Origin of the sequence: Kitasatospora sp. NPDC057940, from assembly GCF_042887425.1 — a bacterium.
In the GTDB taxonomy this organism is placed as follows: Bacteria; Actinomycetota; Actinomycetes; order Streptomycetales; family Streptomycetaceae; genus Kitasatospora.
The window spans coordinates 66750-124149 of the sequence record NZ_JBHVPH010000005.1; the positions used below are offsets into that span (position 1 = coordinate 66750).

A 57400-nucleotide genomic window follows, 5' to 3' on the forward strand; every position below is an offset into this window, starting at 1 on the left:
CCGTGCGTGACTCCAAGGACCCCGACGGCCCGGTCCTCGCCTTCCCCGCCGACGCATGGCGCGCCTTCATCGCGGCCGTTCACGAGGGCGAGTTCCCCGTATGAAGCTGCTCTGGCGCAAGAGCAGCTACAGCGGTCCGGACGGCGGCGACTGCATCGAGGTAGCGTCCGGCCTGCCCACCCGCATCCCCGTGCGTGACTCCAAGGACCCCGACGGCCCGGTCCTCGCCTTCCCCGCCGACGCATGGCGCGCCTTCATCGCGGCCGTTCACGAGGGCGAGTTCCTCGTATGAAGCTGCTCTGGCGCAAGAGCAGCTACAGCGGTCCGGACGGCGGCGACTGCATCGAGGTAGCGTCCGGCCTGCCCACCCGCATCCCCGTGCGTGACTCCAAGGACCCCGACGGCCCGGTCCTCGCCTTCCCCGCCTCCTCGTGGGGCGCCTTCGTCGCGGCCGTCCAGAACGGCGAGTTCCCGGTTTAGTGCAGCCGGCCGGGCCGGTTACTCGTGGGGGCGGGCCAGTAGGGCGGCCGAGTTCGGGTCGCCGACGAAGGTCGCGGCCACTCCCTTGACCACGGCCAGCGCGGCCGGCAGTGCCGCCACGGCTGCCGCCTTGAACGCGCCGATCGACGTCAGGTCGAATCCGTCGGCCAGCAGCAGGCCGAGGAATGCCACGGCGTAGGTGGCGACGGTGCGTTCGGCCAGATCGGTGATGAACTTCCGCATGGTCGGGACTCCTTCGCGGTGAAGGTGCAGAGGTGCACGGGGGGCGCTCGGAATTGCCGTCCCTGGTGTACACGTTCACGCTGTCGAGTTCCGACGACGGGCTCGGCGTCCAGTCCGGCGCCCCGCACACAACGCGTGTGCGGGGCGCCGGCGCCGGTGGATCACCTGGCTGTCACCCTTCGTGCAGGGCCCACCTGCTGCTGTCGACCTGCACCGTGCCGGGCAGCGCGATGAGTTCGGGCTTGAACAGCGGGGGCGCGCCCATCGCGGGCTCCCAGGTGGCTAGCTTCTCGTCCTGCGGGACCTCGATCCGCCGGTCCGCGGTGAGGTCGGCGACCACCTTGAGGAGCAGTCGCACGCCGAGCGGCGCCAGGTGGTCGCGCCACAGGCTCTGCGCGGTCGAGCCCGGGGGCACGAACAGGTGCTCCTGGGCGGCGAGCGGGCCCGCGTCGGTGCGCTCGGTGAGGTGGTAGACGCTTCCGCCCGTCACCTTGTCGCCGTCGCGGATCGTCCACCGGATGGCGTCCCGGCCGCGGTGCAGCGGCAGCAGGCTGGGGTGGTAGCCGATGGTGGCGACGGCGGCCCGGGCGCGGGTCTGGCGGCCGAGGAAGGCGTGCGAGTGCGCGGCGACGATGATGTCCACCCCGTCCGGGATGTGCCGCGCGCGCAGTTCGGCGGAGTCCGTCCACGGGACGTCCTTGTGGTACGCCCAGGAGCGCAGACGGTCCCAGCACATCGCGTCGCCCTCGTCGGACTTCCCCCTGCGCAGCCGGGGGGCGGCCGCGCCGACGATCTTGTGTCCGTCGTCCAGCAGGGCCTCCGCGACCGCGACCGCGAATCCCCCTTGTCCTGACATGTAGATGTTCATCCGGGTCAGTCGACCTCTTTCAGTCCGCGGTGGTCGGGCTCGAACCGCACCGGCATCGTGGAGAACCCGGTCAGGAAGTTGGACCGGATCCGCAGCGCCTCCTCGGTCTGCTCGAATCCGGTGGTGAAGTCCCGCAGGGCCGTGAGCAGTTCGGCGATCTCCACCTTGGCCAGGTACGAGCCGACGCAGAAGTGCGGGCCGTAGCCGAAGGCCAGGTGCTTGTTGGGGGTGCGGCCGAGGTCGAACTCCCCGGGCCGCGCGAAGACCCGTTCGTCCCGATTGCCGGAGGCGTGCCAGAGCGTGACGACGTCGCCCGGGCGCAGCCGTACGCCGTGCAGTTCGGTCTCCCGTACGGTGCTGCGCCCGAAGTGCATCGTGGGCGAGGCCCAGCGCAGCACCTCGTCCACGGCGGTCTCGACCGCGACCTCGCCGTGCTTGAACCGCCGCCACTGCTCGGGCCGGGCGGCGAGCGTGTGGACGCAGTCGATCATCGTCAGCCGGCTGGTCTCGTCGCCGCCGATGATCAGGCTGTAGCAGTTGAGCACGACGTCCTCGTCGGAGAGCGGCACACCGTCGACGGAGCTGGCGATCAGCATGCTGATCACGTCGTCGCCCGGGGACTCGCGCCGTTCCTCGACGACGTCCAGGAAGTACATCAGGATCTCGTTGCGGGCCATCTCGGAGTCGACCTCGTCGACGTCCTCGTCCTCGGCCGACAGCGCGGTCTTGGTCAGGCCGAGCAGGTAGTCCCGGTCCTGTTCGGGCACGCCGAGCAGGTTCGAGATCGTGGTCATCGGGATCCGGCCGGCGATCTCCTCCGCGAACTCGCAGCCGCCGGACTCGACGGCCTCGCGGATCCACTGCCGGGTGTTGGCCCGGACGCTCCGCGCGACCTCGTCGAGCACCCTCGGCGAGAGCACCCGCTGGAGGATCTTGCGCAGTTCGTGGTGCCGGGGCCCGTCGGTGACGGCCAGCATCCGGCCGGCCCCGGCGTCGCCGCCCTCCAGGAGGGTGACGAGCACGTTGCCGCGCTCGGACGTGAAGTTCACGTCGTCCCGGTAGGTGGCCATGATGTCGTCGTGGCGGGAGAGCACCCAGAACCCGCGGCGGCCGTCGACGGGCGGGTTCCAGTGCATCGGGGCGGTGTCCCGCAGGGTGCGCCAGAACCCGTCGAGGTCGTGATCGGCGAAGGTGGCCGGGTCGCCCAGGTCCACGGTGTCCGGTGGCGGCGTGCTCATGGTCACCAGTCCGTGCGCCAGAACCGGCGCGGCTGGAAGGGGTAGGTGGGCAGCGGCACGCGGTGGCTGGCCTGCCCCCGGTGCAGGGCGTCGAAGTCCACCTGCTGGCCGGTCACCCAGGCGGCGGCCAGTTCGGCCAGCGCCCGCTCGTCCTGGCCGGAGGGCACGATGCCGTTGTCGGTGCGGGAGAAGGAGCCCGGGTCGCTCTGCGGGGCGGCGGCGGTCGTGGTGGCGGGGCTGCGGGCGGTGTCGTCGGACAGCGCCGCGATCAGCTCGGCGCGGCTGCGGACCACGGCCGCCCACCGGCGGGCCATCACCTTGCGGCCGAGGTTGAGGCTGAAGCAGACGTCGTCCAGGCGCAGGTCGGGGTCGGCCTCCAGCCGGTCCTTGAGCCGCGTGCGCTGCCGGGCGAGCGCGTCGTCGTCCAGGGCGGACAGGGTGGCCAGCCGCGGCCGGCCCTCGTCCTCGGGGGCGCGCCCGGCGGCCGTCGGGGCCTCCTCCAGCAGCAGGTGCGCGTTGTAGCCGCCGCCACCGATGGAGGTGATGCCCGCGCGGCGGATGCCGGCCTGCGGCTCCCAGGGCGCCCCTTCGACCTGTGGCACGAAGGGGGTGCTGGGGAAGTCGAGGTCCTGGTTGACCTCGGTGAGGTTGATCGTCGCCGGGAGCGTCTTGTGGTGCAGGGCCAGCGCGGCCTTGATCGCGCCGAAGCCGCCCGAGACCACGCCGCCGTGGCCGACATTGCCCTTGACCCCGCCGATCGAGGTGGTCGCGGTCTGCTTCCCGAACGCCATGGTCGCCGCGTGCACTTCGAGCTCGTCGGTCATCGGCAGGCCGAGGCCGTTGGCCTCGTACATGGACACCGTGTCCGGGGTGACGCCGCCGACCTCCATGGCGTTGGCGATGCAGGCGCTCAGCCGCTCGGGCTGGGCCAGGCCGTACGCCATCGCGCTGACGCCGTTGTTGTTGACGGCCGAGCCCTTGACGACGGCGTAGATGTGGTCGCGGTCGGCGACGGCGTGGCCGAGCGGTTTGAGCAGCACGGTGACGACGCCGCTGGACAGCGCGGTGCCGGTGCCGTTGGCGTCGAACGGGCGGCAGTGGCCGTCCTTCGACAGGATGCGGTTCTCCTCCCACAGGTGGCCGCGCGGGTGCGGCAGCCGGACCATCGCGCCGCCGGCGATCGCCAGGTCGGTCTGGCCGAGGAGCAGCGACTGACAGGCCAGGTGGACCGCGTAGTGGAAGCCGGCGCAGACGGCGGCGACGGTGACGGCCTCGCCGATGAGCCCCATGTAGTACAGCGCGTTGGAGGTCATGGTGTCCGGCGACCACGCGAGGCTGGCCTCGATCGCCTCGGGGCCGACCGACACCCGGTCCGGCGGGGAGCTGTAGAGCGCGGCGGTCTGCGGGTTGTTGGCGCCGTACATGCCGATCTCGGCCCGGAGCCGGTCGGGGTCGTAGCCGCCGTCCTCCAGCGTCTCCCAGGCGCTCTCCAGGAACAGCCGGTTCTCCGGGGTCATCGCGGCCGCCATCCGGTCGCTGATGCCGAACACCGACGGGTCGAACTTGTCGTACGTGTCGAGCACGCCGCAGGCCCGTACGTAGAACGGGCTGTGGATCAGGGTCTCGTCGACGTGGATGTCGTCCTTGGCCAGGAACGACACGGACTCCCGGCCGTGGACGAGGTTGTCCCAGAACTGCTCCTTGGTGCGGGCTCCGGGCGCCCGCAGGGACATGCCGATGACGGCCACGTCGCCCGGGTCGTAGTCCTGCTCGGGGTTGTCGGTCATGGGGAGGCTCCTGCTTCGTTTCGAGTGAGGGTGGCTCAGCAGAATCAGCGGCTCGTAGCTCAGCGGCTCGTGGCTCGTGGCTCGTGGCTCGCGGCTCGCGGTTCAGCGGCTGGTGGCTCAGCGGCCGGTGGCGCCGCCGCGGCCGCGCAGCGCGGCCCGGCGGGTGTTGGCGCGCGCACGGGCGGACTGGACCGCCTCGGGGGTGGCGCCGCTCTCGTCGTCGAGCCAGCGGGCGAGGGAGGAGATGTCGCGGAAGCTGAAGAGGTCGGGCACCCGGACGCGGCGGTCGAAGCGCCGGGTCATCAGCCGGGCGAGGCGGATGAGCAGCAGGGAGTCCCCGCCGAGGTCGTAGAAGGCGGACTGCACGTCGATGCTCGACGGTTCGAGGTCGAGCAGCTGGCCCCAGATCTCCGACAGGGCCACCTCGGTCGGCGTGCCGGCGGCCGTCAGGGGCCCGCCGGTGTCGGCGGCCGGCGGCTCGGGCAGCGCGTTGCGGTCGAGCTTCCCGCCCGGCCCCAGCGGCAGGGCGGCCAGCACCACGAGCGTCGCGGGCACCATGTAGTCGGGCAGTTCGACGGCGAGCCTGCCGGTGACGGCGCTCTGGAGCGCGGCGTCCAGCCGGGGGCCGGCCTGCGGCGCGTCGTCGCCGGCGGGCACGACGTAGCCGACGAGCCGGTTGCCCCGGACGACGGCGGCGGCCTCCCGGACTTCGGGGCAGCCGGTGAGCCGGGCCTCGACCTCCTCCAGCTCGATGCGGTAGCCGCGCAGCTTGACCTGGTGGTCGGTGCGGCCGAGGAAGCGGAGTTCGCCGTCGTCGGTGAACCTGACGACGTCCCCGGTGCGGTACATCCGCTCGCCGTTGCGGAACGGGTCCGGCACGAAGCGTTCGGCCGTGGTGCGCGGCCGGTTGACGTAGCCGTGCGCGAGGCCGGCGCCGCCGAGGTAGAGCTCGCCGGGCTCGCCGGCCGGGAGCGGCTTCAGCCGCTCGTCGAGCACGTAGACCCGGTCGCTGGTCGTCGGCGGGCCGATCGTCGGCTCGTCCGTCCCGTCCTCGGGCACCGGCCCGAACGAGCAGAAGACCGTCCCCTCGGTGGGGCCGTAGGCGTTGAACACCCGGTCGGCGCCGGTCTCCCGGTAGGTGCGGTCCACCAGCTTGCGGCGCAGGGCCTCGCCGCCGAACACGACCGTGCGCACGTTCGGCGGCAGGGCTCCGGCGTCGAGCAGGCTGTTCATGACCGAGGGGACGACGTTCAGGTGGGTGATCCGGTCGGCGTACCGGCTCTCCGGCAGGTGCACGGCGCTCTCGACGAGCACGACGGCGCCGCCGCGGCACAGCGCGTTGAAGATCTCCATCACGGACAGGTCGAAGCAGACCGAGCTCGCCGCCGAGACTCCGCTCAGGTCGCAGCCGTCGAGGACCCGGTCCATCTCGGCGAGCATCGCCACGCAGCCGCCGTGCCGGACGGCCACGCCCTTGGGCCTGCCGGTGGAGCCCGAGGTGTAGATGACGTACGCGGTGTCGCCGGGCACGACCGCCACGGGCTTCGCGCCGGGCTCGGTCGTCACGCTCTCCCCCAGCACCACCACGGTCGGTCCGGGCGGACAACTGGACCGGGACGCGGGGGTGGTGAGCAGCAGCCGGGTGCCGCTGTCCTGGACCATGAAGGTCAGCCGGTCGGCGGGGTAGTTCGGGTCCAGCGGCAGGTAGCAGGATCCGGCGCGCAGGGCCGCCAGGATGCCGACGAGCAGGTCGGGGGTGCGTTCGACGCAGATGCCGACCGGGACGCCGGGGCCCGCACCGTCGGCGACCAGCCGCTCGGCCAACGCCCTTGAGCGCTCGTCCAGTTCGCCGTAGGTCAGGACGCCGGCGTCGGAGTAGACGGCGGTCGCGTCGGGGTTCTTGAGCGCCTGCTCGACGAACGCGGAGTGCAGGGTCTCGGTCACTGGTCCGTCTCCTCGGGGAGGCCGGTCGGCGCGAAGTCGCCGATGGCCCGGTCGGGTTGGGCGATCGCGTCGAAGAGCACGGTGCGGTACAGCGCGAGCAGTGCCGTCACGGTCTGCCTTTCCAGGTAGCTCGGTTTGAACTGGACGTGGCCGGCCACCTCGCCGTCGATGTCGGCCATCGAGATCTCGAGGTCGAACTTGGCGAGGTGCCTGCGCACCTGAAGCGGTTCGAGCGGCAGCGCGCCGTCGGGCGTGATGGTGTCGCCGATGCCGTGGAAGAGCTTGACGGACCGGGGGAAGGCGTCCGAGGAGAGCCAGTTGACGACCACGTCGAACCACGGGGAGCGGCCCTCGGCCCTCGGCGGCCGCAGCTGGGAGGCCAGCAGGTCGAGGGGGTAGTTCATGTGCTCCAGGAGGCCGAGCGAGAAGGCGTGGACCTCGCGCAGCAGCTCGCGGAAGCTGCGGTCGCCGGCGGGGTTCGCCCGCACCAGCACGGTGTTGAGGTAGTAGCCGATGGCGGATTCCCAGCCGGGTTCGGCGCGTTGGGCGATGGCGGTGGCCAGTACGGCGTCCTCGGCGCCGACCGCGCGGTTGAGCGTGGCGAAGAACCCGGCCAGCACGACGGTGCTGATCGACACGCCCTCGCGCACGGCGAACTCCCGCAGCAGGCGGGTCTCTTCGGCGCTCCAGCGGAAGGCGAGGTCGCGGCCCTCGTAGGTGACGCCCGGCGGCCGCTCCTTGCTGGACAGGTCGAGGTGGGCGGGCGGGTCGGCCAGTTTCTGCGACCACCAGTCCAGGGCCGCGCCGGCCGCCGGGCCGGCCAGCCACTGCCGCTCCCGTTCGACGAACTCCGTGTAGGGGGCGACCGGCGCGCTGTCGGCGGGGTCGGCGCCCTCGTAGTACTCCTGGAGTTCGCGGATCATGACGTCGGCCGACGCCGCGTCCGACGCGATGTGGTGGACGAGCACCAGCAGGTAGTGGTCCGCCGGCCCGCGCGTCAGGAGGACGATCCGCACCAGCGGACCGTTGTCCAGGTCGAGCGGCTCGTGCCCGTAGCGGGCCAGTTCCTCGCGGGCCTGTTCGTCGTCCAGGTCGGTGCCGTCCGCCACGACGAACTCGTACACCGGTTCGTCCAGGATGACCTGGTAGGGGCGGCCGCCCGCCTCCACGAAGAGGGTGCGCAGGGCGGGGTGGCGCTCCATCACGGCCCGTACGGCGCGGTCCAGGGCCTTCTCGTCGACGGCGGTCCGGATCCGGGCGGTGACCATGAAGTTGTAGGGCACGGCGTCCGGCGCGACCATCTGCATGAACCACAGCGAGGCCTGGCCGTGCGAGGCCGGTGCCAGTGCGAGGCCGAGGCCGTCGGCGCGCAGCTGGTCCAGGGCCGGTGCGTCGGTGGCCTCCAGCAGTCCGCGCGCGTCCAGTTCGTCCACCAGCTCCTCGGCGTCCAGTTCGGACAGCTCGTCGAGGTACGTCCGGTCCGGCTCGGCCTCGGGGGCTGCGGCGGGAACCGGGGCCGGTGCCGGTACGGGCTGGGCCGTCGCGGGCGCGGCCGGTCCGGCGGCGAGCTCGACGAAGTGGCCGACGACCTCGGAGATGGGCCGGCCGTCCAGGAACACCACCGGCGACACCCGGTGCCCGAACAGCGACTGCAGCCTGTTGACCAGGCGGATCGCCAGCATCGAGTCGAGGCCGAAGTCGAGCATGCTGGCGTTCACGTCGAACCTGCTCACCGGCACGCCCAGCGCGTCGGCGAGCTCGGCGAGGACGACCTCCGCCACCGGCCGGATCTCCGTCGGCGACTCCTCCTCCACCACACGGGCCACGGCCACGGCCACGGTTTCGACCGCCGGGGCAGCCGCCGGGGCGGGGCGGGGCTCGGTGTCGATCCAGTAGCGCTCCTTCTGCCACTGGACGAGCGGCGTCTCCACGACCTCGACGTCGTCGCCGAACAGCGGGTCGAAGGTCAGCGGCAGGCCCCTGACGTACAGCGACGCGGCGGCGCCCAGCAGGCAGCGGACGTCGCTCTCGTCGCGCCGCAGGGAGTTGATCGCGTGCACCCGGGCGCCACGGGTCAGCGCGATCTCCTCGACCGCGCCGCGCAGCGTCTCGTGCGGGCCGATCTCGATGAAGGTGCCGACGCCCTGGTCGACCAGCGCGCCGATCGTCTCGGCGAACCGGACCTGGTTGCGCAGGTTGTGCACCCAGTAGTCGACATCGGCGACGGGGTTCACCGTGTCGGCCAGTGCCGTGGAGTGGAAGTCGATGCCGGGCGTCAGCGGGGTGATGCCGTCGATGCCCTCGCGCAGCGGCTGGAGCAGCGGGTCCATCCCGGGGCTGTGCACCGGCCGTTCGACCCGGATCCGCCGGGTCGAGATCCCGTCCCGCTTGAGGTCGGCCTCCAGGGCGTCGACGGCTTCGGGCGAGCCGGAGACCGCCGCGCTGGTAGGGCTGTTGACGACGGCGACGGCCGCGTGCGCGGCGTAGGGGGCGAGCCGGGGCAGCAGCTCCGCCTCCGGCAGGTCGACGGAGATCATGGCGCCCGCGGCGGCCTTGCGCTCCAGCAGGTGCGACCGGGCGACCACCACGCGGGCGGCGTCCTCCAAGGACAGCGCGCCGGCCACGCAGGCGGCCGCGACCTCGCCCAGGCTGTGCCCGACGACGGCGGTCGGCTGGATGCCGAGTCCGAGCCAGACCTTCGCCAGCGAGACCTGGAGGGCGAACAGCACCGGCTGCTGGAAGTCCATCTCCTCGTACCTGGCCTCGTCGGCCGGGGCGGCCAGCCGGTCGAGCACCGAGCAGCCGCCGGCCGCGCGCACGGCGGCGTCGCAGGCGGTCATCCAGGTGCGGAAGCCGGCGTGCGAGCGCAGGAGTTCGCGGCCCATGCCGACCCACTGGGTGCCGCCGCCGGAGAACACCAGCGCGACCCGCCGGTCGACGGTGCCGGAGACCGTGCCCGTGACGACGTCGGGGTGCGGCCGGCCGGCGGCGACCCGGGCGAGGCCGTCCAGGACGTCCTGCCGGTTGCGGGCCAACAGGGCGATCCGGTGGTTGTGGTGGGTGCGCCTGGCGGCGAGCGTGTAGGCGAGGTCGGAGACCCGCAGGCCCGCGTCGCGTTCGACGTGGTTGGACAGCTCGCGGCAGGTGTCGGCCAGCGCGCCGGCCGTCCGGGCGGTGACGGGGACGAGGTGCACCTGCCCGTCGGCGGCGGCATCGCTGCGGCCGGGCGTGACGTGCCGTCCGCGGTCGCCCGCGAGGAACGGGTGGGCCGCGACGGGGAGGCCGGCGGTGTACAGGGCGCCGAGCGAGCCGAGCAGGGTCGAGGCCTCGTCGGCGCCGCGGCGCAGCGAGGGCAGGGTGGCCGCCGGCAGGATCTCCGACACCGATTTGAGCAGGACGGGGTGCGGGCTGATCTCGATCACCGCGTCGACGTCGTGGTCGCGCAGCCTCGTCAGGGCGTCGACCACCCGGATCTCCCGGCGCAGGTTGTCCGCCCAGTAGTCCGGCCCGAGCTCGGCGCCGTCGACGCGTTCGCCGGTGACCGTCGAGATCATCGGGATGCGGGTGGTCCGGGGCCTGATGCCGTCGAGTTCGACCTTCAGCGGGGCGAGGACGTGGTCGACCAGCGGGGAGTGCGGGGCGTGGCCCATCCGGACCCGGTGGTTGGTGACGCCCGCCGCGGTCAGCCGCTGGACGAGCTCGTCGATCTCCTGCGGCGTGCCGGTGACCAGGGTGGAGTTCAGGCCGTTGTGGCCGGAGACGGTGAGCCGGCCGGTCAGGTGCGGCCTGACCTCGTCGGCGGCGGTCATCACCACGATGCCCTCGCCGCGCCCCACGGCGAGCTGCTGGAGGAGCCGGCCGTGGTGGGCGGCCAGGCGGGAGGCGTCGTCGAAGTCGAGTGCGCCGGCGATGTGGGAGGCGGCGAACTCGCCGACGCTCTGCCCCACGACGACGTCCGGCTCCACCCCGAGCGAGCGCCAGGCTTCGGCCAGCGCGACCTGGAGGGAGAACAGCAGCGGCTGGAAGACGTCCATGTCGTCGATGCGGCCGTCCGGGGACATCAGCTGCTCGACGAGCGAGAAGCCCAGCAGCTCCCGCATCCGCCGGTCGGACTTCATCATGGACCGGCGGAACACGGGCATTCCGGCGAGCAGTTGCCGGCCCATGCCCACCCACTGCGAGCCGTTGCCCGAGAACAGGAAGGCCACCCGCGGCTCGCGTCCGGTCCGCTCCCCGACGCTCAGCCCGGGGGCCGTCGCCCCGCTGCCGAAGGCGTCCAGCTGGGAGCGGAGTTCGGGCATGTCACGGGCGGTGGCCGCGAGCCGGAACGGGCCGTCGCCGGGCGTCCGGCGGCAGAGCGCGCGCAGGTCGCTCTCGTCGCGCAGCGCCCGGGCCCGCTCGGCCAGCGCCTCCCGGGAGTCCGCGGCCAGCAGGAGCAGCGAGCTCTCGGGGCGCGGCAGTTCCTCGACGGCGACGTGGCAGATCGCGCCGCCGAACCCGAACGAGCTGACGCCGCCCCGGCGGGCGTCGGAGCGTCGCGGCCACGGCGTCAGCCGGTCCTGGACGGTGAGGCCGTACTCGTCGAACATGATCTGCGGGTTCGGCGCGCTGTAGTGCAGGCTCGGCGGCAGCACGCCGTTGCGCATCGACATCGCGAGCTTGACCAGGCCGACGATGCCGGCGGCCGCCTCCAGGTGCCCGACGTTGGACTTGACGGACCCGAGCCGCAGCGGCTCCGTACGGCCGCCGCCCAGCACCGCGCCGATGGCGTTGGCCTCGATCGGGTCGCCGAGGGGCGTCGCGGAGCCGTGGCACTCGATGTAGTCCACGAGGTGCGGGGCGATGCCCGCCCGCTGGTACGCGGTGCGGAGCATCTTCTCCTGCGCCTGGGGGTTCGGCGCCGTCATGCCGTTGCTCAGACCGTCGTTGTTGGAGGAGCTGCCCTTGATCAGGCAGTACACCGGCAGGTCGCGCTCCAGCGCCACGCTCAGCGGGGCGAGCACGACGACGCCGGCGCCCTCGCCGCGGACGTAGCCGTCGGCGCGGGCGTCGAAGGACTTGCAGCGGCCGTCCGGGGCGAGCGCGCCCATCGCGTCCATGGCGGTGTAGTAGTCGGAGACGAAGCTCAGGTTCACGCCGCCGGCCAGCACCAGGTCGCTCTCGCCCAGCCAGATCGACTGGCACCCCACGTGCACCGAGACCAGCGATCCGGCGCAGGCGGCGTCGATGGCCATGCTCGGGCCCTGGAGGCCGAGGACGTAGGAGACCCGGTTGGCGATGATGCCGTCGTGCATGCCGGTCGCGGTGTGCGGGGTGATCTGGCTGTCGGGGCCGCGGTAGTGCGCCAGGGCGGCGTAGTCGCCCCAACAGGAGGCCATGAACACGCCGGTGTCGCTGTCGACCAGGCTGTGCGGCGCGATGCCCGCGTCCTCCAGCGCCTCCCAGGACAGCTCCAGGATCAGGCGCTGCTGCGGATCCATCTGGACGGCTTCGCGGGGCGAGATGCCGAAGAACAGCGGATCGAACCGGTCGATGCCGTCGATGAAACCGCCCCAGCGCACCCGGTCGTTCAGCAGCTCGCGTCGCGCGGCCGGTACCGGACCGACGGCGTCGCGGCCCTCGACCAGCAGCCGCCAGAACGCCGACGGGTCCGGCCCGCCGGGGAACCGGCAGCCGATGCCCACGATCGCGACGGGCTCGTGCGAGGGCGGTCGGCGGCGCTCGGAACTCGGGGCGGGCTCCGCGGCGCGCGGACCGTCGACGAGCGCACGCGCCAGCCCGTCCACGGTCGGGTACTGCCACATCCAGGTGGCCGGGACCTGCCAGCCGAGGAACTCGGACAGCGAGGCCGCGAGCGTCACCGATCTCAGCGAGTCCAGTCCGTACCGGTGCAGCGGCGCCGAGCGGTCGACCGCGCTCGCGGACACGTCCAACAGCTCGACAACACGGGAAAGCAGGAAATCCGTTACGGCGGAAATATCTCGCGCTGCGCGCTCTCGGGGCACGGCGACTCCCTCAACAGGGCGGATGGAATGGACGGGTTGAGCTTCACGGCCGACCGGTCGGGGGGTTCGGGTCCGTACCCGGGCAGCCGGATACGGAGGGCGGCTCATGACGCGGAGGGTCCCCTTCGCCGCATCAAGTTCCTGGGTGGGGCCGACGGTTGGCGTGCGGATGAGATCGGCGTTTCCGATCCCCGCGTTCACTGCGAGGGATAACTCCCGTTCGTGTACCGCTGTTTCAGCCGGCGGCGCAGCTCGTTCCCACCGCGGGAGAAATCACGGGCGTCTCCGGGTCGCATCGGTCCGCGAGTGCATCGACGACAGGATCGCGTACGCGGAGCCTTCACCTGCACGGCTACTGTCGATGGGTTCCAAGGTCCATTTGGTCAAGCGCGACGAGTATGCTGATGGAGGCAAAATGGATCGTCAGTGCTAATCCGACCGGCGGACAGCAGAGTGCCAGTTTGTTAATGGTGAGACAAGCGCCATTCGAGGGCCGGTTGAGGCAGTGGCGAGATTTGATCTCCAAGTGTCCGGTTCGGGTTGGAGCTGTCGGCGGTCCGAAATGGCGCCCCGACTCAGCGGCGCCACCGCATCACCGCGCCCCGCCCGGGATAGGCGTACGACCCCGCGAAAGGCGCGCTCCACCGGCACGCGATTGGGGTAGACAGCGACTCGGTGACCCATGCAAGCTGACCCCCATGGCAGTTGAGAATCTTGATGCGGCGTCAGCCGGTGGCGACCCTTCCTTAGCCGGAATCACCGGCCGCGACGTCGACGGCAGGCCCGCATGACGGACGCCACCGACACGGCCGGCACCACCGAAGCCCCCGGCACCACCGGCGCCGGCGGCGCTGCGGCCAAGCCGGCGCTCCGCCCGGGACTGGCACTCGGCGTACTGGCCGGGGCGCTCGCCCTGGACGTGAGCGGTCTCGGAGTCCTCAACGCCGCCCTGCCGTCGGTCGGAGCGCGCTTCGACCTGGACGAGACCACGCTCCAGTGGGTCATGACCGCCTACGCCGTCACGTTCGCCGGCTTCCTGCTGGTGGGCGGCCGACTGGCCGACGTCCTCGGCCGGCGGCGGGTGTTCGAGGTCGGGGTCGCCCTGTTCACCGTGTCCGCGCTGGTCGGGGCGCTGGCCCCGGACACCGCGGTGTTGCTGGGTGCGCGCGCCGTCCAGGGCGTCGGCGCCGCCCTCTCCGGGCCGGCGGCGCTGGCCCTGCTCACCGAGACGTTTCCGGCCGGTCCGGCCCGCAACCGGGCCTTCAGCGTGTACGCGGCGGTCGGCGCCGCGAGCTTCAGCGGCGGGGTGCTGCTGGGCGGCGTCCTGACCCAGTTCCTCGGCTGGCGTTCGGTGCTGTGGTTCTCGGTGCTGCTGGGGCTCGCCGTGCTGGCCGCGACCCGCGCCGGACTGCCCGGTGGCGCCGGGCACAGCGGCCGGCTGGACCTGCCCGGCGCCATCACGGGCACGCTCGGACTCACCCTGCTCGTCGTCGGCGTGAGCAGTGACGGCGCGACGGCGTGGATCGTCCTCGGCGCCGCGGTGGCCTTCCTGGTGCTGTTCGTCGTGCGCGAGCACCGCACCGCCGACCCGGTGCTCCCGCTCGGCCTCTTCCGGATCCGGTCGGTCCGGGCCGCGAGCCTGGCGGCCTTCCTCCAGTACATGGGATCGGTCGGGCTGCTGTTCTTCGCGCCGCTGTACCTGCAAGGGATGCTGGACTACTCCCCCTTCGAGTCCGGTCTCGCGCTGGTGCCGATGTCCCTGGCCGTGTTCCTCACCGCCAACTTCGCCACCGGACGCCTGCTGGCCCGGTTCAGCCCGCGCACGCTGATGGCGGTCGGCCTCGTCCTGATCGGCGGGGGTGCCGCACTGTGGCTGGGCACCCCGCACGACGGCGGGTACGTGCAGTACGTGCTGCCCGGCCTGGTGCTCAGCGGCATCGGCCAGGGGCTGAACTTCCCCTCGATGACGTCCGCCGGGCTCACCGGAGTCCCGACGCGGCAGCACGCCGTCGCCGGGGCGGTGAACGTCGTGGCGCAGCAGATCGGCGCGAGTGCGGGCGTCGCGGTGATGGTGCTGGTCGCCGCGACCAGCACGGACCAGCTCGCCGGCTACCACCTCGCCTACCTCACCGCCGCCGGCGCGTGCGTCCTCGGCGCGGCGGTCATCGCGGTACGACGGCAGGCCTGAGGGGCCCGGCCTGCCGGCTCCCGGGGTTCGGGTTCGGGTTCGGGTTCGGGTTCGGGTTCGGGTTCGGGTTCGGGTTCGGGCGAGATCATGCGGAAAGGCGACGGCCCGCACCACGCGGTGCGGGCCGTCGCCCTTCTGCCGGCGGTCCCGGAGGTTCCAGGCGCCGGTCAGTTCCAGGGGTTGGCCGCCTGGTCGTTGATGGCCGTCCAGAACCGGGTGTTGTTGGGGATGTTGCCGTAGGCCCAGAAGGTCCAGCCACCGGTCTGCGCCAGGTCGGACCCGAAGTGGCCGTCGTGGAACTCGGCCTCGCGCCAGCCGGCCCCGAAGGAGGCCTGGCAGAGGCTGTCCGCCGCGGCCCGGCTGTTGAGCCGGGCGCCCTTGACCGGCTGGCTGAGGGCGACGGTGCCCTGCGCCCAGCCGTTGTAGAAGCCGAGGCTGATCCCGGACGGGGCCGGGCTGCCGTCGACGTTGAGGCAGAGCACGGGCAGCGAGACCGACGGCGCGGTGTCGCCGTTGTAGGCGTTGCTCGGGCTGCCGCCGGGGCCGCCGACCTGGACGGTGCCCTCCGGGCCGTAGGCGACGACGGACCAGGTCATCCCCAGGTGGGTGCCCGGTCCGGTGGCGGCCTCGGCCGGGGCCGCGGACAGCGGGATCAGGGCGGCTGCGGCGACGGCGGTCGCGGTGGCGACGGCCTTCTTCAGACGGTTCATCAACTGCTCCTGGTTCGAGGCGTCTCATCAGGCGACCGGCTCGTTTCGGCCGGTGCACAGCAAAGGTCTCAACCGGACGCACACAACTGGCATGATCTGGTCATAGATCCATCACCGCCCGTGCCCATCCACTCGCAGCGACGGTCCGGCCCGGCCCGCGGATCCCAGGGAGGGACACTTGGAGTTCAGGATCCTCGGCCCGCTGGAGGTGTGGACCGGCGACGGGAGGCGCGTCCCCTCCGAAGGCTCCCGGCAGGAGCGACTGCTCGCCGCCCTGCTGCTCAACGCGGACGTCTCCGTTCCCGTCGCCCGCCTGGTGGACGCCGTCTGGGACGAGCGGCCGCCGGCCACCGCCACCCGCCAGGTCCGCAACCTCGCCGGGGTGCTGCGGCGCCGCTTCGCCGAGGCCGACCCGGACGCACCCCCGGTGCTGCTGACCGACGGCCGCGGCTACCGCATCACGCTCACCGGCCACCACCTGGACGCCCGCGCCTTCACCGACCGGCTCGCCCTCGCCCGCCGCGAGGCCGCCGCCGGACGGTCCCCGGCGGCGGTCGACGGGCTCCGCGAGGCGCTCGCCCTGTGGCGCGGCCCCGCGCTGGACGGACTCGCCGTGGACGCGGACGCCCCGGGCGCGGTCGCGCTGGACGAACTGCGGCTGACCGCCTGGGAGGAGTGCCTCGATCTGGAGCTCGCCCTCGGCCGGCACCGCGCGGCCGTCCCCGAACTGACCGCGCTGGTGGTCGACCACCCGCTCCGGGAACGCTTCACCGGACAGCTGATGCGCGCACTGCACGGGTCCGGGCGCGCGCCCGAGGGGCTCACCGCCTACCGCCGGTTCGCCGAGCGGCTGGCCGACGAGCTCGGGCTCGACCCCGGGCCGGAGCTGCGGGCGCTGCACCTGGAACTGCTGGCCACCGAGCCGGCCCGCGCCGAACCGGTCCGCCCCGAGGCGGCGCCGACCGCAGCGGCCCCGGCGGCCACACCTCCAGCGGCAGTACCCCCGGTGACGGCGCCCCCGGCAGCAGCACCCCCAGCGGCGGGACCCCCGGTGGAGGCACAGCCGCCTCCGCCCGCCCAACTCCCGCCCGCACTGCCCACCTTCGTCGGACGCGGCACGGAGCTCCGCGTCCTGGACTCGCTGCTCGCGACGCCCGCGACCGGTGCCACCGGCGCGGCCGTCCCCGTCTGCGCGCTCTCGGGCCCGGCCGGGGTCGGCAAGACCACCCTGGCCGTCGACTGGGCCCACCGCGCCCGGGACTCGTTCCCGGACGGCCAGCTCTACGCCGACCTGCACGGCTACTCCGTCTCCGCGCCCCTCGACCCGCACACCGTCCTCGCCCGCTTCCTGCGCGCCCTCGGCGTGCCCGGCGACCGGATCCCCGCGGCGCCGGACGAGGCGGCCGCGCTCTACCGCTCCCTGCTGGCCGACCGCCGGCTGCTCGTGGTCCTCGACAACGCCCGTGACGCCGAACAGGTCCGCCCGCTGCTGCCGGGCGCCCCGGCCTGCCGCACGGTGGTCACCAGCCGCACCCGGCTCGACGGCCTGACCGCCCGCAACGGCGCCCGCCCCCTGGTGCTCGACGTCCTGCCCGCCCATCAGGCCCTCCGCCTCGTGGCCCTCATCGCCGGTGAGCACCGCACCCGCGCCGAGCCGCACGCCGCGGCCGAACTCACCAACGCCTGCGGCCGACTGCCCCTCGCCCTGGCCATCACCGCGAGCCGCCTCGCCGCCTTCCCGGGCCGCAGCCTCGCCGACCACGCCGCCGAACTCCTCGACGCGGAACACCGGTTGAGCGCCCTGCAGATCGACGGTGACGCCACCTCGGCGGTCCGCGCCGCCTTCGACCTCTCCTACCGCTCGCTCCCCGCCGAGGCCCGGTCCCTGCTCCGGCTGCTCGCCCTGGCCCCGGCCGTCGGCGTCAGCGCCGGCGCGGCAGCCGCCCTGACCGACACCCCCACCGCCGCCGTCCAGCCCGTCCTCGACCACCTGGCCACCGCCCACCTGCTCACCCACGAGGACCGCCACCGCTACCGGCTCAACGACCTCCTGCGCCTCTACGCCGCCGAACGCTGTACCGCCGAGACCGGTCCCGCCGAGCGCCGCGCCGCCCTGGAACGCCTCAGCTCCTGGTACCTCCACCACGCCGACTCCCCCACGCCGCCGCCCTCCCCTCCCGGCGCGGACCACCCGTGGAGCCGGGGCCACCACCTGATCGGCCTCCACCTCGACGAGTGGGTCGAGGTGGACCGCCTGGCCGCCCTGGCCGCCTGCGCGGCGCAGGCGCCGGATGCCCCCTGATCCCGGGCCCGGCCGCCGACCCACGGCCTGCTCCTCGACCACGTCACCGATCGTGCGGCCCCGCGCGCCGCGCCGTGTGCTCCGTCGCGCGCCCCGTCATGTGCCGTAGGCATACGCCGCCATGGCGTCTACCCGGAGTCGTCGACTGCGTCATTGCCGCCCAACTCGCCTTCCCCGCGCCATACTCTGGCTCCCGCCGATGCGGACGCATCGTGTGTCACAGGGGAGGATTTTGTGAAGTCGCTCATGGCAAGGGCCCGTTGGCTGGGCACCGCGGCATCGGTCGGTCTGCTGCTGGCCGCCGGGACGGGGATCGCCACCGCACAGCCCGCCACCGTCGCGGCCCCCCAGGTCGTCCCGGTGGGGTATGCGTACCCCACGACCGCCGTCACCCCGGACGGCACGAAGGCCTACGTCGGGGTGACCGACGACGCCCGCGGCACGCCCGCGGTCAAGGTCGTCGACACCCGGACCGGCGGGATCACCGCCCGGCTCACCCTCTCCACCGCCGCGAACTCCTTCGTCGGCGCGCTGGCGATGAGCCCCGACGGCACCCGGCTGTACGCGGCCGTGGGGGCGCAGCGCCTGGTCACCGTCGACACCGGCAGCGACACCGTGGCCGCCGACGTCCCGCTCCCCGTCCAGCCGCACCCCGACGGGTACGTGGACGGCTCGGCGAGTTCCCTCGTGGTCAGCCCGGACGGCGCCGGCGTCTACCTGGCCCAGAACGGGCCGCGCCAGCGCTGGGGCGCCCTGCCCTCCCGGGTCCTCGCGTACTCGACCGCCGCCGGCGCCTTCACCGCCTCCGTCGACGTCACCAGCTTCGGTGTCGGTTCGATCGTCCTGCGCCCCAACGGCCAGGACCTGTACGTCACCACCGCGGACGGCCTGGTCCACCTGGCCGCCACGCCCACCTCGCTCACCACCGTCCGCACCTTCACCGCCGGGCACGGCGCCTCCGGCAGCGCGGTGCTCAGCCCCGACGGCGGCACGCTGTACGGCCTCGGCGGCTACCAGAGCGACTACCTCGTCGACACCGCGACCGACACCGTCACCGAGAACTTCCACTTCGCACCGGGCAGCACCGGCCTCGCCTACCCGGTCGTCAGCCCGGACGGGCGCCGGCTGTACTTCACCTCCACCTGGTCCGTCTTCATCACCCCGGGCGGCCCCACCCCTCCCGGCTACCACAACCGCAGCGCGATCCTCTCCTACGACACCGAGGCCCGCGCGCTCGTCCCGGCCGAGACGGTGAACCCGCAGCAGGTGGAACTCGCCACCGGCCTGGCGCTCGGACCGGACGGCCACACCTTCTACCTCGGCGGCAACACCTACCCCGGCGGCGTTCCGGGCACCGCCGCCAGTCTGGAGATCATCAGGAACTGACGGCCAGTCAAGTCCTAGGTGGTCGAACCACCTTCGACGATCCGGCGGATCTCGCGCGCCAGGGTGTCGGGGTCGCTGGTCGGCACCAGATGGTCGGCGTCGGCCGCCAGCACATGGCGGCCGGCCTCGGCCAGGCCGACGCGGTGGGCGTGCGAGGCGTTCACGGCCTCCCGGACCTTCGGGCCCATGCCGGTCGAGGTCCGGGCGGCCGAGACCACCGTGAGCGGGATGCCGCCGAGGGCCGGCGGGTTCTCCTTCATGGCGGTCAAGTCCGCGACGACAGAGCCGAGTTCGGCGCCCCGGGTGCGGATGGTGGAGACGGTGAAGCCCTCCGCGCGCATCTCGGCCGCGGCGTCCGCCGGGAGGGCGTCGAGCAGCGGGCGGAAGGCCCGGGCCAGCAGGCCGGTGCGGGCCAGCAGCATGCTGACCGCCTGCCCGACCCGCTCCTGGCGGCGCACCGAGGGCGCGAACACCAGGTCGCAGGACTCGTCCGTCGGGTCGGCCAGCACCAGGCCCGCGATCCGCTCGGGGCGGGCCGCGGCGGCGAGCCGGACGATCGGCCCGCCCCAGCTGTGCCCGACCAGGACGAACGGCCCGTGGCCGAGGCCGGCGAGGTGGTCGAGCAGGTCATCGAGGTCCTCGGCGAGGCGGCGCAGCGGGCGCGGCGCCTGGTCCGGCGCGCTGCGGCCGAGCCCGCTGCGGTCGTACGCCACCGTCGCCGCGACCCCGTCCAGCCGGAGCTGCACCGGCGCCCAGTACGAGCGGCTGGAGGCGAGCCCGCCCTCCAGCACGACCGTCGGCACGCCCTCGCCGTCGGGCCCCGGCCGCCGCATGTAGAACAGCTCCCGGCCGTCCCGTGTCCGCGCCCGCCCCGGCTCGCCCTGACTGTGCATCCCCGGCACCGCCCTCACCCTCGACCATCTATCAGGTTTGGTTAGCCTAACCTCACTTCCCTGGTGATCGCGACCACCTCGCCCGACCGCGGGGCGGCGCGGGCGGCAGGGTCGGCGCGGTCGGTCAGTAGTCGGCCAGATCGAAGACCGTGGCGGCGCGGAAGGCCTCGTGCACCTCGACGCCGGGCCGGTCGAAGCCCTCCATCCCCTCGGGATCCGCCTCCGTGGCCTCGAACCGGCCCTTGGTGCGCTCAAGGATGGCCTGATTGACCGTCACATGCCCACGCAGCCGCTGCTCGTAGGCCTGGTAGGCGGCCTCGTGGTCGCCGTCGGCCGCGTGCAGCTCCCCGGCCAGCACGTAGGCGCCGGTCAGAGCCACACTGGTGCCCTGGCCGGTGGCCGGGGAGCAGCAGTACCCGGCGTCGCCGAGCAGCACGACCCGGCCCTGCGACCAGCGGTCCATCCGGATCTGCGCGACCACGTCGTAGTGGAAGGCGTCCCCCTCCCCCAGGGACTTGAGGAACTGCGGCACCTCCCAGCGCAGCCCGGCGCAGCGCTCGGCCACCAGCCGCCGCTGCTCCGCCGGGTCGCGCGGGAGCAGGTCCTCGACCGGCTCGTCGGACGTGAAGACGGTGAAGACCCGCAGCTCGCTGTTGTCCCGGACGGTCATCGCCATGCTGCCCCAGACGGCCTGGCCGGCGGGCCGGTGGATGACCTCCCAGCGGTCGAGGCCGAGGTGGTTGGGGGCGCTCCAGCCGGCGATGTAGATGCCGGTCGGGTGCAGGTAGTCCGCCTCGGGGCCGAAGACCAGCCGGCGGGTGTTCGAGTGCAGGCCGTCGGCGCCCACGACGAGGTCGAAGGACTGCTCGTCGCCGCTGGTGAAGCGGACCTGGACGCCCTCCTCGTGCTGCACGAGGGTGTCGATCGACTCGCCGAAGCGGTACCGGACGCCGGGCCGGGCCGCCCCCGCCAGCAGGGCGGCCAGTTCGTCGCGCAGGATCTCCACGTCGGGGCCGTCCACGGCGCCCCCGGTGGCCGTCCACTCGGTGGTGCGCTTGAGCTCGCGGCCGTCCGCGTCGACCAGGGACATGCCGCGCAGTCCGGTCCGGCGGGCCCGGACCTCCTCCAGGAGGCCCATCCGCTCGATGATCTCCAGGGCGTTGCCCCGCACGTCCACCGCCTGTCCGCCGCCCCGGAGTTCCGGGGCGCGCTCGACGACCGTGACGTGGAAGCCGTAGCGCTCCAGCCAGTAGGCGAGGGCGGTGCCGGCGATGCCCGCCCCGGAGATCAGGACCGAGGTGGTGCGCGAGTGGTGCGGTCGGGTGCTGTTCGACGTGGTGCTCGACATGGTGGACCTCCCGTGAGTCGATGTCGTGCCGCCAGTCTCGCCACGGCGGCCGACAGGTCGCTCACAGGACGCCGGCACGACCGACGAGCGACCGCCAGACCGCCGACAGGTCACCGACAGACCACCGGCAGGCCACCGGCGGGCCGCCGACGGGCCGCCGACGGGCCGCCGACGGGCCGCCGGCCGACCATGCCACCGGCCGTGTCACCGACCGGTCCGGGGCGGCAGCCTGTGACCTGGGGTCACAGGATGACCGCCTGTCTGGCTGGCCGCGGGGGCCGTCCGCAGGATGGCCGCATCGGACTCCTGCCCTCCCGTCGCGGCCGCTTCCGCCTGCCGTCCGAAGGCCCGGCCGCCCCCTCGCACGACAAGGTGGTGATCGCTGTGAGCAGCATCTCCGACCCGCCCCGACCCGAACAGGCCGAGGACGTCCCGCCCCTGGCGCCGGCCCAGGCCTTCGAACGGTGGCGCTACGCGGGAGTGTTCCTCCTGCTGTTCCTGTTCGGCACGGAGACCTTCCTGGTGTCGCCGCTGCTGCCGACCATCGCGGACTCGGTGCACACCACCGAGGCGGCCGCCGCCTCCAGCGTCACCGCCTACGTGCTGGTGTACGCCGTCGCGGCGCCCTTCCTCGGGCTGCTGAGCGACCGGTTCGGCCGCCGCCGCACCCTGGTGGCGGGCACCGTTCTGTTCGTCGTGTCCAACGCGGCGGCCGCCCTCTCCACCGGGCTGACGCTGCTGGTCGTGTCCCGCGCGGTGGCCGGGCTGGCGGCGGCCGCGGCCGGGCCGGCGATCTGGGCGCACATCGCCGAGACCGCGCCGGAGGCGGTGCGCGGGCGGGCCCTCGGCCTGGGCATGGCGCTGTTCTCCTGCGGCCAGGTGATCGGCGTGCCGCTCGGCGGCTTCCTCGCCGGACTGGCCGGCTGGCGGTCGGCGTTCTGGGCGCTGACCATCGGGACCGCGGCGGCCGTGCCGCTGCTGCTGAGCCAGGTCCAGCGCCGCTCGGCGCAGGCGGCCGCGCCGCAGGTGGGGGCGGTCCGGGCGATCCTGGCGGGCTGGGCCGACCCGACGCTGCGGCGCGCCCTGCTGGTCAACACGGTGTTCAACACGGCCAACCTGGGCGCCTACACCTTCCTCGGCGCGGTGCTGGTGCAGCGCTTCGACCTGTCGGTGCAGGCCCTGGGCCTGGTGGGCGTGCTGGTCGGTGCGGGCAGCCTGGTCGGCTCGCTGCTGGGCGGCCGGCTCGGGGACCGGGCCAGGACCGCCGGGCGCTCCGACCTGCCGATGCTGCCGCTGTGGGGCGTGCTGCTGGCGGCGGGCGTCGCGCTGGCGGCCAAGGGGCCCGGCCTGGTCCTCGCCCTGGCCGGCGTGGTGGTGTGGTTCCTGGCCTCCGGAGGCTTCGTGACGGACCAGCAGACGCTGGCCGGCACCATCGCCCCGGAGCTGCGGGCGACCTCCAGCGCGTGGCTGACCTCGACCATGTACGCGGGCACCGGCCTGGGCGCCTGGGCGATCGGCACGTTCGGCAACGTCGCGGACGGCACCCTGCTGATCGGCACCGGGCTCGCGCTGGTGGCCGCCCTGGGCGCGCTGGCGGTCAGCGTCGGCCTGCGCCGGTCCACCGCGTCGGGCACCTGAGGCCCCGCCGGAACGGCCGGGATGCCCGGCAGGACCGACAGGACCGACAGGACCGGCGGCTCAGCCGACCCGGCGCTCCCCCTCCGCACCGCCGACCGCGCGCAACGGATGATCGACCAGTTCGGTCATCCGCGCCCGGTCGGCGGCGCCGTGCGGGGTGAACAGCAGCACCGTCGCGGTCGGGTCGTCCACCGGGTGGAAGGACGACAGCGTCAGCCGGACCGGACCGAGCCCGGCCGGCTCGACGGTGACGGTGCGGACGGTCAGCTCCGCCACCGAGTGGCAGCCCCACCAGTGCCGGAACTCGGGCGCGTCCTCGTCCAGGTGCCGGTAGACCTCGCCGGTGCGGGGGTCGGCCAGGGCCGGGCCGGCCTGCGCCCGGAACTGCTGGAAGACGTTCATCGCGAGCGGCTCCCAGTCGCGGAACACGGCCCGCACCCGGTGGTCGGCGGCCATCACCCACATCAGGTTGCGCCGGTCCGCGGGGACGAACTCGGGCGAGCCCCAGAGCGCGACCCAGGCGGCGTTCCAGCCGAGCAGGTCGAAGTGCCGGTCGAGCAGGACGGCCGGGCTGGTGGGCCAGGAGTCCAGGACCGGCCGGATGGCCTCGGCGAGCCGGTCGGCGCCGTCCTCCGAGGCGGCGGCCGCCGTCGGCTCGTGGTAGCCGGCCAGGCGCATGGCGTGCCGCAGCCCGGCCGCGTCCAGCCGCAGCACCCGGGCGATCGCCTCCAGCACCTGCCGGGAGGCGGTGACCCGCCCCTGCTCGACCCAGGTGTACCAGGCCAGGCCGACGCCGGAGAGGGAGGCGACCTCCTCCCGGCGCAGACCGGGGGTGCGGCGCCGGGTGGTGGCGGTGAGGCCGACGTCGGAGGGCTTGAGGAGCTCGCGATGGGCGCGCAGGAAGGCGCCGAGTTCCCTGCCTGCGGGGGGAGTTGACACGGTTGGCTCCTCGGCCCTGGTCGGTGCCGTCGAATGCGGGGGTGTGGGCTGCCACCAGCGTAGACGCAGCCCGCCGCCCACCCCAGGGGTGAGCGGCGGGCTACACATGTTGTTAACGAGACGTCAGCTGCCACAGCCGGACGGGCATGTGGCTGACGTGGCCGCGCTCCTGCTGCCGGCGCCAGGCGCTCTCGCCGACGGCGCGGAAGAAGGCGGGCCGCTGCTGCGCCGGCACCGCACGGCTGTAGTAGTCGCCGAAGGTGGCGGCGTGGAAGTGCTCGTACTGGGCGGCTCCGTCGACGGTGACCACGGCGTCGCGCTCCAGGTGGCCGGCCACCGCGAGGTGCGGGCCCACCACCGCCGCGAGCTCGTCGACGGTCCTGGTCCGGGTCGCGATCGGCAGCACCCCGGCGCGCTCCAGGACGCCGGGCACCTCGTCGTACGGGGTGCCGAGGGCGACCAGGGCGTCGCGGACCAGCTCGTCCTCACCGCCGAGGCCGCGCTCGTCCCGGGCCGGGTGGTAGGTGGTGAGCAGGAAGCGGCCGCCGGGGGCGAGGTGGGCGGCGGCCCAGGCGAAGATCCGCTCCTCGTCCGGGTACAGCCAGTGCAGCACCGAGGTCTGGGTGATCACGTCGGCGCGGAACGGCAGCGGCTCGGGCACGGTGAGGTCGGCCCGGTGCAGGGCGACCCGCTCACCGTAGGGCTGGAGCCGGGCGGCGGCCTCGGCGATGCGGTGCTCGGAGCGTTCCAGGCCGACGGCGCGCCGCAGGGAGGGGAAGCGCTCCAGGGCCTCCTGGAGCAGCTGGCCGATCCCGCTGCCGAGGTCGATCAGGGACTCGGGGGCTCCGGTGACCTGGTCGAGCACCCAGTCCCGGTCCTGGACCTGGCGCAGCCGGCTGGCGTCGGCGTACCCCGCGAGGGTGCGGGCCTGGATCTCGACGGCGGACGTGCTCACGGCTGGTTCTCCTCCACGGTGGACGACTGCTCGGTGGACGGTCGTGCGGTGGACGGTCGTGCGGTGGACGGAACCGCGGCGGCGGGCTGCTCCGCGACGCCCTGGTCGACCAGGTGCAGCAGCCGCTCGCGGGCGGCGCTCTGGTCGTAGCGCTTGAAGAGGTTGATCCGGTTGCGGGCCAGGTCGCCCCGGTGCACGTACTCGTAGAGGTCCTGGCGCTGGCCGAAGCCGTCGCCGGTCAGCTCCCAGGCGATCCGGAAGAGCCGGGCCTTGCGTTCGGCGTCGATGTCCCGGCCGCGCATGTAGCGGTCCAGGTGCGGGCGCAGCCGGGGGTTGGCGAGGTCCCCGGCGGTGGGCTGGATGAGCAGCCCGGAGGCGCCGATCCTGCGGACGATCTCGACCGCGCTGCCGGCCACCTCGGCCGACCAGACCCGGGAGGCCGCCGTGTCGCCGGGGGCGAACAGGCCGCCGTCGGTGAGGCCGCCGCGCGCCTCGGCGGCGTCGAGGAAGTACTCGGTCAGTTCGGCGTACCCGGCGAGGCGGCCCAGGTCCTCCTGGATGTTGCGGAAGCCGTCCACGCCGATCGACTCGGCGACCAGGGTCGCGCTGGCCAGCAGGGTCCGCAGCCGCTCGCGGTAGCGGATGTGGCCGACGTAGGCGCTCCAGGCGTTGATCCGGCCGAGGCCGGTGCGCGCCAGGTTCGCGTCGCGCAGCAGGAAGACGCGGTCCCAGGGCACCAGGACGTCGTCGAAGAAGAGCATCGCGTCCTGCTCGTCGAACCGCGCGCCGAGCGGGTGGGCGTGCCCCCAGGAGGCGCTGCCGAGCGGTTCGCGGGCGAGGGTGATCAGGCCGGGGGTGTTGAGCGGCAGGGCGAACCAGGTCACGAACTGCTCGCCCCGGCCCTCGGTGAACGACGCCGAGAGGTAGACCAGCACCTCGTGGGCGATCGGGGCGAGCGTGGTGAGCTGCTTGGCGCCGCGCACCACGATGCCCCGGTCGTTCTCCTCCACGACGCGCAGGGCGAGGTCCGGGTCGTCCAGCGGGTTGGCGGAGCGGTCGATCTGCGGGTCGCCGAGGGCGTGCGAGAGGACCAGGTCGTTGCTCGCGCAGTGCCGGTACCAGGCCTCGGCGTTGGCGCCGAAGCGCGGGTCGGCGCCGGCCAGCCGGTGCCGGAAGTCGTAGACGCCGACGGCGATCGAGGCCATGAAGGCGGGCGAGCGGCCCTGCTGCCCCAGTGCCTCGGCGTGCCACAGCTCGGCGCTGCGGCGCTGGAGCCGCAGGTCCTCCAGGGTGCGCGGGGGCTGGTAGGCGCGGGCCAGCCGCAGGCCGCTGTCCGGGTCCTCCCAGGTGAGCAGGTCGCGGTGGGCCGGGTCGTGCTGGAGGTCGATCAGGCGGGCCAGTTCGTCCACGGCCGGGCGGAACGCGGGGTGCTCGGCGGGGTTCGCGATGCGCTTGCCGTCGAGGTAGAGCTCGCGGCCGTCGTCCAGTTCGGCCCGGTACCGGTCGCCGGTCAGCAGGCCGCGGGCGGTGGCGGGTGCGCCGCGGCCGGTGATGGTGCCCAGCAGTGTCATGCGCCAACTCCGTTTGATGTCAAGGGTTCAAGGGTTCAAGGGCTTCGGGTCGAGCACGCGGTACCGGCCGTCGTGGTAGAGCAGCGGGTCGCCGTCGCCGCGGTCCGCGGCGGCGACCCGGCCGACCAGGATGGTGTGGTCGCCGCCGGGCAGGGTGCCGTGCAGCCGGCAGTCGAACCAGGCCAGGGCCTCGTCGACGAGCGGGGCACCGGTGACGGCCGTCCGCATCGGCACCGCGGTGAAGCCGCCGAGCGCGCGCCCGGCCCCGGGGGTGGCGAAGCGCCGGGCCACCGCCGACTGGCCGTCCGTCAGGACCGAGAGGCCGAACCGTCCGGCGGCGCGGGCCGCGGCCACCAGCGGGCTGTGGCGGCTGACCGCGACGGTGACCAGCAGCGGGTCGAGGGAGAGGGTGCTGAAGGAGGAGACCGTCTTGGCGAAGACCTCCTCGTCCGCCCGGGTGGTGACCACCGCGACCCCGGTGGTCCAGCCGCGGGAGGCGGCCCGGAAGGCCTCCTCGGTGGCCTTCGCCGTGGTCACGGCCCCTGCCGGGCCGCTCATCGCAGCCCCACCCGGTAGGCGCGCAGCCACTCGTCGACCTGGACCAGGTGGTCGAGGCCGCCGACCGGGTTCGGCGCGGTGCGCGGGCTGGGCAGCGGGCGGCCCTCGGCGAGCAGCCGGCGGACCAGCTCGCGGTCCACCAGCTCGAAGACCGGCGCGTTCGGGTCGGCCAGCAGCTCGTGCGCCCGGGCGGTGAGCACCTCGGTGTAGCGGACGGCCGGGGTGGACGGGTAGCCGCTCTTGGGCCGGTCGGTGACCTGCGGCGGGAGGAGGTCCCGGACGGCGTCGCGGAACAGGCCCTTGGCCCGCCCGTCCGGCGCCTTGAGCGCCCACGGGACGTTCCAGAGGTACTCCACCAGGCGGTGGTCGCAGAACGGCACCCGCACCTCCAGGCCCACCGACATCGACACCCGGTCCACCCGGTCCAGCAGCGGGGGGAGCCAGCGGGTGAGCGCGAGGTGGAAGACCTCGCGGATCCGCGCGTCGGCGGCCGACTCGCCGGGCAGGCGCGACACCTCGCCGAGCGAGCGGTGGTAGGCGGCGGCGGTGTACTCCTCGGGGCGCACCTCGGCCCGGACGTCCGGGCGCAGCAGGTCCGCGGGCGTGGCCTTGCCGTGCAGCCACGGGAAGGTGGGCGCGGCGACGGCCTGCGCGTCGTGGAAGTACGGGTAGCCGCCGAAGATCTCGTCCGCGGCCTCGCCGGAGAGCGCGACCGTGGAGCGCCGCCGCACCTCGCGGAAGAGCAGGTGCAGCGAGGCGTCCATCTCGCCCCAGCCGGGCCGGTCCCGGGCGCGCAGGACGGCGTCCCGGGCGTCCAGCAGGTCGTCGTCGGGCACCAGGACGGTGGTGTGCAGGGTGCCGATGTGCTCGGCGGCGGCCTGGACGTACGGGGCATCCAGGGTGGTCCGCCAGGCGTCCGGGGTGCGGTCGGTGCTGCCGGGGAAGTCCACCGAGAAGCTGGAGATCTTCCCGTGGCCGGCCCGTTCGCGGGCGGCCGCGGCCAGCGCGGTGACGGCGCTGGAGTCGACGCCGCCGGAGAGCAGGGTGCACAGCGGCACGTCGCTGATCAGCTGCCGTTCGACGGCGTCGGCGAGCAGGTCCCGGACGGTGCCGCGGGTGGTCGCGGCGTCGTCCCGGTGCTCGGCCGACTCCAGCCGCCAGTAGCCCAGTTCGCGGGTGGCGCCGCGGCCGACGACCACCAGGTGGCCGGGCCGGACTTCGTGCAGCCCGCGGAACAGCCCGTGGCCGGCGCTCGGCGCGGCGGGCAGCGCGAACAGTTCGGCGATGCCCTCGGCGTCCAGTTCGGCGCGGAACAGCGGGTTCGCGAGCACCGCCTTGGGCTCGGAGCCGAACAGCACCCCGGTGGCGTGGGCGTGCCAGTACAGCGGTTTGATGCCGAGGTGGTCGCGGACCAGCAGCAGTTCCTCGCGCGCGGCGTCCCACAGGGCGTAGGCGAAGATGCCGTTGAACCTGGTCGGCGCGTCCTTGCCCCACTGGAGGTGGGCCCGCAGGACCACCTCGGTGTCCGAGCGGGTCCGGAAGACGTGCCCGAGGGCCTCCAGTTGCGCGCGCAGCTCGCGGTGGTTGTAGAGCTCCCCGTTGTAGCAGAGGACGGCGCCGGCGTCGGGCCCCGGGCGGTCGGCGAGCGGCTGGGCCCCGCCGTCCAGGTCGATCACGGACAGCCGGCGGTGGCCGAACGCGGCGTGCCGGGAGAGCCAGACGCCGTCCGCGTCCGGGCCGCGGCAGGCCAGGGTGGCGGTCATCTCCCGGACCGTCCGCGCCTGGTGGCGCAGGTCGGTGTCCCAGTCGATCCAGCCGGTGACACCGCACATCTCAGGACTCCCCCGGTTCGTCGTTGGCGGCGGGCCCGGCTGCGGCGCTCGACTCCCAGCGGCAGCCGTGGCCGGTCGGGCCGTTGGTCAGGCGGTGCGCGGGCCGGTAGCCCTTGGCGCGGATGTTGGCGGACAGCGCCTCGGTGCAGTAGGTGCAGGGCGAGGCGAGGGTCAGCTGGACGCCCGAGCGGCGGGCCTTCTCGCGGTAGTCCCAGATCGCGCAGTGCGTGATGGTGAGCGCCGCGTGCTCGGCGCCGGGCGGCTCCTCGTCGTCGAACTCGTACTCCGAGCCGTACAGTTCGGCCTGCCGGGCGATCCGGTGGATCGGGTCGGCGGCGCCCCGGCCGTGGTCGGGCTCGACCTCGCGGTGCACCTCGGCGTTGGAGCGGGCCCAGTCCCCCAGCCCCTCCTCGCCGTAGCGGCGCACGAGGAAGCGTTCCATCAGCGCCTGGTCGCGGAAGAACACCCGCTGCCACTCCGGGGCCGGGGCGTCCGGCTCGGGGAGGTCGGCGAAGAGCTCGGACTGCAGCACGAACCAGTCGGTCAGGTGCAGCCCGTTCCCGCGCGACACCAGGTACCGCGTCAGGCCCGCCTCGGCCTCGTGCAGCCGCTGGCGCCAGAGCGCGGACCGCTCGGCGTCCGACATCGCGCGGTACGGGGACCTCGGCTGCTCCGCGCCGGGGCTCCGGTGGCTCGAGGCGGCCAGCACCGCCGTGCGCGGGCCGGCGTCGGCACCCGCCGCACCGGCGGAACCGGTCGGGCCCCCGGTCCTGTCGGACACACCCCCCATCGGGCCATCTCCCTTCGGTTGGACGATCCTTCGGACCGTCTCGTGTGGTGGTCGTTTCCCGCCACGCTACGGAGCGGGCCGGGCGCCCCGGTAGCCCCGAACGGCGCCGCTCAGGGCGCCGATCGTCGCCTCGCGCATGCTCCGAAGGTCACCTGCGGGAGGCGGCCGGAACACGACGGAGGGCGGGCCCCGCGCGCTGCGGGGCCCGCCCTCCGGAGGGTGGTGACGACGATGTACTGAGACGAACTACCCGGCGAGGCCGTGCCGGTGGGCGTAGAGCGCGGCGCGCAGCCGGTCGGGCTGCCCGATCTTGCGCATGGCCTGGGTGAGGTGCTTCTTCACGGTCGCCTCGGCCAGGGCGAGCTCCCGCCCGATCTCGGCGTTGCTCAGCCCGAGCCCGAGCTGGACCAGAACCTCGCGCTCACGCTCCGTCAGCCCGGCGTGCTGCGGCGGCAGTTCGCCGACGTGCTGCGGCGGCACCGCCGTGTGGGTCCGGGCCGGCGGCGGCGCGGGCAGGAACACCGACCCGCCCGCCGCGGCGAGTTGGACGGCGCTGATGATCCGGTCCTCGGCCAGGTCGAGCGGGAAGCAGCCGCTGGCCCCGGCCAGCAGCATCCGGCTCGCCTCGGCGGTCGACTCGGCCCGGCGCAGCAGCAGCACCCGGGCGTCGGGCGCCGCGTCCGGGCCGCGCAGCGCCACCACGACGGCGAGGTCGGCCTCCAGGCTCGCGCCGCGGCCGAGCAGGATGACGTCGGGGGCGACCCGGCGCACGGCGGCCACCGCGCGCAGCGGGTCGCCGGTGGACCCGACCACGGCCAGCCCGGGCACGGTCGTCAGCACGCTGCGCAGCCCGGCGCTGGCCACCGAGTGCCGCTCGACCAGGAACACCCGGGCGTCGGCCGTGCGGTCGCGGTCCTCCTCCACGCACATCGGATGGCCGCACCCACAACCGGTGGCGGTCGGCCCGACCGACGGCGGCGGCGTCACCGTCTCCGCCAGCAGCTGGTGACCGGCGATCAGGTCGAGCGGGTTGTCGATCTCGGCCTGCGCCGGTGGTGCGGCGTGCACCGGCGGCGCGCCCGCGGCGGGGGCGTCCACCAGGGTGGCGCCGCCGCAGGCGCCGCGTCGGGCGGGAAGCCGGCGGCCGCGCGGGCCGGCCGGAACGGCGAGCTTGCTCACTGCTGCCATCGCGCACCCCCGGGGGCGGAGGCGGGGCGTCTGAGGTACGGCATGGCGATACGGTCCCCTTGCTGGTGGCGGGCCGGGCCGGTGGGCACGGGTGCTGCGGCGAGGATCCGTCGAGGACGCGCACGGGCGTCGGCTGCGGAATCCGGGACTGGGAAGGGGCGCCGACCGCAGCGGCTGGGAACGGGGCGGTCAGCGCGCAGCGCGCGGGCGACAGAGCTCGTCGAAACACCGTCGGTGCCACGAGCCGCCGATCCCGACCAGGGTGATGTCGGTCCGCCGAATAGCCATGCGGGGAACCCTAGGTCCGGTTCCTTGTGCAGGTCAAGGACGGAACCGGGGCTCAGCACCGTAGGCAGTGGCGGTCCTGACACTCCGGATGCTGTGACCAGGAGTAACAGCATCAAGTGCTGACTGGCTGTCCGGGCCACCGGTCCGCAACGCTCCTTCAAGCGGCCGCAGCTGCCGGAGCGGCACCGACGTCCCACGTCCCACGGACCGCCCGACCCGTGCTCCGGCACCCGATCCCGCCCGGACGCGGCATCCGCCCCCGGCGGACGGCCCGTCCCACGGCCCCGGTCCGGCGCACCGGCACCCCGGACGCCGCCGGTGACTGCCGGTCACCGCTGGTGGCCGTCCCGACCCGCTCCCGAACCGCCCCTCCCGGAAGGACCACCAGCCCCATGCCCGCCCCGCCCAACCGGCCCGCCGCCGGCCAGTCCGGCGCCACGCCACGGAGGGCCGGGTGACCCGCTTCCTGCTGCGCCGCCTCCTGCTGGCCGTACCGACCCTGCTCGGCGTCACCGCCGTCGTCTTCGCGACCGTCACGCTCGTCCCCGGCGATCCGGTGGCCCTCTTCCTCGGGCCGGGCGCACCGCCCGAGGCCCGCCGCGAGCTCACCGAACGGCTCGGCCTGGACCAGCCGTTGCCCGTCCGCTACGCCTCCTGGCTCTGGCACGCGCTCACCGGCGACCTCGGCACCTCCGTCTCCGGCCAGCGCCCGGTCGCCGACCTGCTGCTCCCGGCGCTCGGCCAGACGCTGACCCTGACCGCGGCCGCCTTCCTGCTGGTGCTGGTCGGCGGGGTGGCGCTCGGCGCCGTCGGCGCGCTGCGCCCGCGCGGCCCCGGCGGGCGGATCTCCGGCGCGCTGTCCGCCCTCGCGGTCTCCGCCCCGCAGTACTCGGTGGCCCTGCTGCTGATCGCCGTCTTCGCCGTGGGCCTGCGCTGGCTGCCGGCCGGGGGCACCCACGACGTGTTCGGCTCCGGCGGCCTGCCCGACCTGGCCCGCCACCTGGTCCTGCCGGCCGTGGCCGCCGCGCTCGTCCCCCTCGGGCTCACCGCCCGGGTGTTCCGGGCCGCGCTGGGGGGCGTGCTGGCCGGCGAGCTGGCCGACTCGCTGCGCGCCCGCGGCCTGCGCCCGGCCACCGTGCTGCGGCACTGCGTGCACAACGCCTCGCCGGCGCTGCTGACCATCGGCGGCCTGCAACTCGCCTACCTCCTGGAAGGGGTGATCTTCGTGGAGACCCTGTTCGCCTGGCCCGGCGTCGGCCGGCTGCTGTACGACGCCCTCACCTCCCGCGACCTGCCCCTGGTGCAGGGCGGGGTGCTGGTGGTGGCGGTCGCGTTCGTCGGCGTCAACATCCTCGTGGACGCGGCGCACGCGGCGATCGACCCGCGAGTAAGGAACTGATGTGACGTCACGTGTCCTCGCCCGAGCGAACCTCGGCCTGACCGTCCCCGCCGCCCTGGCCGCGCTGCTGGTCCTGCTCGCGCTCGCCGCGCCGCTGGTCGCCCCGTACGACCCGGCCGCCGGGCGGCTGGCGGACCGGCTGCTCGACCCGGGCAGCCCCGGCCACCTGCTCGGCACCGACGGCCAGGGCCGCGACCTGCTCAGCCGGCTGATCTGGGCCGGGCGCGCCTCGCTCACCGGCGGGCTCGTCCCGGTCGCGGTGGCCGCCGTCGTCGGCACCCTGCTCGGCGTCGTGGCCGGGCTCGGCGGCCGGATCACCGAACAGGCCCTGCTGCGCCTGCTGGACGTGCTCTACGCCTTCCCCGGGGTGCTGCTGGCGATCGCCATCGCCTCGCTGCTCACGCCCGGGCTGGGCGCGACCGTGCTCGCGCTGTCGGTGGTGCTCACCCCCGCGGTGGCGCGGGTCGCGTTCACCGAGACCCGGCGGGTCCGGGCCGCCGAGTACCTGGTGGCCGCCCGGGTCAGCGGCGCCGGCTGGGGGTCGCTGGTCCTGCGCCAGGTCGCCCCGGTGGTGGCGCCGGTGGTCCTGGTGTACGCGTCCTCGCTGGTCGGGCTGGCCGTCATGTACGCCGCCGGGCTGTCCTTCCTCGGGCTCGGGGTCGCCCCGCCGACCGCCGAGTGGGGCGCGATGCTGGAGGAGCTGCGGCCCTCGCTGCTCACCCACCCCTGGGTGGCGGTCCTGCCGGCCCTGGTCATCCTCGCCGTCTCGGTCGTCTTCAACACCCTCGGCGAGACGCTGCGCACCCGCGTCGGCGACACCGCCGCCCTGCTGGCGCACGCCGCCCCCGCCGCCGCGGGCCGGTCCGCCGACCGCTCGGCCGATCGCTCCGCCGACGGCTCGGCCGACCACTCGGGCCGGCCGCGCGCCGCGAAGCGGGTGGGCGCATGAACGCGCTGCTGGAGATCGACGGCCTGAGCGTCGAGTACCCCGGCGGGGTCCGGGCCGTCGACGACGTCTCCCTCGCCCTGCCCGCCGGCCGCTCCCTGGTGCTGCTCGGCGAATCCGGCAGCGGCAAGACCACCGTCGCCCGCACCGTGCTCGGGCTGCCGGGCCACGGCGCCGCCGTCACCGGAGGCGTCCGGCTCGCCGGGACCGACCTGCGGGCGCTCGGCGAGCGCGAACTGTCCGACGTCCGCGGCCGGCGGATCGGCTACGTGCCGCAGGACCCGACCGCCTCGCTCGACCCGCTGCGCCGGATCGGCCCGCAGCTCGCGGAGGTGCTGCGGCGGCACGGGATCGCCGCCGACCGCCGGGCCGCCCGCGCGGCCGTCCCGAAGCTGCTCGCCACCGCCGGCATCCCGGACCCGGAACGCGTCGCCCGGGCCTACCCGCACGAGCTCTCCGGCGGCCTGCGCCAGCGCGCCGCCATCGCCGTCGCGATCTGCTGCGGCCCGGAACTGCTGATCGCCGACGAGCCGACCACCGCGCTCGACGCACTGATCCGCGGGCGGATCCTCGACCTGTTCACCACCCTGCGCGCCGACTGCGGCATCGCCCTGCTGCTGGTCACCCACGACCTCGCGGCGGCCCGCCGGATCGGCGGCACCGTGGCCGTCATGCGGGCCGGCCGGATCGTCGAACTCGGGCCCGCCGAACGGGTGCTGGGCGACCCGGAACACGCCTTCACCGCCGCCCTGGTGGCCGCCGAACCGGGAGCCCGCCGATGAACACCGTTGCCCACGCCCGGCCGGACGCCGTCCCCGCCCCGCCGGGCCCGCTCCTGGTCGTCGACGCCGCCACCAAGCGCTACGGCGACCGGACCGCCCTGGACGCCGTCAGCCTCACCGTCGCGCCGGGCGAGACCGTCGGCCTGGTCGGCGAGTCCGGCTCGGGCAAGTCCACCCTGGCCCGGCTCGCCCTCGGGGTGCTGGCCCCCGACGCCGGCAACGTCCGCTTCGCCGGCCGCGATCCGTACCGGCTGCGCGGCCGCGCCGACCGGGCGCTGCGGGGCCGGCTCCAGTTCGTCCCGCAGGACCCGCGCGGATCGCTCAACCCCAGCCTGCGCGCCGGGGAGGCGGTCGCCTTCGCGCTGCGCCTGCACGGCACGCCGCGCGCCGAACGCGCCGCCGCCGTCGCCCGGCTCTTCACCCAGGTCGGCCTGGAGCCCGCGCTCGCCGACCGCTACCCGCGGGAGCTGTCCGGCGGGCAGCTCCAACGGGTGGCCGTCGCCAGGGCCCTGGCCACCGGGCCGGACCTGGTGGTCTGCGACGAACCGACCTCCGCCCTCGACCGCAGCGTGCAGGCCCGCCTGCTCGACCTGCTGACCGACCTCCAGGAACGCACCGGCCTGGCCTACCTGTTCATCTCCCACGACCTCGCCGTCGTCCGGCACCTCGCCCACCGGGTGCTGGTGCTGCGGCACGGCCGGGTGGTCGAGGAGGGCCCCGCCGGCCTGCTCTGGGACTCCCCCGCGCACCCGTACACCCGGGCGCTGCTGGAGGCCGCCACCGGCGTCGCGTGACCCGCCGCCGAAGCTCCGTGCCGACACCCCCCCCCCCCGCACCCCTGCTCCCCCGCACCGCCGAACCTCCGCACCGCCGAACCTCCGCACCACCGAACCGACGAGGACTCACCATGACGCGCACCAGCCGTATCCGCTCCAGAGCCGTCGCCCTGCCGGCCGCCGCCGTTCTGCTCGCGGCGGCGGCCGGCTGCGCCGGCTCCGAAGGCGGCGGCTCCGCGGGGGCGGGCGGCGGTGACGGCCGCGGCGGCACCCTGGTCATCGGCGCCACCGGCAAACTCCCCAACCCCGACACCGTGATCGGCGGCGCCGGCTTCGAGGGCAAGCGGCTGGTCTCCTTCCAGCTCTACGAGGGCCTCACCCGGTACGAACTGCTCAAGGACACCGACAAGCCGCCGGTCGTCACCGGCGCCCTGGCCACCGACTGGCAGGTCGCCGCCGACGCCAGGACGTGGACCTTCACCCTCCGCAAGGGCGTCACGTTCCAGGACGGCACCCCGTTCGACGCCGACGCCGTGGTCTTCAACCTGGCCCGCTACCTCGACAAGAAGAGCCCCGAGTACACCGACGCCCTCGGCGCCGCCGCCGCCGAGTACGCGGGCGACATCGTCTCGTACCGCAAGACCGACGCCGACCACGTCGAACTGGTCACCAAGGACCCCAACGGCCACTTCCCCGAGGACCTCGCGCACGTCCTGATCGCGAGCCCCACCGCCGTCCGCAAGTCCGGCTCGGCCGACTTCGCCCAGCACCCGGTCGGCACCGGCCCGTTCTCGTTCGTCTCGCAGACCGAGGGCCAGCAGATCGAGCTGGCCGCCAACAGGAGCTACTGGCGCGGCGCCCCCAAGCTCGACCGGCTCGTGATCAAGGCGCTGCCGGACGCCGCGGCCCGCACCGCCGCCCTGCGCTCCGGCGGCGTGAACTGGATCGAGTACCCGAACCCGGACGACATCGACAGCCTCAAGTCCGACGGCGTCCAGATCGCCACGAACAGCTACGACCACCTCTGGTACTGGATCCTGGACACCTCGAAGGCGCCCTGGGACAACCCGCTGGTCCGCAGGGCCGCCAACTTCGCGATCGACCGCAAGGCCATCGCCGAGAAGCTGCTGCACGGCACCGCCGACCCCGCCTACCAGACCGCGCCGCGCGCCACCGCCGCCTACGACCCCGCCGGCGACGCCTACTCCTACGACCCGGCCAAGGCCCGGCAGTTGCTCGCCGAGGCCGGCGTCCCGAACGGCTTCAGCACCTCCGTCACCGTGCCCACCGGCGGCAGCGGCAACCTGCTGCCGGTGCCGATCGCCGAGGCCCTCCAGCGGGATCTCGCCGCCGTCGGCATCAAGGTCGAGCTGCGCACCACCGACTGGACCACGCTGATCGGCGCCGAGGCCAAGGGCCAGGTGGCGCTCGGCTCGGACGCCGTCGCCCAGTCCACCACGCTGTTCCAGTCCGAGGCGCTGCTCCCGCTGTTCATCGGCTCCAAGAGCCCGTTCTGGACCGGCCACTACACCAACCCGCAGGTCGACGAGCTGCTCGCGTCGTCGGCCGCGAACGCCGACCAGACCGCCCGGCAGGCCGGGTACCGCAAGGCGCTCGCCCTGGTCACCCAGGACGCGCCCTGGCTGTTCGTGGTCAACGACCGCAATCCGCGGGCCCTTTCGCCGAAGGTCCAGGGGCTCGTGCAGCCGCAGTCCTGGTTCCTCGACCTGACCACCGTGTGGGTCCGCTGACCCGCGGGCACCGCCTCTCCCCCGCCCTCGCCCCGCCACCGCCGAAGAGCACCGCGCACCACAGGAAGGACGGCCATCCCGATGACCGACCCGCACCGACCGCACCACCACAGCGGGACCGTCCCGCCCGGCTCCGCGCACGGCCCCGTGCCGGCCGCACCGCCCAAGTGGGGCATCACCCTCCCGCTGCCCGGCCTGACCATCGACCGGCACCGGTTCCTGGTCGAGCGGCTGCCCGACCTCGGCTACACCGACGTGTGGAGCGCCGAGGGCGGCGGCACCGACGCCTTCACCCCGCTGGCCGCCACGGCGGCCTGGTCCCCCTCGCTGCGGATCGGCACCGGCATCGTCCCGGTGCACACCCGCGGCCCGGCCGTGCTCGCCCAGACCGCCGCGACGCTCGCCCAACTCGCCCCGGGCCGCCTGCTGCTGGGCATCGGCGCCTCGGTGCCCGCCCACGTCACCGACATCAACGGCATCCCGTTCGACGAGCCGTTCAAGCGCACCAGGGACGTCCTGCGCTTCACCACCCGGGCGCTGCGCGGCGAGTACGTCACCGGCGGGTTCGACACCTTCGACATCACCGGCTACCGGCTGCCGCACCCGCCGACCGAGCCGGTCAAGGTCATCCTGGGCGCGCTGCGCCCCAACATGCTCCGGCTCGGCTTCAACGAGGGCGACGGCGCCATCACCAACCTGCTGTTCCCGCACGACGTGCCGAAGATCCTGGACGCCGTCGGCCCGCAGCCGCCCGGCAAGGAACTGGTCGTCAAGGTCTTCGTCTGCCCCACCGAGGACACCGACTACGCCCACCGCGCCAGCCGCCCGTTCCTCGCCTGGATCCTCAACCGCGAGCCGTACCGCAAGTTCCACGAGTGGCTGGGCCACGGCGAACTCCTCGCCGAGACCCACCGCCTCTGGGCGGCCGGCGACCCGGAGGGCGCCCAGAAGGCGCTGCCCGACGAGGTCGTCGACGGGCTGTTCATCAGCGGCTCGCCGGAGGAGTGCCGGGAGCGCATCCTCGCCTACCACCGCCCCGGCGTCACCACCATCCAGCTGTACGTGTCGCTGCCGCCCGAGGTGTTCGTCAGCCGCGCCAAGCTGCTCGACACCCTGGCCCGGCTCGGGCCGGCCGCCCTCTGACCGTCGCGCCCCACCCGTCCCGTCCCCGTCCCCTTCCCCCACGACGCTCACGACGCTCACGACCGGAGGAGAGCCGTGCCACTCGAAATCCGCGGCGGGGTCCGCGCCGCACCCGTGCCCGGCCACACCGCGCAGGAACGCCAGGCCCTGCGCTGGGCCCCCGACGGCCGCGACCGCACCGCCGACCCCGCGTACGTCGCCCGCACCGCGCGGGAGAACGAGGAGGACGGGCTGGACAGCGCCCTGGTGGTGCAGTCCAGCTCGTGGCCCGACCCGTGGCTGGTGGCCTCCTGGGCCCTGGCCGCCACCACACGGCTGCGCATCGCGGTCGCCCACCGGGTCGGCACCACCGCGCCGACCGTCGCCGCCCGCTCCCTCGCGACCCTGGACCGCCTCTCCGGCGGGCGGGCGGCGGCCCACGTCATCATCGGCTCCAGCGACCACGACACGGCCCGCGACGGCGACCTCCTGGACAAGCAGGAGCGCTACCGCAGGGCCGACGAGTACCTCGACCTGTTCACCCGCTACCTCGCCGCCGACCAGGACATCGACCACAAGGGCGAGTTCTACACCGTGTCCGCCGCCCGGCCCGGCCTGCACCCCAGACCCGGCGGCGAGCTGCTCTCCTTCGGCGGCTCGTCACCGCAGGGCCTCGACCTGGCGGCCCGCTACGCGGAGGTCTACGCCGTCAGCCCGCTGCCGCTGCCGGACACCCGGCGGCGGATCGCCCAGGTCCGCACCGCCGCCGCCGCGCACGGCCGGAGCCTGCGGATCTGGCGGCACGTCACCGTCGTCCTCGCCGACACCGACGAGGCGGCCCGCGACCGCGTCCGCCGGCTGCGCCGCGACGCCCTGCGCCTCACCTCCGGCGGCGGCGGGCCCTGGACGGAGGCGGTCCAGCTCGACCGCGACCGCGAGCGCGGCCGCTCCGACCCGTCCCGGGGCGACGAGCAGGTGGCCGCCTACATCCGCCGCTCGCTCACCGCCGCCTACGCCGGCTCCCCCGCCACCGTCGCCGCCCGCATCGGCCTGCTCCGCTCGGCCGGCGTGGACATCGTCCAGCTCGACCTCCCCGTCGAGACCGACCAGGACCGCGAGCTGCGCCGCAGCCTCGTCCGCCACCTCCGCACCGGCCTGGGCACCCCCGCCGACCGCCGCGCCTGGTGACCGGCGCCCCCGTTCGGCCGGGGCCGAGGCGATCACCGCCTCGACCCCGGCCACGCCGGTCCCCGGACAGGGCCCAGATGTCTAGATGTTGGGGTTGATCGGACGGTCGCTGTCGGAGTGGTGCCAGTCGAACTCCTGGGTCTGCCCCATGCTCGCGTTCCGCCCCAGCGTCCAGAGGCCGTAGGAGTTCCGCGGGCCCTGGTTGCCGACGTAGGTCAGGCAGGCACCGACGGCGTTGCACACACCGCGGTCGGTGCCGAACGTCCAACGCTGCTTCGGGTCACCCCCGTTGCACCCCACCGCCGTGGCGCCCGGGCCGTCGGACGGGCCGCTCGGGACGTGACCCGACAGACAGCGGCCGTCGTTCGTGCTGTGGATGAGACCGTCCTCCGAGACGAACCAGAACTGGTTCCAGGAGCCGTCGCACGGCCGCAGGACGACCGGCCGGCCGTCGCCGTTGGTCTGCCGGTACTCGTCCATGCAGTAGTAGGTGCCGTTGGGGCCGCCGCTGGCCGGGCGGGCGAGCGCGGCGAGGTAACCGTAGGCGTAGGGCTGCGGATTGGCGGGGTCGGCCTGCGCGGCGGCGACGGGCAACGAGACGCTCAGGCCGATCGCGAGTGCCAGGGCTGAGACGATCTTTCGGGCGGACTTCATGAGGTCCGACACCTCCCTCTCTGACGTCGTGTCACTGCGGAATGCGGTCATCCTGGCAGCGGGGTTGAGGGCCTGGGCAGCTTTCCGAACGATCCCGAACAAACGGGAGTGTATGGATTTCGCCATTTGATTCACCTCAGTTGACAGGAAACCCCCGGCGCGAAGAGGCTGTTCACCCAGGCCCGGCGGGGGGAGGACAGAGCGTTGACCTGGTCACCTATACGCACCACGGCGGCCCCGTGCTCCTGTCGGGCGGTCGAGGTCAACTCCGCCGCGACGCTGGCCCGTTCACATTCCCTGGACGCGCTCGCCGAGTCCCTCACCCTGCTCAGGCAGGAGGCCGGCAGTCCCTCCTACTCGACCATCGTCCGGCGGATCAGCTCCGTCCGGGCAGCCCGCGGCGTCCCGGCCGGGGAACGCACACCCGGGCGGATCACCGTCTACGACTGCTTCCGCAGCGGGCGCCAGCGCCTGGACGTCGAACTGCTCTCCGACATCGTCCAGGCCCTCGGCGCGGACCCGGGCCCCTGGCGCCGCGCCTACCGCGCGGTCTGCCGGTGACCGCCGGCTATCCGCGGTCCGGACGAGGAGCCTCCGATCCGACCGATCCGACCGATCCGACCGATCCGACCGATCCGACCGATCCGACCGATCCGACCGGGGCAGCCTCCGGCTTCGTGTGGAGAATGTCGCGGGCCTGCTCCGCCGCACGGACGATGCTCTCGGAGACGAAGTCGACGAAGCGGGCGATGTTCTCCAGGCGGGTGGCGGCCGGGGTCTGCGGGCCGAGGACGCCGACGCCCTGCCGCGCGACCTCGACGAGGTGGGCGGTGGCGCGGGCGCTGGCCATCATCGACTGGTACCAGACGTCGTCGTCGACGACGTAGCGCTCGCGGCGGCGCTCGTCGCGCTCCCGGCGGACGAGGCCCTGGCCGTCGAGGAACGCGATCGCCTTGGAGATCGACGGCGGGCTGACCTGGAGGCGCTGGGCGAGCTCGGACGCGGTGAGGCTGCCGCTGTCGGTGAGGGTGAGACAGGCCAGCACCCGGGCCGTCATCTTGGGCATGCCGGAGGCCATCAGGACGGTGGTGTACGTCTCCTGGTACTCGCGCACGGCCTCGGCATCGCGCCCGTGGGCCTGCGGCGGCGCCTCCGACCCCCGGGGCGCGGCCGGCCCGCGCCGCTGGGCGCGGCGGCGTTCGGTGGCGCGGTGGGCCAGGTCGGCACGGTAGGCGGTGGGGCCTCCGTTGCGCGTCACCTCGCGCGTGACCGTCGAGGTGGGGCGGTCGAGACGCCTGGCGATCTCCGCGTAGGCGAGGCCGTCGGCCATCCCCAGCGCGATCTGCTGGCGTTCCTGCTGAGTGAGCCTGCCTCCCGGCACCGCGATTCTCCCTTCACGCTTCCCTGAATGCCCTCACCATAGCGTTCACCCTCATTCCAGTGCAACGAACGCGGCGACTGACGTTGCGTTAAATTCAAAGCCACTGCAACGATAATCGCGCCTTCACCTGCACTGATGCTGATTACGAGCAACGAACCAGTTGCCACTATCCGTGAAGGCAACGTAGCGTTTCCATCGTCAGAAATAACGAGCCGCAGCAGAGCGGCCCACGGCAGCCCGCCACCCCCGCACCCACCCCGCACCGGAAGAAGGCACCCCATGACCATCGAGCAGCCCGCCTGGACCGGCATGGTCGCCGTCGACGACACCGCCCTGGCCGTGACCGACACCGGCGGGCCCGGCCGTCCCGTGGTCTACCTCAACGGCTCCTACGCGGACCAGTCGCACTGGCGGCGCGTCATCGCCGACCTCGGCGACGACTACCGGCACATCACCTTCGACGAGCGCGCCCGTGGCCGGTCGAAGCGCTCGGCGGACTACTCGTTCGAAGCGTGCCTGCGCGACGTCGACGCCGTCCTCACCGCGAGGGGCGTGGACCGGCCGATCCTGGTGGGCTGGTCCTACGGCGCGATGCTCGCGGTGCACTGGGCCGCCCGGCACCCGGACCGCGTCCTCGGGGCGGTGTCCGTGGACGGCGCGTTCCCGCACGAATGGCTCGACGACGCGACCCGGGAGCAGGTCCGCAAGCTGTTCCGCCGGCTGAGCCCACTGTTCCCGATCGCCCGCCGGCTCGGCATGGCCGCACGGATGAGCGCCGAGCAGCACGCCGAGATCAACCTCGAAATCAACGAGCTCTGCGCGCCCGCCGCCCTCGACCCGGTCTTCGACCGGGTGACCGCACCGGTCCGGTACGTGGTCGCCACGGGCGGCAACCTGGGCGGCGAGGCGAAGCTGATGGAACAGATCCGCGCCAACCTCGACCCGGTGCTCGCCCGCAACCCGAACATCCGGGTCAGCACCAAGGTCGCGAGCAACCACTCCAAGATCCTGCGCAAGGACTTCCACGCCATCGCCGACACGGTCCGCGGCCTCGCCGCCACCCCCACGGGCGTGACCGGCTGAGCCCCGCACCGACCCGGCCCACCCCGACCCGGCCCGACCCGGCCAGACCTGGCGGGGTCGCGGCGACGCGCTCGCACGGCGGGGCGGCCGTTCGGGCGAACTTCCCCCGGAATTACCGCGTTCGGGTGACTCCCGGCCGGCCCCGCCCGCCGGGGCCGTTAGCGTGACTGACCGTCATCGGCCGTCCGGTCGGGCGGAGCTGCGCGCAGCTCGGGGGTCGGGGAAAGCCGAGGGGGGCACAGGCCTTCGCGGGTATTCCCCGCGCGCCTCCACGCGCCGCTCGCCGTCCGGGGACGATCCCGACACCGTGCTTCACCAGCTGGGAGGTTCTCCGCCATGCCCGTGTCGAGTCGGTACCTGAACGCCTGGGAGGGCTTCTGGCGCGACGCACCGGCGGAGGCCGGCGCGGTGATCTGGGACGCGGAGCCGGCGCTCACCGCGAGCGTGCACCTCGCGCTGTTCGCCCCCTACCTCGCCGACCCGGCGCTGCCCCTCGTCGACGTCGGCTGCGGCAACGGCACCCAGACCCGCTTCCTCGCCGAACGCTTCGGCCGCGTCCTCGGGGTCGACCTGTCCGCCGCCGCCGTGGAGCTCGCCCGCGCCCGGCAGCCGGACGGGCGGCCCGAGTTCGCCCGGCTCGACGCCACCGACGGGCCGGGTATCCGGGAGCTGCACGCCCGTCTCGGCGACGCCAACGTGTACGTCCGCGCCCTGATCCACCAGTGCGAACCGGCCGACCGCCAGCCGGTCGCCGACGCCATCGCCACCCTGGTCGGGGATCGCGGCCGGGCGTTCGTCGTCGAGCTGTCCGCGTCGGCGAAGGCCGTCCTGGCCGGCCTCGCCCAGAGCCCGCAGGGCCCTCCCCCGAAGCTGCGCCCCGTCTTCGAGCACGGCCTCGCCCCCGCCGAGGTCGTCGACTCGGCCTTCGGCGAGCTGTTCCGCACCGCCGGGCTCACCGTCCTCGCCTCCGGTGAACTGCCGCTGTTCCTCACCGAGTTCGCGCCCGACGGCAGCCGGATCGACCTCCCGTCCCACTGGCTGGTGGTGGGCCCGGACGGCGCACCGCAGCGGTGATCCGGTGGGGGCGGCCGTCAGGACCGCCTCCCGGCCACCCCCGGTCAGCCCCACGCAGTGGGCGAGCCGGGCCCCGCCCGCCCGACCTGGGGGTGCGTCAGTTCCGTTGCGGGGTGGTCTGCCAGACTCCGGGAATGAGACATCACCGGATCCTGGACCAGTTCACGGCTCTGAGGCCCGCCAGGGAGCAGGCGGGATGACCGGCGCCGGACCGGTCCTGCCCGCGGGTGCGCGCCGGGTCCCCCACCGCGATCCCGGGGTGCCGGACCACCGGAGTCCGCTGCGCTTCCTCTGGTGGCTGGTGCGCAGGCAGCGCGGCCGCGTACTGCTCGGCGCGACCTGGGGCAGCCTGTGGATGTGCGCCCTGATGCTGCCGCCCTACCTGATGTCCAGGGCGATCGACGAGGGGCTCCGGGCCCGCGACGGCGGCGCGCTGGTCTTCTGGGTGTCGGCCGTCCTCGCGGTCGGCGCGCTCATCGCCGTCCTCGGGATCCTGCGGCACCGCACCATGACCTTCATCCGGGTGGACGCCGCGTACCGCACCGTCCAGGTCATCACCCGGCACGTCAACCGGCTGGGGACGACGCTGCCGCGCCAGGTGTCGGCCGGCGAGCTGACCCACCTCCAAGCCGGCGACATCGGCCGGATCGCGCAGACGCTGACCATCACCGGGCCCGGCGTCGGCGCGGTCGTCGCCTACCTCGCCACCGCCGTCCTGCTGGTCCGGATCTCCGTCCTGCTCGCGGTGGTGATCCTCCTCGGGGTGCCGCTGCTGGCCCTCACCGTCGGCCCCTTGCTGGGGAAGCTGCACGGCGCCGAGGGGAGCTACCGCGAGCAGCAGGGGGCGCTGACGGCCCTGGCCGGCGACCTGGTCGCCGGGCTGGGCGTGCTGAACGGCATCGGCGGCAAGCCGATGTTCGCCCGACGCTACCGGGAGCGCTCGCAGGCCCTCGTCCCGCTCGGCTACCGGGTGGCCTCGTTCACCAGTTGGGTGCAGGCGCTCGGCGCCTGCCTGCCGGTGGTCTTCCTGGCCGTGGTGACCTGGCTCAGCGCCCGGATGGCGGCCGCCGGTTCGATCACCGTCGGTGAACTGGTCTCCGTCTACGGCTACGTGGCGGCCCTGCTGGTGCCCGTCTCCGCCTTCGTCGAGGGCGCGGACGACCTGCCGCGCGGGCTGGTCTCCGCCCGCCGGGTCACCGACATCCTGGCGCTGCGGCCGGATCCGACGCGCAGCCGGACACTGACGGACCCTCCGCCGGCTCCGGCGGTGCTGAGCGACCCCGACTCCGGCCTGCTGCTGCGGCCCGGGCGGCTCACCGCGCTGGCCGCCGCCCGGCCCGAGGAGGCCCGGGCCGTCGTCGAGCGGCTGGGCGGCTACACCGACTCGGACGCCGCCTGGGGCGACACCAGGCTGTCCGACTGGGTGCCCGCCGAACTGCGGCGCCACGTCCTGGTGTCGGACGACGACGCGTACGTGTTCGGCGGCACGCTCCGCTCCGCGGTGTCGATCCGCGGCGACCGCACCGAGGAGGAGCTGCGCCGCGCCCTGCACGCCGCCGCGGCCGAGGACATCGTCGACGCCCTGCCGGGCGGCCTGGACGCGCCGCTCGACGACCGCGCCGGCAACGTCTCGGGCGGGCAGCGCCAGCGGCTGCGGCTGGCCCGCGCGCTGCTGGCCGACCCCGAGGTGCTGCTGCTGGTCGAACCCACCTCGGCGCTGGACGCGCTCACCGAGGCGGCCGTGGCGGCCCGGATCGGCGCCGTGCGCGGCGGCCGGACCACCCTGGTCGTCAGCACCTCCCCCCTGGTGCTCGGCCGCGCCGACGAGGTGGTCCACCTGGTGGACGGCAAGGTCCGGGCCACCGGCACCCACGGCGAGCTGCTCGCGCGTGACCCCGGCTACGCGGCGCTGGTGTTCCGCGGCAGCACCGACGACCGCCCGGCGGGCACCGCGACCGACGGCCGCCCGCAGAGCGTCGCCGCGGACACCGAGGAAGGACCGGCCCGATGAGCACCCCCAGCGGCCCCGCCGCCCCCGCCGCCCCCGACGACCGCCACGTCCCCCACCGCCTCCCGGTCGCCGACGCCGCGACGGCACGCCGGGCCAGTTGGCGCCTGCTGGCGGACGACGGCCGGGCGATGGGCGCGATCGTCGCCCTCACCTGCCTCGCCGCCCTCGCGGGCGTCGCCGGGCCGTGGCTGCTGGGCCGCATCGTCACCCGGGTCGAGAACGGCGAGCTGACGGTCGGCCAGGTGGACGGCTTCGCCGCGGCGGTCCTGGGGTTCGCCCTCGCCCAGCTGGTGCTCACCCGCCACGCCCGCTACCTCTCCCACCGGTTCGGCGAACGCGCCCTGGCCCGGCTCCGCGAGGAGGTCGTCGAGCGGACGCTCGCGCTGCCCGGGCGGTACGCGGAACGGGTCGGCGCCGGCGACCTGGTGACCCGCTCCTCGCTGGACGTGGGCACCGTGGCCGCCACCCTGCGCAACGCGGCCCCGGACGTCTTCATCGCCGTCGTCCAGGTGCTGGTCATCCTCACCGCGACGTTCCTGCTCGACCCGCTGATCGGGCTCTGCGCCCTGGTGGGCCTGCCGATCGTCTGGGCGGTGAGCCGCTGGTACCTGTCCCGGGCCCGGGAGGCCTACCTCGCCGAGGGGGCCGCGGCGGGCGGGGTCACCGAGGTCCTCGACTCCACCGCCCACGGCGCCCGGACCATCGAGGCGTACGGGGTCGGGGCGCGCCAGGACGGCGTGGTCGACCGGGCCGTCGACACCGCCTACCGGGCCCGGGTGCGCACCCTGTTCCTGCGGACCGTGCTGTTCCCGGTCACCGAGTTCGCGCACGCGCTGCCGACGGCCCTCGTCCTGCTGGTGGGCGGCTTCGGCTACCTCCACGGCTCGGTGACGCTGGGCGCGGTGGTGGCGGGCGGCCTCTACATGTGGCAGCTCGTCGACCCGCTGGACCGGGCGCTCAACTGGGTCGAGCAACTGCAGAGCAGCGGTGCCTCGTTCGCCCGCATCAAGGGCGTCGGCCTGGTGTCGCAGGAGCCTCCGGCCACCGGCCTGCGCCCCGCCGACGACCGGATCGAGGCCGTCGGCGTGCGGTACGCCTACACCGGCTCGCACGACGTGCTGACGGACGTCGACCTGGTCGTCCGGCCGGGCGAGCGGCTGGCCGTGGTCGGCCCGTCCGGCGCCGGCAAGTCGACCCTCGGCAAGCTGCTCGCCGGCGTCGACGCCCCGGACGCGGGGCGGATCCTGGTCGGCGGCGTGCCGGTCGCGGACCTCGCCGCGGCGGGCGAGCTGGGCAACCGCGTCGTCCTCATCACCCAGCAGCACCACGTCTTCATGGGCACGCTCCGGGAGAACATGACGCTGGCCGCCCCGGACGCCGAGGACGCGGCGGTCCTGGCCGCGCTCGCCCTGGTGGAGGCGGACTGGGTGCACGACCTGCCGGACGGGCTGGACTCGCTGCTGGGCGCCGGCGGGACCGAACTCGGCGCCGCGCAGGCCCAGCAGCTCACCCTGGCCCGGGTCCAGCTGGCCGATCCGCACACCCTGATCCTGGACGAGGCGACCTCCCTGCTCGACCCGACCACGGCCCGGCAGGCGGAGCGGGCGATGGCGGCCGTGCGCTCCGACCGCACGGTCATCTCCATCGCCCACCGGCTCCAGACCGCGCACGACGCGGACCGGGTCGCCGTGATGGAGGCGGGCCGCATCGTCGAGCTGGGCACCCACGACGAGCTGGTCGCCGCCGGCGGGCGGTACGCGGAGCTCTGGCGGTCGTGGAGCGGGGAGTCCTGACCGGCCCGGCAGCGGTGCCACCGGGCCGCGCCCGCGGTCAGGGGGTGTCGGTGCGCTTTTCGAGCCGGGTGCCGTGGCGCAGGGTGAGCGACATCAGGTCGCTGGGGCCGTCCAGTTCGAGGCGGTGCCAGCGGCCGCGGGGGACGACCACGGCGCTGCCGGCGGGCAGCGGCACCATCTCGTCGACGCCGCCCCCCGCGCCGTCGCCGTCCCCGCCCGCGGGGCGGAGGTAGAGCCGCGCGCCGCCGGTGAGGCAGCACACCGCCTCGTCGGCCTCCGGGTGCATCTCCCAGTGGTCGGCGTGGACGTCGGCGTCGGTCTCCACGTGGAAGGCGCCGAGGTGCCAGGTGCCCGGCGCGCCGCCGGCCATCTTCCGCTCGGCGGCTCGGACTTCGCCGTCGGGGTGGAAGTGCAGGGCCGAGGCGAACAGGTCGACGGCGGTGGGCGTCATGGCGGTGTTCCTTCCGGTCAGCAATTTCTATACGCGTAAGAAAACTAACCCCGGACGGCCACCGCTGTCGACCCCTGGGGAATGATGGGCCCATGCCGACCGCACCCCGCAGGACCTCGGGCCGACCGCCCCGCATCTCCCGTGAGCAGGTCGTCGAGGCGGCCCGCCGGATCGTGACCGAGGAGGGCGTCGGCCGGCTGACCATGCGCCGCCTCGCCTCCGAGGTCGGCAGTACGCCGATGGCGCTCTACCACCACGTGCGCGACAAGGAGGAACTGCTCGTCCTGCTGCTGGACGACTACGCGGCGCGGACACTGCGCCGGCCCGAGCTGCCCGCCGACCCGCGCGACCGCGTCGTCGGGTCCGCCGCCGCGATCCACGAGGCGCTGGCCGGCTGCCCCTGGATCGTCGAGGTGCTGACCGCCGACGACCTGATGTCCGCGGCCGCCCTGTGGTTCGTCGAGCAGATCGTCGACGGCCTCACCGCGTGCGGCCTCACACCGGAACGCGCCGTACAGGGGTACCGCACGATCTGGTACTACACCGCCGGCGAGCTGGTGGTCCGGGCGGCGGCGGCCCGGCGGCGCGCGGACGACGAGCGCGCCACCTACCGGGAGCAGGTGTTCGCCGACCTCGACCCGGACGAACTCCCCCGCCTCGCCCAGGTCGCGGACCACTGGGCCGCGCTGACCACCGACGACACCTACCTGAACGGCCTCCGCGCCCTGGTCGACGGCCTCGTCGCCGCCCGTTGACGCCTCGGCCCGCAGGCCCCGGCGTGCCTCAAGCACGTTCCGGGAAGCGGGGCTTGGACTTGCCGTCGCCGAACGGGCCGGTCGAGTGCTGGAGCGAGTGCAGGATGGCGAGGCCCTGGCTGACGATGCCCGCCGCCATCTGGTTGACCCCATCGCTGCCGTTGAGGACGGTGAGTTCGGCTCCGGACATGCCCCGGGCCGCCGCGTCGGCGAGGGCCGGCAGGTTCTCCACGATCCGGTTGGCCGCGATCAGCTCCTGGTTTCCGCCGCGCAGGGAGTCGGCCCGGGCGGTGTTGGCGTCCGCCTGCGCCTGGGCGAGCGCCCGCTCGCTGTAGGCACTGCCGTCCGCCTCGAACTTCACCCGGTCGCGCGCGGCCTCGGCCAGCGTCCGCTGCCGGTAGGCCTCGGCGTCCGCCGGGCGCCGCACGTCGGCCTCCAGTTGCTGGGCGGCCAGCGCGGCGCGGCGCTGGGCGAGCGCGGTCTGCTCCTCGATGACGTCCTGGGAGGCCCGGGCCTCGGCGAGCGGCCCGGCCTGGGCGGCCCGGGCCCTGGACTGCTCGGTCTCGGCGAGGAACCCGGCCCGTTTGATCGCGGTGTCGCGCTCGTACTCGGCCTTCAGCGCGGCCGCCTGCTGCTCCCGCTCGGTGGCCTCCTGGTCCGCCTTGGCCTGGGCGATCCGGGCCTGGCTGGCGACCGCCGCCGCGTGCGGCGCGGCCAGGTTGTCGATGTACCCGGTCGAGTCCTCGATCTCCTGGATCTGCAGCGCGTCGACCACGATGCCGAGCTTCTCCATCTCGCCGTGGCTGCCCGCCATCACCTCCTGGGCGACCCGGCTGCGCTCCCGGATGATCTGCTCGACGGTCAGCCCGCCGATGATCGAGCGCAGGTGGCCGGCGAAGATCCGGCCGACGAGCTCCTCCATCTGGTCCTGTTCCGAGAGGAAGCGGCGGGCCGCGTTGGCGATCGACACGGCGTCGTCGCCGACCTTGAACACGCAGACCGCGCGCACGGTGAGCCGGATCCCCTGCTGGGTCACGCAGTCCTCGGCGATCTCCGCCTCCCGCAGGGCCAGGGACAGCATGCGGACCTTCTGCTTGACCGGCAGGACGAGGCTGCCGTGCCCGGTGACGATGCGGAACTGGGTGTCCTGGGCCTGGTGCTTGGACCCGGAGATGAGCATCGCCTCGTTGGGTGCGGGAACGTGCCAGAAGAACATGACCGACCACCTGACCAGCTGGGATCCGAAACCGCGACTAGGGCGGCAACAGCTCGACGATCACCGAGCGGGCCGAGATCGCGTCCACCACGACCACCCGGACGTCCCGGCCGACCGGCTCCGAGCACCAGGCCGCGAACACCTCCGAACCGCCCCGGAGGGCGACCAGGACCTCGCCCGGGCCGCCCGCCGGAATGGGCACCGTCACCTTGCCGACGGCTCCGACCGGGCTCTGCCGGGAGTCGTCGACCGCGGGCATGCTCTCTCGCGCCACCGGCGCCTCCGGTTCCCGCGTCGCACCACACCTGCGGCAACCGCCGACGGCGGCGGTGCCTCGACCCCTTCCACGGTACTCCGGCAACCGGTCCGCCACCGGCCGTCGCCGGAGCGGACCGAACCGCCGCCGAAGGGGGCCGGACCGCCGCCGGAGCGGGCCGGACCGCCCCCGGTCAGGGCACGGCCAGGGCGACCGCGAAGCCGTGGTCCGGGATGTCGAGGAAGCGCCGGTTGAACCGGACGAAGGGCTCGATGAGCAGGTCCACGAAGACCAGGAAGGCCACCGTGCCGATGCCCACCGGGCCCCCCAGCAGCCAGCCGCAGAGCAGAAGCACCCCTTCGATCAGCCCCTTCGCGCACCAGAACGGCCAGGTCCAGCGGTGCCGGATGGTGATCGCCAGCAGGTCGATGGCCCGGATGCCGAAGCCGCTCATGATGATCAGCGCCGAGGCGTAGGAGCACAGCAGCGCGCCGAGCAGCATCAGCGGGTAGCTGCTCAGCCCCAACCAGGCGGCCGGCCGCAGCCATTGGAAGAGGTCGATCAGGCTGCCGCACAGGAAGAAGGTCACGAAGGGCGAGACCACCGGGCGCTTGCGGTTCCACGCCGCCCACGCCCCGATGCACACCACCGCGACGGCCGCCTGGCACAGGCCGATGGTGAGCGGCAGGTGCTTGAGCACGCCCAGCGAGAAGACGTCCAGCGGGTCGGTGCCCAGATCGGACTGGATGAAGAAGTGGGCGCCGGTCGAGAAGACCACGCAGCCGGCCAGGTACACCAGCGCCCTGGGCAGTAACTCGCCCAGCCGCCAGGGCTTTCCGTTCGGATCGACGTCAGGGGGACGGTGGGACGCCATGGGTTCCTCCAGGGGGACGGGCGTCCGGCCCGTTGCCGTCCCCAGAGGCGCGGAGGCGGGCAGCGGCGCGGACACCGGGCTGTTCGGAAGCCGGGGCCCGCCACCGAACTCCCGTCGCACAGAAGGAAGTTCGACGAAGGGCCGCGGTCAGCCGCCGCCCGACGCCGTCACCGCGGCCGGTTCAGGCGAGCGACTGGTAGGCCAGGAAGCCGCCGAAGAGGATGACCCCGATCCCGGCGACCAGGTCGACGCCCTTCAGCAGCCGGGCGCTGAAGCGCCGGCGGAACACCACGACGCCCGTGCTCAGCAGGGTGAACCACAGGAGCGTGCCGCAGCCGACGCCGACCAGCATGGACACCGAGGCGGGCAGCGTCCCGGTGACGTTCGCCGCCGTGGCCGCGGCGAAGGCGGCGGCCCAGTAGCCGATCGTCGCCGGGTTGGAGGCGGTGGCCGCCAGCGCCGTACGGAACGCCGCCAGCGGGCGGACCACTTCGGGGTTGCGCTCGTCCTCGGTGGCCGCCTGGACCCGGAAGGCGGAGCGCAGCGAGCGCGCGCCGATGTACACCAGCACGGCGGCCCCGGCCAGCCCCAGGGCCGTACGCAGCGCGGGGACGTCCAGCAGCCTGCCGACCCCGGCGAGGCCCAGGCCGGCGTAGGTGATGTCCACCAGGGCCGCGCCCAGGCCGATCGCCCAGCCGGTCGGGAAGCCGTCGCGCAGGACGCTGCGCACGCACAGCAGGCCGATGGGGCCGAGGGGCAGGGCGACCAGGAAGCCGAGGCTGAGCCCGGCGAACCATGCGGGGAGGATGTTCACCGCGCTCCCCCGCAGGTCACCGCGATCATTCCGGTCCGATGAAAGCCCCGGTGAAGGTCCCGGCGAAAGCCCCGGTGGAAGTCCCGGCTCAAGGCCCGGCGGAAGGCCTGGTGCGAGCACGTGCGCGACAATTCGCTCTGCCCCTCGTCACAACACCCGCCGATCAGGTCACTCGACGAGCTCCGATATGCCGAACCGTACCTCATCCCCTTCGGCGGGACTGAGATCTTCCGGCGCGTAGAACAGCTCGTACACATTGGTCGACAACAACTGACCGAGCCTGGTCAGCGCATACACGTCCGTGCCCCGTTCCTCCAGCCAGCCCTTGTCGATGAGCTGCTCGATCTCCGCCCCGAAGACGGCCTCCATGGTGACGCCGAACCGGTCGTGGAAGTCCGGCCGGTTGACCTCGCACATCTTGAGGCCGCGGATCATGACGCGGCGCATTTCCTGTTCCTTGGTGAGGTACGTGGCGAAATCCAGCGGAATTTGACCGCTTCCGACCATCTCGTAGTACTTCTTGAGCGGCTTGACGTTGACGAACAGCCGGTCGTGGATCACGCTCTTCGACGAGACGCCGAATCCGATCATCGGCCAGGTCCGCCAGTAGTACTCCAGGAAGCGCGAGTAGTCGGCGCAGCGGTCGGGGTGGTAGTACCCCGTCGAGCTGCGCCGGGCGAAGCCCGCCGCCTCCAGCGCGTCGATGGCGTACTCGTACATCCGGCGCTCGTCCTGCGCCGAGGGGAGCGCCATCTTCCCGGACGTGATGAGCGAGTGGAACGCCGTCTTGGGCCAGATCTCCAGGCCGTAGGCCGTGATGCAGGCCGGTTCGAGTTCGATGGCCCGGTCGACGCTGCGCTTCCAGTCGTCCACGGACTGGCCGGGCAGCGGGAAGATCAGGTCGATGTTGGTGTGCGTGAAACCGCCGTCGACGACGGTGCGGAAGGCGCGTTCGGCGGTGGCGAGGTCGTGCGAGCGGTTGCAGATCTCCAGCAGCCGGTCGTCGAATGCCTGGACGCCGACGCTGAGCCGGGTGAATCCGGCCTCCCGCATGCGCGCGATCTTGGCCTCGTCGACCGTCGAGGGGTCGAATTCCAGGCCGATCTCCGCGCCCTCGTTGAATTCGAACGATTCCCGGCAGGCGTCCAGCAGCCGGGCCGTCTGGTCGCCGGTGAGGATGCCGGGCGTCCCGCCGCCGAAATACACCGCGTCGACCCGGAACGCGGGGAAGGCCCGATTGGCGGCGAAGGCGCGGATCTCGCGTTCGAGCACGTCGACGTACTGGGCGAAGTGCTGCTCGTTCCGGTTGATGTAGACGGTGTAGTCGCAGAATCCGCACTTGGTGATGCAGAACGGGACGTGCAGGTAGAGCACCGCGTTCTCGGGGCGGAAGTACTCGTCGTACTCGTGGTGCCGGTACTTGAACGGGTACGTGTGGATGTTCCGTCGGATGATCTTCTCGGCCACTGCTGTCGCTCCTTCGTCGGGGCCGGCCTGGCGTGGTGGTGGACGGGTCCGGGGGCGGAGGCCGTCAGCAGAGGACCTGGAACGGGCGGACGTCGGCGGCCGCGTCGAGGGGCGGCCGGTCGTTGGGGACCACCGGGCGCCCGCACGAGACGAAGAGGTCGTCGTAGCGCGCCCGCGACCGCTCGCGGTAGTCGGCGGCGGAGCGGGCCAGCATCTTGACGACCTCCTCCGCGAGCATCAACTGGTACTGGCAGGACTCGGTGTTGAGGACGTTCACGTCGCCCGAGGCCACGTGGTTCTCCTGCCGGCAGCCCCCGCCGCACAGGTAGCGGGCCCAGCAGGACCCGCACACCCGGTGCTCGTCGACGGTGCGCCGCCACTCGGGGTGGTCCCGGGTGAGGCCCTCGGCCCCGGTGCCCACGTCGAAGCCCTGGTCGCCGACCAGGCGGTGGCAGGGGCTGACGCTGCCGTCCGGGGAGTGCGTGTAGTACGTCCGCCCGCCCGAGCAGAACGCCAGCGCCGCCGCGCCCTCGGTCACCATCTGCACGGCGCGCTCGTACTCCAGCACGCCCTTGAACCGGTTGTCGGGGGCGAACAGCCGCGGGTAGTGGACCAGGAAGTCCTTGAACTGCTCCACGATGCCGGGCTGGAGGAAGTGGTTGATGTACTGGATGCCCTTCGGCTCGGACAGCTTCCGGTCCCCCAGCGTGAGGGCGATCGGCACCGTCGTGCCCTGCTCCACCGGGTAGACGCCCGGATAGATCTGGAAGTAGTCGAAGAGGTCGAGCCCCCACAGGTCGAGCACGCTCTCCGTGAGGCTGGGCCGCGCCGTCGCGATGGTCATCCGGGCCACCAGCGTGACGTCGTCGCCGCACGCCTCGCGCAGCCGGAACAGGTTGCGGATGATCCGGTCGTAGGAGCCCTTCCCGTTCTTGGACGGGCGGTTGGCGTCCTGGACCTCGCGGCCGCCGTCGATCGAGACCGAGACGATGAACCGGTGGTCGCGGAACAGCTCCTCGACGCCCTGGGGCATCAGGGTGAGGTTGGTCGAGATCCGGTGGACGAACTCGGTGCCCGAGCGCCCGGTGAGGTCGCGGGCGCGCTCGCAGATCTTGCGGATCACCGTGAAGTTCGCCAGCGGCTCCCCGCCGAAGAACTCGAAGCGGACCCGCTGCCCGGGCGCGGCGTAGCGGTGGATGAAGTCGAAGATCCAGGCGATCGAGTGCTCGCCCATCGCCTCGGTGATCCGGCCGTAGTCCCCGCCCTCGGCGAAGCAGTACGTGCAGGCGAGGTTGCACACGTTCGTCAGGTTGACGTTGACCGCGAAGTCGGCGCCGTCGGACAGCGCGCTCTCGCGGAGCCGGATGCGGTTGGCCTCCCGGCCGGTGGCGGCGCCGGCCTGCAGCCGCTCCCAGGCCCGCCGCTCGTCCACCCGCAGGTGGTCGACGCCGGAGGCCAGCCGCTCGGCGGTGTCCGCCGGGGCCAGCAGCAGCCGGTGGCTCCCGGTGATGAGGACGGCCGACAGCTCGTCGCTGAACGGCAGGACGCGGTAGTCGGTCCCGTGCCGCATCGGTCCCGCCTGCTCCGTCGTGCTCGCGGGCCCGGTCATGACCTGGCGCGGGGCTGGAAGAGCGGCAGCGGCGAGACGTCCTCGTTCAGCGTTCCGGCGGAGGCCTCCACGGTCGGGAAGTGCGCGCGGTCGAAGACCTGGTGGAGGCTGGAGGTGCACTGCGGCGGTACGGCCACCTGGACGCCGACCTCGCCCGCCGTGCTCTTGGCCGCGATGTACCGGAAGCTCTCCTGCGGGGCCAGGTCGATGACCTGCCAGCCCTGGTCCGCGGCCGGGTCGCCGTAGCGGCGGTGGTAGGCCCGCACCGGCGCGGCGGAGGTGTTGCGCACCTGGACGTGCAGGGCGCGGACGTCGCCGTGCCAGTCGAAGCGGGCCAGGTCCAGGCCCTCGGCGGCGGGGGGTTGCGGCACCCGGGCGCGCGGGCGGGCGTCGGGCAGCAGGACGATCGGCGAGCGGGCGCCGCAGCCGACGCAGGCGCCGGCCGCGTCCAGGCCGACCAGGTCGGCGTTCAGGCCGTAGCGGGTGATCTGGAGCTGCCCGCACCGGTGGCACCAGGTGTTGGTCGACTCCGTGTCGTACACGTTCCCCAGGTAGACGTGGTTGAGCCCCATGTCCATGGCGACCTTGCGGGCCCGCTCCAGCCGGTCGACGGGGGTGCGGATGGTGTTGGTCATCTTGTAGTCCGGGTGGAAGCGCACGAAGTGCGTGGGCACGTCGGGGCTGAGCCGCTCGCCGACGAACCTCGCCATGTCCCGGGCGGTCGCCTCGTCGTCGCTGAGGTCGGTGACCATCAGCGTGGAGACCTCGACGTGCTTCCCGGCCCGGAACACCTGCTCGGTGCCCTCCAGGACCGGTTCCAGCCAGCCCTTGGTGATCTTCCGGTAGTACTTCGGGTCCAGGGACTTGATCGACACCGAGAAGATGTCGATCACCGGGATCAGCTCCTCGATCGCCTCGCCGCTGATGAAGAACGCGGACTTGTAGAGGTTGACGATTCCCGCCGCCTTGGCGAGGGCGGCCGTCTCCACCACGAACTCGTGCCACACCACCGGGTCGTTGTAGGTCCAGGAGATCACCTTCACGCCGTGCCGGACGGCGATGTCCACGACCTCCTCGGGCGTGTAGTGGTAGACGTCCTTGTCCTCCACGTGGCGCGCCTGCGACGTCTTCCAGTTGTGGCAGTAGTCGCAGTTGAGCATGCAGCCGACGTTCCCCATCGAGAGGATCCGGGCGCCGGGCGCGTAGTGGAACACCGCCTCGGTCTCGATGGTCTCCTCGGTGGCGTGGACCGAGCGCCCGTAGTTCAGGGTCACCAGGCGGCCGTCCCGGTTGGCCCGGACCATGCAGAATCCGTGCTGGCCGGGGCGGATCCGGCAGTTCCGGGGGCTGAGATGACATCGGACCACGCCGTCGTCCAGGCGTTCCTCCAGCCTGGCGGGGCGTGGTTCCTTGTCCCAGGTGTTCTGCGACATGGCTGTTCCTTCCGTGCGGTGGTACGGACACGGTGGTACGGAGGCGGTGGTGCGGCAGCGGCGGTGACGGGCCGGTCCCGGACGGACCGGGCCGGACGGGCAGGGGCGGGCGGCCCGGCGCGGTCGTCCGCACCGGGCGGGGCCCTCCGGATCAGGCCGTCGCCGGAGGAGGTGCGGTCAGGTGCGCGGGGCACGCCGGGACGGGGCGCGCCGGGGCGGCGCGGTCGGGAGAACCGAATTCCCGCACTGTGGTGTGGAATTCGACATCGGCCCGCCCGTACATCCGCCCGTGGCCCGGAACGCCGCTGTCCCGGTGTCTCGCTTTCACCGGGCGGGCCGGTTCCGCGCGGGTTTCCGCGGTCACGAACGTCAAGCGGATCTCACTTTCCCTCATGACGAAGCCACTGCTGAGAAAAACGCCTCGTGAAGAGGCCGAAGCGGAGCGGGAGTTCGGTGAGAAATTCGCCAACTGCGATGAGCTTCGGCGTACGGGCTCCCGCCTGTCAAGAAGTCCGCGTGCCGCCCGATCCGGCCAACACCGCGAAGCGGACAGCGCCCTCCGGTCGCGGCGGGGCGCAGGTTAGGCAAGCCTCACAAACGGCGATCTCGCGCCTGCCCAGCGGGTTCCCGGGCCGGGGAACGGCGGGGGCCGATCCGGCGGGGCGGCGCGGCCGGGATCGCCCGATGTGGGAGGAGGGCCGAAAATCGCCGCCGGTCGGTGGAACACCTGCTGTCACAGGGACGATCGGCCGCCCCACCCGCCGCTCGTCGAGCACCGGTAAAGGCGGGCCCGAGGGGGGGCGTGCGGAGCGGCCGGGGCAACAAGCTGACGGCTGCTGGGAATTCAGGGGGCGGTGGGACCGGCCGGGGAGAGGATCCGGGAGAGGCCGAACTCGAAGCGCTCGGTGAAGGCGGCGTCCTCCAGGTGCGCGGCGACCCGGGCAAGCGCCGGGTAGTCGCCGCCGGCGAGGGCCGGGCCGAGGGTGTGCACGCCGTCCTGGGCGGCCAGGGCCTGCTCCTCCTGGGCCAGGCCGAGAGTCAGGTACTGGATGGTCCAGAACACCCAGGACGCGCGGCGCTCGTCCAGTCCGCCGTCGAGGAGCGCGGCGATCATCGCGTCGGTGAAGCGCAGGGTGCCGGGCTCGGCGGCGTAGGTGCCGGCGACGATGACCGCGCCGTCGCGGTGGGCCAGCAGACACCGGCGGTAGCGGTGGGCGAGCTCGCGGGCCCGTTCGTGCCAGGGCGCGGGCAGGTCGTCGAGCGGGATCTCGCCGACGATCGCGTCCGCCATGAGTTCCAGCAGGCGGCCCTTGGTCTTGGCGTGCCAGAGCACCGTGTTCATCCGGACGCCGAGCCGTTCGGCGACGCCGCGTACGGAGACGGCGGCGGCGCCCTTGTCGTCCAGCAGGTCGAG

General features: G+C 73.7%; 47 protein-coding genes (1 of these 47 running past the window's edge). 20 read left to right on the forward strand and 27 right to left on the reverse strand.

Annotated elements, in window-relative coordinates:
• Positions 1-2 precede the first annotated feature (2 nt).
• The 3 genes from ACFVTF_RS10655 to ACFVTF_RS10665 are packed head-to-tail and all read left to right on the forward strand — an operon-like array spanning position 3 to position 480.
• Positions 3-104 (forward strand): DUF397 domain-containing protein, encoded by a 102-nt coding sequence (locus ACFVTF_RS10655; protein WP_387812539.1) that lies wholly within the window; start codon positions 3-5, stop codon positions 102-104.
• Positions 101-292, forward strand: a complete 192-nt coding sequence (locus ACFVTF_RS10660) for a DUF397 domain-containing protein (protein ID WP_387811839.1) — start codon at positions 101-103, stop codon at positions 290-292. Before ACFVTF_RS10655 ends, ACFVTF_RS10660 begins: the two co-directional genes overlap by 4 nt.
• Positions 289-480 (forward strand): DUF397 domain-containing protein, encoded by a 192-nt coding sequence (locus ACFVTF_RS10665; RefSeq protein ID WP_387811842.1) that lies wholly within the window; start codon positions 289-291, stop codon positions 478-480. The genes ACFVTF_RS10660 and ACFVTF_RS10665 overlap by 4 nt, the downstream gene beginning before the upstream one ends.
• An 18-nt stretch (positions 481-498) precedes the next feature.
• Here ACFVTF_RS10665 and ACFVTF_RS10670 read toward each other — a convergent pair whose 3' ends face one another.
• The 6 genes from ACFVTF_RS10670 to ACFVTF_RS10695 all read right to left on the reverse strand — a co-directional run bounded on the left by ACFVTF_RS10670 (position 499) and on the right by ACFVTF_RS10695 (position 12673).
• On the reverse strand, positions 499-723 hold the full coding sequence (locus tag ACFVTF_RS10670; protein WP_371515880.1) for a holin: 225 nt from the start codon (positions 721-723) through the stop codon (positions 499-501).
• A gap of 172 nt (positions 724-895) precedes the next feature.
• A complete protein-coding gene (locus ACFVTF_RS10675; RefSeq protein ID WP_387811845.1) occupies positions 896-1591 on the reverse strand; it encodes a formyltransferase family protein in 696 nt (231 codons plus the stop codon).
• Positions 1592-1596: 5 nt separating this feature from the next.
• Positions 1597-2835 (reverse strand): cytochrome P450, encoded by a 1239-nt coding sequence (locus ACFVTF_RS10680; RefSeq protein WP_387811848.1) that lies wholly within the window; start codon positions 2833-2835, stop codon positions 1597-1599.
• Positions 2832-4616: a beta-ketoacyl synthase N-terminal-like domain-containing protein gene (locus ACFVTF_RS10685; RefSeq protein WP_387811851.1), complete on the reverse strand. Its 1785-nt coding sequence runs from the start codon at positions 4614-4616 to the stop codon at positions 2832-2834. The genes ACFVTF_RS10680 and ACFVTF_RS10685 overlap by 4 nt, the downstream gene beginning before the upstream one ends.
• Before the next feature lie 117 nt (positions 4617-4733).
• On the reverse strand, positions 4734-6560 hold the full coding sequence (locus ACFVTF_RS10690) for an amino acid adenylation domain-containing protein (protein ID WP_387811854.1): 1827 nt from the start codon (positions 6558-6560) through the stop codon (positions 4734-4736).
• Positions 6557-12673 carry an acyltransferase domain-containing protein gene (locus ACFVTF_RS10695; protein ID WP_387811857.1) on the reverse strand — a complete coding sequence of 2039 codons (6117 nt, stop codon included), beginning with the start codon at positions 12671-12673 and terminating at the stop codon, positions 6557-6559. Before ACFVTF_RS10695 ends, ACFVTF_RS10690 begins: the two co-directional genes overlap by 4 nt.
• 679 nt (positions 12674-13352) lie before the next feature.
• Between ACFVTF_RS10695 and ACFVTF_RS10700 the strand changes: the two genes are divergently transcribed.
• On the forward strand, positions 13353-14753 hold the full coding sequence (locus ACFVTF_RS10700; protein ID WP_387811860.1) for an MFS transporter: 1401 nt from the start codon (positions 13353-13355) through the stop codon (positions 14751-14753).
• A 167-nt stretch (positions 14754-14920) separates the two neighbouring features.
• Here ACFVTF_RS10700 and ACFVTF_RS10705 read toward each other — a convergent pair whose 3' ends face one another.
• Positions 14921-15463, reverse strand: coding sequence for a hypothetical protein (locus ACFVTF_RS10705; RefSeq protein ID WP_371515887.1), 543 nt, complete (start codon positions 15461-15463; stop codon positions 14921-14923).
• A gap of 178 nt (positions 15464-15641) precedes the next feature.
• Here ACFVTF_RS10705 and ACFVTF_RS10710 point away from each other — a divergent pair, with 178 nt between their 5' ends.
• Positions 15642-17765 (forward strand): BTAD domain-containing putative transcriptional regulator, encoded by a 2124-nt coding sequence (locus ACFVTF_RS10710; RefSeq protein WP_387811863.1) that lies wholly within the window; start codon positions 15642-15644, stop codon positions 17763-17765.
• A 246-nt stretch (positions 17766-18011) separates the two neighbouring features.
• Positions 18012-19151: a hypothetical protein gene (locus ACFVTF_RS10715; protein WP_387811866.1), complete on the forward strand. Its 1140-nt coding sequence runs from the start codon at positions 18012-18014 to the stop codon at positions 19149-19151.
• Positions 19152-19165: 14 nt separating this feature from the next.
• On the opposite strand, the gene ACFVTF_RS10720 is transcribed toward ACFVTF_RS10715, so the two are convergent.
• Together ACFVTF_RS10720 and ACFVTF_RS10725 are read right to left on the reverse strand one after the other, a co-directional pair.
• Positions 19166-20044 carry an alpha/beta fold hydrolase gene (locus tag ACFVTF_RS10720; protein WP_387811869.1) on the reverse strand — a complete coding sequence of 293 codons (879 nt, stop codon included), beginning with the start codon at positions 20042-20044 and terminating at the stop codon, positions 19166-19168.
• A gap of 124 nt (positions 20045-20168) precedes the next feature.
• Positions 20169-21392 carry an FAD-dependent monooxygenase gene (locus ACFVTF_RS10725; RefSeq protein WP_387811871.1) on the reverse strand — a complete coding sequence of 408 codons (1224 nt, stop codon included), beginning with the start codon at positions 21390-21392 and terminating at the stop codon, positions 20169-20171.
• Between the two features lie 384 nt (positions 21393-21776).
• Between ACFVTF_RS10725 and ACFVTF_RS10730 the strand changes: the two genes are divergently transcribed.
• Positions 21777-23030, forward strand: a complete 1254-nt coding sequence (locus tag ACFVTF_RS10730) for an MFS transporter (RefSeq protein ID WP_387811874.1) — start codon at positions 21777-21779, stop codon at positions 23028-23030.
• Between the two features lie 60 nt (positions 23031-23090).
• On the opposite strand, the gene ACFVTF_RS10735 is transcribed toward ACFVTF_RS10730, so the two are convergent.
• The 7 genes from ACFVTF_RS10735 to ACFVTF_RS10765 form a co-directional block, all read right to left on the reverse strand.
• The gene (locus ACFVTF_RS10735) at positions 23091-23969 is read right to left on the reverse strand and encodes a helix-turn-helix domain-containing protein (protein ID WP_387811877.1); all 879 of its coding nucleotides are present in this window, start codon (positions 23967-23969) and stop codon (positions 23091-23093) included.
• Between the two features lie 112 nt (positions 23970-24081).
• Positions 24082-24924, reverse strand: coding sequence for a trans-aconitate 2-methyltransferase (locus ACFVTF_RS10740; RefSeq protein ID WP_371515894.1), 843 nt, complete (start codon positions 24922-24924; stop codon positions 24082-24084).
• Positions 24921-26495 carry a 4-hydroxyphenylacetate 3-hydroxylase family protein gene (locus ACFVTF_RS10745; RefSeq protein WP_387811880.1) on the reverse strand — a complete coding sequence of 525 codons (1575 nt, stop codon included), beginning with the start codon at positions 26493-26495 and terminating at the stop codon, positions 24921-24923. The genes ACFVTF_RS10740 and ACFVTF_RS10745 overlap by 4 nt, the downstream gene beginning before the upstream one ends.
• Before the next feature lie 27 nt (positions 26496-26522).
• Positions 26523-27032, reverse strand: coding sequence for a flavin reductase family protein (locus ACFVTF_RS10750; protein ID WP_387811883.1), 510 nt, complete (start codon positions 27030-27032; stop codon positions 26523-26525).
• A 17-nt stretch (positions 27033-27049) separates the two neighbouring features.
• Positions 27050-28885 (reverse strand): asparagine synthase (glutamine-hydrolyzing), encoded by a 1836-nt coding sequence (gene asnB, locus ACFVTF_RS10755; protein WP_387811886.1) that lies wholly within the window; start codon positions 28883-28885, stop codon positions 27050-27052.
• Position 28886: 1 nt separating this feature from the next.
• Complete coding sequence (locus ACFVTF_RS10760; protein WP_387811889.1) at positions 28887-29675, reverse strand: hypothetical protein; 789 nt, start codon at positions 29673-29675, stop codon at positions 28887-28889.
• Positions 29676-29921: 246 nt separating this feature from the next.
• Positions 29922-30863, reverse strand: a complete 942-nt coding sequence (locus tag ACFVTF_RS10765; RefSeq protein WP_387811892.1) for a LuxR C-terminal-related transcriptional regulator — start codon at positions 30861-30863, stop codon at positions 29922-29924.
• Positions 30864-31605: 742 nt separating this feature from the next.
• Here ACFVTF_RS10765 and ACFVTF_RS10770 point away from each other — a divergent pair.
• From ACFVTF_RS10770 to ACFVTF_RS10800, 7 genes are all read left to right on the forward strand, one after another.
• Positions 31606-32550, forward strand: coding sequence for an ABC transporter permease (locus ACFVTF_RS10770; RefSeq protein ID WP_371515900.1), 945 nt, complete (start codon positions 31606-31608; stop codon positions 32548-32550).
• 1 nt (position 32551) lies between these two features.
• Positions 32552-33499 (forward strand): ABC transporter permease, encoded by a 948-nt coding sequence (locus ACFVTF_RS10775; protein ID WP_387811894.1) that lies wholly within the window; start codon positions 32552-32554, stop codon positions 33497-33499.
• On the forward strand, positions 33496-34278 hold the full coding sequence (locus ACFVTF_RS10780) for an ABC transporter ATP-binding protein (RefSeq protein WP_387811897.1): 783 nt from the start codon (positions 33496-33498) through the stop codon (positions 34276-34278). Before ACFVTF_RS10775 ends, ACFVTF_RS10780 begins: the two co-directional genes overlap by 4 nt.
• On the forward strand, positions 34275-35072 hold the full coding sequence (locus tag ACFVTF_RS10785) for an ABC transporter ATP-binding protein (protein WP_387811900.1): 798 nt from the start codon (positions 34275-34277) through the stop codon (positions 35070-35072). Before ACFVTF_RS10780 ends, ACFVTF_RS10785 begins: the two co-directional genes overlap by 4 nt.
• 113 nt (positions 35073-35185) lie before the next feature.
• The gene (locus ACFVTF_RS10790) at positions 35186-36805 is read left to right on the forward strand and encodes an ABC transporter substrate-binding protein (protein ID WP_387811903.1); all 1620 of its coding nucleotides are present in this window, start codon (positions 35186-35188) and stop codon (positions 36803-36805) included.
• 81 nt (positions 36806-36886) lie between these two features.
• Positions 36887-37948 (forward strand): LLM class F420-dependent oxidoreductase, encoded by a 1062-nt coding sequence (locus ACFVTF_RS10795; protein WP_363624727.1) that lies wholly within the window; start codon positions 36887-36889, stop codon positions 37946-37948.
• Between the two features lie 75 nt (positions 37949-38023).
• Positions 38024-39115: an LLM class flavin-dependent oxidoreductase gene (locus ACFVTF_RS10800; RefSeq protein ID WP_387811907.1), complete on the forward strand. Its 1092-nt coding sequence runs from the start codon at positions 38024-38026 to the stop codon at positions 39113-39115.
• Positions 39116-39196: 81 nt separating this feature from the next.
• Here the strand turns inward: ACFVTF_RS10800 and ACFVTF_RS10805 are convergent, their stop codons facing one another.
• Positions 39197-39769 (reverse strand): RICIN domain-containing protein, encoded by a 573-nt coding sequence (locus ACFVTF_RS10805; protein WP_387811910.1) that lies wholly within the window; start codon positions 39767-39769, stop codon positions 39197-39199.
• A 204-nt stretch (positions 39770-39973) separates the two neighbouring features.
• Here ACFVTF_RS10805 and ACFVTF_RS10810 point away from each other — a divergent pair, with 204 nt between their 5' ends.
• Positions 39974-40330 (forward strand): hypothetical protein, encoded by a 357-nt coding sequence (locus ACFVTF_RS10810; RefSeq protein WP_387811912.1) that lies wholly within the window; start codon positions 39974-39976, stop codon positions 40328-40330.
• Positions 40331-40337: 7 nt separating this feature from the next.
• On the opposite strand, the gene ACFVTF_RS10815 is transcribed toward ACFVTF_RS10810, so the two are convergent.
• A complete protein-coding gene (locus tag ACFVTF_RS10815) occupies positions 40338-41150 on the reverse strand; it encodes a helix-turn-helix domain-containing protein (protein ID WP_387811914.1) in 813 nt (270 codons plus the stop codon).
• Positions 41151-41429: 279 nt separating this feature from the next.
• Here ACFVTF_RS10815 and ACFVTF_RS10820 point away from each other — a divergent pair, with 279 nt between their 5' ends.
• The 4 genes from ACFVTF_RS10820 (at position 41430) to ACFVTF_RS10835 (ending at position 47111) form a co-directional block, all read left to right on the forward strand.
• The gene (locus ACFVTF_RS10820) at positions 41430-42233 is read left to right on the forward strand and encodes an alpha/beta fold hydrolase (protein ID WP_387811917.1); all 804 of its coding nucleotides are present in this window, start codon (positions 41430-41432) and stop codon (positions 42231-42233) included.
• 336 nt (positions 42234-42569) lie between these two features.
• On the forward strand, positions 42570-43307 hold the full coding sequence (locus tag ACFVTF_RS10825; protein ID WP_387811920.1) for a class I SAM-dependent methyltransferase: 738 nt from the start codon (positions 42570-42572) through the stop codon (positions 43305-43307).
• 196 nt (positions 43308-43503) lie between these two features.
• Entirely contained in the window at positions 43504-45318 is a 1815-nt protein-coding gene (locus ACFVTF_RS10830) for an ABC transporter transmembrane domain-containing protein (protein ID WP_387811923.1), read from the forward strand.
• Entirely contained in the window at positions 45315-47111 is a 1797-nt protein-coding gene (locus tag ACFVTF_RS10835; RefSeq protein ID WP_387811926.1) for an ABC transporter ATP-binding protein, read from the forward strand. Before ACFVTF_RS10830 ends, ACFVTF_RS10835 begins: the two co-directional genes overlap by 4 nt.
• Positions 47112-47148: 37 nt before the next feature.
• Here the strand turns inward: ACFVTF_RS10835 and ACFVTF_RS10840 are convergent, their stop codons facing one another.
• Complete coding sequence (locus tag ACFVTF_RS10840; RefSeq protein ID WP_387811929.1) at positions 47149-47562, reverse strand: cupin domain-containing protein; 414 nt, start codon at positions 47560-47562, stop codon at positions 47149-47151.
• 92 nt (positions 47563-47654) lie between these two features.
• On the opposite strand from ACFVTF_RS10840, the gene ACFVTF_RS10845 reads away from it, so the two are divergent.
• Positions 47655-48317: a TetR/AcrR family transcriptional regulator gene (locus ACFVTF_RS10845; protein WP_387811932.1), complete on the forward strand. Its 663-nt coding sequence runs from the start codon at positions 47655-47657 to the stop codon at positions 48315-48317.
• Between the two features lie 28 nt (positions 48318-48345).
• Here ACFVTF_RS10845 and ACFVTF_RS10850 read toward each other — a convergent pair whose 3' ends face one another.
• The 8 genes from ACFVTF_RS10850 to ACFVTF_RS10885 form a co-directional block, all read right to left on the reverse strand.
• Entirely contained in the window at positions 48346-49533 is a 1188-nt protein-coding gene (locus ACFVTF_RS10850) for an SPFH domain-containing protein (protein ID WP_387811935.1), read from the reverse strand.
• A 37-nt stretch (positions 49534-49570) separates the two neighbouring features.
• On the reverse strand, positions 49571-49807 hold the full coding sequence (locus ACFVTF_RS10855; RefSeq protein WP_350880803.1) for a hypothetical protein: 237 nt from the start codon (positions 49805-49807) through the stop codon (positions 49571-49573).
• A gap of 175 nt (positions 49808-49982) precedes the next feature.
• Positions 49983-50663, reverse strand: coding sequence for a YitT family protein (locus ACFVTF_RS10860; RefSeq protein WP_387811937.1), 681 nt, complete (start codon positions 50661-50663; stop codon positions 49983-49985).
• A 181-nt stretch (positions 50664-50844) separates the two neighbouring features.
• Complete coding sequence (locus ACFVTF_RS10865) at positions 50845-51477, reverse strand: LysE/ArgO family amino acid transporter (protein WP_387811939.1); 633 nt, start codon at positions 51475-51477, stop codon at positions 50845-50847.
• Positions 51478-51645: 168 nt separating this feature from the next.
• Positions 51646-52944 carry a coproporphyrinogen-III oxidase family protein gene (locus ACFVTF_RS10870; protein ID WP_380339643.1) on the reverse strand — a complete coding sequence of 433 codons (1299 nt, stop codon included), beginning with the start codon at positions 52942-52944 and terminating at the stop codon, positions 51646-51648.
• A gap of 64 nt (positions 52945-53008) precedes the next feature.
• Positions 53009-54514 (reverse strand): radical SAM protein, encoded by a 1506-nt coding sequence (locus ACFVTF_RS10875; RefSeq protein WP_387811942.1) that lies wholly within the window; start codon positions 54512-54514, stop codon positions 53009-53011.
• 35 nt (positions 54515-54549) lie between these two features.
• Positions 54550-55986 (reverse strand): AmmeMemoRadiSam system radical SAM enzyme, encoded by a 1437-nt coding sequence (amrS, locus tag ACFVTF_RS10880; protein WP_387811945.1) that lies wholly within the window; start codon positions 55984-55986, stop codon positions 54550-54552.
• An 844-nt stretch (positions 55987-56830) separates the two neighbouring features.
• A protein-coding gene (locus ACFVTF_RS10885; RefSeq protein ID WP_387811948.1) for a TetR/AcrR family transcriptional regulator C-terminal domain-containing protein crosses the window boundary here: on the reverse strand, positions 56831-57400 show its 3' portion. Its footprint extends 69 nt past the window's final position; 570 of the gene's 639 nt are visible here — the last part of the coding sequence; its start codon lies beyond the right edge, outside the window — the gene reads right to left on this strand; its stop codon occupies positions 56831-56833.

Bases quoted from the DNA above. Each gene is read 5' to 3' on its own strand.
- ACFVTF_RS10695 (WP_387811857.1), bottom strand. From the start codon at position 12,673: ATGAGCCGCCCTCCGTATCCGGCTGCCCGGGTACGGACCCGAACCCCC.
- amrS (WP_387811945.1), bottom strand. From the start codon at position 55,986: ATGTCGCAGAACACCTGGGACAAGGAACCACGCCCCGCCAGGCTGGAG.
- ACFVTF_RS10665 (WP_387811842.1), top strand. From the start codon at position 289: ATGAAGCTGCTCTGGCGCAAGAGCAGCTACAGCGGTCCGGACGGCGGC.
- ACFVTF_RS10805 (WP_387811910.1), bottom strand. From the start codon at position 39,769: ATGAAGTCCGCCCGAAAGATCGTCTCAGCCCTGGCACTCGCGATCGGC.
- ACFVTF_RS10850 (WP_387811935.1), bottom strand. From the start codon at position 49,533: ATGTTCTTCTGGCACGTTCCCGCACCCAACGAGGCGATGCTCATCTCC.
- ACFVTF_RS10760 (WP_387811889.1), bottom strand. From the start codon at position 29,675: ATGGGGGGTGTGTCCGACAGGACCGGGGGCCCGACCGGTTCCGCCGGT.
- ACFVTF_RS10795 (WP_363624727.1), top strand. From the start codon at position 36,887: ATGACCGACCCGCACCGACCGCACCACCACAGCGGGACCGTCCCGCCC.
- ACFVTF_RS10670 (WP_371515880.1), bottom strand. From the start codon at position 723: ATGCGGAAGTTCATCACCGATCTGGCCGAACGCACCGTCGCCACCTAC.
- ACFVTF_RS10685 (WP_387811851.1), bottom strand. From the start codon at position 4,616: ATGACCGACAACCCCGAGCAGGACTACGACCCGGGCGACGTGGCCGTC.
- ACFVTF_RS10790 (WP_387811903.1), top strand. From the start codon at position 35,186: ATGACGCGCACCAGCCGTATCCGCTCCAGAGCCGTCGCCCTGCCGGCC.
- ACFVTF_RS10785 (WP_387811900.1), top strand. From the start codon at position 34,275: ATGAACACCGTTGCCCACGCCCGGCCGGACGCCGTCCCCGCCCCGCCG.
- ACFVTF_RS10875 (WP_387811942.1), bottom strand. From the start codon at position 54,514: ATGCGGCACGGGACCGACTACCGCGTCCTGCCGTTCAGCGACGAGCTG.
- ACFVTF_RS10820 (WP_387811917.1), top strand. From the start codon at position 41,430: ATGACCATCGAGCAGCCCGCCTGGACCGGCATGGTCGCCGTCGACGAC.
- ACFVTF_RS10825 (WP_387811920.1), top strand. From the start codon at position 42,570: ATGCCCGTGTCGAGTCGGTACCTGAACGCCTGGGAGGGCTTCTGGCGC.
- asnB (WP_387811886.1), bottom strand. From the start codon at position 28,885: ATGTGCGGTGTCACCGGCTGGATCGACTGGGACACCGACCTGCGCCAC.
- ACFVTF_RS10705 (WP_371515887.1), bottom strand. From the start codon at position 15,463: ATGAACCGTCTGAAGAAGGCCGTCGCCACCGCGACCGCCGTCGCCGCA.
- ACFVTF_RS10860 (WP_387811937.1), bottom strand. From the start codon at position 50,663: ATGGCGTCCCACCGTCCCCCTGACGTCGATCCGAACGGAAAGCCCTGG.
- ACFVTF_RS10700 (WP_387811860.1), top strand. From the start codon at position 13,353: ATGACGGACGCCACCGACACGGCCGGCACCACCGAAGCCCCCGGCACC.
- ACFVTF_RS10715 (WP_387811866.1), top strand. From the start codon at position 18,012: ATGGCAAGGGCCCGTTGGCTGGGCACCGCGGCATCGGTCGGTCTGCTG.
- ACFVTF_RS10840 (WP_387811929.1), bottom strand. From the start codon at position 47,562: ATGACGCCCACCGCCGTCGACCTGTTCGCCTCGGCCCTGCACTTCCAC.
- ACFVTF_RS10765 (WP_387811892.1), bottom strand. From the start codon at position 30,863: ATGGCAGCAGTGAGCAAGCTCGCCGTTCCGGCCGGCCCGCGCGGCCGC.
- ACFVTF_RS10675 (WP_387811845.1), bottom strand. From the start codon at position 1,591: ATGAACATCTACATGTCAGGACAAGGGGGATTCGCGGTCGCGGTCGCG.
- ACFVTF_RS10720 (WP_387811869.1), bottom strand. From the start codon at position 20,044: ATGCACAGTCAGGGCGAGCCGGGGCGGGCGCGGACACGGGACGGCCGG.
- ACFVTF_RS10660 (WP_387811839.1), top strand. From the start codon at position 101: ATGAAGCTGCTCTGGCGCAAGAGCAGCTACAGCGGTCCGGACGGCGGC.
- ACFVTF_RS10835 (WP_387811926.1), top strand. From the start codon at position 45,315: ATGAGCACCCCCAGCGGCCCCGCCGCCCCCGCCGCCCCCGACGACCGC.
- ACFVTF_RS10725 (WP_387811871.1), bottom strand. From the start codon at position 21,392: ATGTCGAGCACCACGTCGAACAGCACCCGACCGCACCACTCGCGCACC.
- ACFVTF_RS10780 (WP_387811897.1), top strand. From the start codon at position 33,496: ATGAACGCGCTGCTGGAGATCGACGGCCTGAGCGTCGAGTACCCCGGC.
- ACFVTF_RS10845 (WP_387811932.1), top strand. From the start codon at position 47,655: ATGCCGACCGCACCCCGCAGGACCTCGGGCCGACCGCCCCGCATCTCC.
- ACFVTF_RS10830 (WP_387811923.1), top strand. From the start codon at position 43,504: ATGACCGGCGCCGGACCGGTCCTGCCCGCGGGTGCGCGCCGGGTCCCC.
- ACFVTF_RS10745 (WP_387811880.1), bottom strand. From the start codon at position 26,495: ATGACACTGCTGGGCACCATCACCGGCCGCGGCGCACCCGCCACCGCC.